The sequence below is a fragment of the Pseudomonas sp. Pseusp11 genome, from assembly GCF_047304405.1.
Lineage (GTDB): Bacteria > Pseudomonadota > Gammaproteobacteria > Pseudomonadales > Pseudomonadaceae > Aquipseudomonas.
This window is the reverse complement of sequence record NZ_JBGLZF010000023.1, coordinates 1-55,734: the sequence shown is the minus strand read 5'-3', so window position 1 is coordinate 55,734 and position 55,734 is coordinate 1. Positions and strand designations below refer to the sequence as shown.

56 protein-coding genes (1 of these 56 only partly in view) are annotated in these 55,734 nt (G+C 60.0%); 25 read left to right on the top strand and 31 right to left on the bottom strand.

The features are described from left to right. A protein-coding gene (trxB, locus tag ACCC96_RS19435) for a thioredoxin-disulfide reductase (RefSeq protein ID WP_018927182.1) crosses the window boundary here: on the bottom strand, positions 1-260 show its beginning. It extends 703 nt beyond the left edge of the window; the window shows 260 of its 963 coding nt (coding positions 1-260); its start codon is at positions 258-260; its stop codon lies beyond the left edge, outside the window. 314 nt (positions 261-574) lie between these two features. Between trxB and cysZ the strand changes: the two genes are divergently transcribed. Both cysZ and ACCC96_RS19425 read left to right on the top strand, forming a co-directional pair. Beyond that, positions 575-1,330, top strand: a complete 756-nt coding sequence (gene cysZ / locus ACCC96_RS19430; RefSeq protein WP_258671150.1) for a sulfate transporter CysZ — start codon at positions 575-577, stop codon at positions 1,328-1,330. Positions 1,331-1,370: 40 nt separating this feature from the next. Continuing rightward, positions 1,371-2,597, top strand: coding sequence for a glycosyltransferase family 4 protein (locus ACCC96_RS19425; protein ID WP_413696648.1), 1,227 nt, complete (start codon positions 1,371-1,373; stop codon positions 2,595-2,597). Between the two features lie 104 nt (positions 2,598-2,701). Here ACCC96_RS19425 and ACCC96_RS19420 read toward each other — a convergent pair whose 3' ends face one another. From ACCC96_RS19420 to ACCC96_RS19410, 3 genes are all read right to left on the bottom strand, one after another. Next, a complete protein-coding gene (locus ACCC96_RS19420) occupies positions 2,702-3,805 on the bottom strand; it encodes an NADH:flavin oxidoreductase (RefSeq protein ID WP_096479552.1) in 1,104 nt (367 codons plus the stop codon). 189 nt (positions 3,806-3,994) lie between these two features. After that, on the bottom strand, positions 3,995-4,477 hold the full coding sequence (locus ACCC96_RS19415; RefSeq protein WP_413696647.1) for a glutathione peroxidase: 483 nt from the start codon (positions 4,475-4,477) through the stop codon (positions 3,995-3,997). Positions 4,478-4,601: 124 nt separating this feature from the next. Beyond that, positions 4,602-5,087 (bottom strand): FKBP-type peptidyl-prolyl cis-trans isomerase, encoded by a 486-nt coding sequence (locus ACCC96_RS19410; protein ID WP_007942189.1) that lies wholly within the window; start codon positions 5,085-5,087, stop codon positions 4,602-4,604. Here ACCC96_RS19410 and ACCC96_RS19405 point away from each other — a divergent pair. From ACCC96_RS19405 to ACCC96_RS19395, 3 genes are read left to right on the top strand one after another with little or no spacing between them, the layout of a single operon-like run. Beyond that, positions 5,056-5,394 carry a DUF3565 domain-containing protein gene (locus ACCC96_RS19405; protein WP_026286504.1) on the top strand — a complete coding sequence of 113 codons (339 nt, stop codon included), beginning with the start codon at positions 5,056-5,058 and terminating at the stop codon, positions 5,392-5,394. The two genes, ACCC96_RS19410 and ACCC96_RS19405, sit on opposite strands and share 32 nt — an antisense overlap. Before the next feature lie 60 nt (positions 5,395-5,454). Beyond that, a complete protein-coding gene (pta, locus tag ACCC96_RS19400) occupies positions 5,455-7,554 on the top strand; it encodes a phosphate acetyltransferase (RefSeq protein WP_018927188.1) in 2,100 nt (699 codons plus the stop codon). Further along, positions 7,555-8,457, top strand: a complete 903-nt coding sequence (locus tag ACCC96_RS19395; RefSeq protein WP_258671154.1) for an acyltransferase — start codon at positions 7,555-7,557, stop codon at positions 8,455-8,457. Between the two features lie 175 nt (positions 8,458-8,632). Here ACCC96_RS19395 and cysN read toward each other — a convergent pair whose 3' ends face one another. The 3 genes from cysN to ACCC96_RS19380 form a co-directional block, all read right to left on the bottom strand. Then, positions 8,633-10,531, bottom strand: a complete 1,899-nt coding sequence (cysN, locus tag ACCC96_RS19390; protein WP_413696646.1) for a sulfate adenylyltransferase subunit CysN — start codon at positions 10,529-10,531, stop codon at positions 8,633-8,635. Between the two features lie 9 nt (positions 10,532-10,540). After that, positions 10,541-11,458, bottom strand: coding sequence for a sulfate adenylyltransferase subunit CysD (gene cysD, locus ACCC96_RS19385; RefSeq protein WP_019647662.1), 918 nt, complete (start codon positions 11,456-11,458; stop codon positions 10,541-10,543). A 146-nt stretch (positions 11,459-11,604) separates the two neighbouring features. Beyond that, positions 11,605-12,363, bottom strand: coding sequence for a Nif3-like dinuclear metal center hexameric protein (locus tag ACCC96_RS19380; RefSeq protein ID WP_018927191.1), 759 nt, complete (start codon positions 12,361-12,363; stop codon positions 11,605-11,607). A 102-nt stretch (positions 12,364-12,465) separates the two neighbouring features. On the opposite strand from ACCC96_RS19380, the gene algW reads away from it, so the two are divergent. The 3 genes from algW (at position 12,466) to ACCC96_RS19365 (ending at position 16,618) form a co-directional block, all read left to right on the top strand. Continuing rightward, the gene (algW, locus tag ACCC96_RS19375; RefSeq protein WP_018927192.1) at positions 12,466-13,626 is read left to right on the top strand and encodes a Do family serine endopeptidase AlgW; all 1,161 of its coding nucleotides are present in this window, start codon (positions 12,466-12,468) and stop codon (positions 13,624-13,626) included. A 143-nt stretch (positions 13,627-13,769) separates the two neighbouring features. Next, the gene (locus ACCC96_RS19370; protein ID WP_413696645.1) at positions 13,770-15,875 is read left to right on the top strand and encodes a TonB-dependent siderophore receptor; all 2,106 of its coding nucleotides are present in this window, start codon (positions 13,770-13,772) and stop codon (positions 15,873-15,875) included. Between the two features lie 14 nt (positions 15,876-15,889). After that, complete coding sequence (locus tag ACCC96_RS19365; RefSeq protein WP_413696644.1) at positions 15,890-16,618, top strand: DUF4198 domain-containing protein; 729 nt, start codon at positions 15,890-15,892, stop codon at positions 16,616-16,618. A gap of 132 nt (positions 16,619-16,750) precedes the next feature. Here ACCC96_RS19365 and hisC read toward each other — a convergent pair whose 3' ends face one another. The 10 genes from hisC to ACCC96_RS19315 form a co-directional block, all read right to left on the bottom strand. Next, complete coding sequence (hisC, locus tag ACCC96_RS19360; protein WP_413696643.1) at positions 16,751-17,803, bottom strand: histidinol-phosphate transaminase; 1,053 nt, start codon at positions 17,801-17,803, stop codon at positions 16,751-16,753. Between the two features lie 2 nt (positions 17,804-17,805). Continuing rightward, positions 17,806-19,131: a histidinol dehydrogenase gene (gene hisD / locus ACCC96_RS19355; RefSeq protein ID WP_413696642.1), complete on the bottom strand. Its 1,326-nt coding sequence runs from the start codon at positions 19,129-19,131 to the stop codon at positions 17,806-17,808. Positions 19,132-19,256: 125 nt separating this feature from the next. After that, the gene (gene hisG, locus ACCC96_RS19350; protein ID WP_007941260.1) at positions 19,257-19,892 is read right to left on the bottom strand and encodes an ATP phosphoribosyltransferase; all 636 of its coding nucleotides are present in this window, start codon (positions 19,890-19,892) and stop codon (positions 19,257-19,259) included. Between the two features lie 126 nt (positions 19,893-20,018). Beyond that, entirely contained in the window at positions 20,019-21,284 is a 1,266-nt protein-coding gene (murA, locus tag ACCC96_RS19345; RefSeq protein WP_018927195.1) for a UDP-N-acetylglucosamine 1-carboxyvinyltransferase, read from the bottom strand. Positions 21,285-21,306: 22 nt separating this feature from the next. Further along, the gene (locus ACCC96_RS19340) at positions 21,307-21,546 is read right to left on the bottom strand and encodes a BolA family protein (RefSeq protein WP_007941258.1); all 240 of its coding nucleotides are present in this window, start codon (positions 21,544-21,546) and stop codon (positions 21,307-21,309) included. A 114-nt stretch (positions 21,547-21,660) separates the two neighbouring features. Then, positions 21,661-21,966, bottom strand: coding sequence for a lipid asymmetry maintenance protein MlaB (locus ACCC96_RS19335; protein WP_018927197.1), 306 nt, complete (start codon positions 21,964-21,966; stop codon positions 21,661-21,663). After that, positions 21,963-22,616 carry a phospholipid-binding protein MlaC gene (locus tag ACCC96_RS19330; RefSeq protein WP_018927198.1) on the bottom strand — a complete coding sequence of 218 codons (654 nt, stop codon included), beginning with the start codon at positions 22,614-22,616 and terminating at the stop codon, positions 21,963-21,965. Before ACCC96_RS19330 ends, ACCC96_RS19335 begins: the two co-directional genes overlap by 4 nt. Positions 22,617-22,627: 11 nt before the next feature. Next, positions 22,628-23,095: an outer membrane lipid asymmetry maintenance protein MlaD gene (mlaD, locus tag ACCC96_RS19325; protein WP_007941252.1), complete on the bottom strand. Its 468-nt coding sequence runs from the start codon at positions 23,093-23,095 to the stop codon at positions 22,628-22,630. Beyond that, positions 23,095-23,892 carry a lipid asymmetry maintenance ABC transporter permease subunit MlaE gene (gene mlaE, locus ACCC96_RS19320; RefSeq protein ID WP_026286502.1) on the bottom strand — a complete coding sequence of 266 codons (798 nt, stop codon included), beginning with the start codon at positions 23,890-23,892 and terminating at the stop codon, positions 23,095-23,097. The genes mlaD and mlaE overlap by 1 nt, the downstream gene beginning before the upstream one ends. Next, a complete protein-coding gene (locus tag ACCC96_RS19315; protein WP_019647658.1) occupies positions 23,892-24,701 on the bottom strand; it encodes an ATP-binding cassette domain-containing protein in 810 nt (269 codons plus the stop codon). Before ACCC96_RS19315 ends, mlaE begins: the two co-directional genes overlap by 1 nt. A gap of 276 nt (positions 24,702-24,977) precedes the next feature. Here ACCC96_RS19315 and ACCC96_RS19310 point away from each other — a divergent pair, with 276 nt between their 5' ends. The 10 genes from ACCC96_RS19310 (at position 24,978) to ACCC96_RS19265 (ending at position 31,999) form a co-directional block, all read left to right on the top strand. Beyond that, complete coding sequence (locus ACCC96_RS19310) at positions 24,978-25,952, top strand: KpsF/GutQ family sugar-phosphate isomerase (protein ID WP_105340083.1); 975 nt, start codon at positions 24,978-24,980, stop codon at positions 25,950-25,952. Next, entirely contained in the window at positions 25,952-26,476 is a 525-nt protein-coding gene (locus ACCC96_RS19305; protein ID WP_019647657.1) for a KdsC family phosphatase, read from the top strand. The genes ACCC96_RS19310 and ACCC96_RS19305 overlap by 1 nt, the downstream gene beginning before the upstream one ends. A gap of 7 nt (positions 26,477-26,483) precedes the next feature. Further along, positions 26,484-27,056, top strand: coding sequence for an LPS export ABC transporter periplasmic protein LptC (gene lptC, locus ACCC96_RS19300; protein WP_019647656.1), 573 nt, complete (start codon positions 26,484-26,486; stop codon positions 27,054-27,056). After that, positions 27,043-27,588: a lipopolysaccharide transport periplasmic protein LptA gene (gene lptA / locus ACCC96_RS19295; protein WP_413696641.1), complete on the top strand. Its 546-nt coding sequence runs from the start codon at positions 27,043-27,045 to the stop codon at positions 27,586-27,588. The genes lptC and lptA overlap by 14 nt, the downstream gene beginning before the upstream one ends. After that, entirely contained in the window at positions 27,588-28,313 is a 726-nt protein-coding gene (lptB, locus tag ACCC96_RS19290; protein ID WP_018927206.1) for an LPS export ABC transporter ATP-binding protein, read from the top strand. The genes lptA and lptB overlap by 1 nt, the downstream gene beginning before the upstream one ends. A 184-nt stretch (positions 28,314-28,497) precedes the next feature. Continuing rightward, entirely contained in the window at positions 28,498-29,991 is a 1,494-nt protein-coding gene (locus ACCC96_RS19285) for an RNA polymerase factor sigma-54 (protein WP_026331852.1), read from the top strand. Positions 29,992-30,065: 74 nt separating this feature from the next. Continuing rightward, positions 30,066-30,374 (top strand): ribosome hibernation-promoting factor, HPF/YfiA family, encoded by a 309-nt coding sequence (hpf, locus tag ACCC96_RS19280; protein ID WP_007941242.1) that lies wholly within the window; start codon positions 30,066-30,068, stop codon positions 30,372-30,374. Between the two features lie 12 nt (positions 30,375-30,386). After that, on the top strand, positions 30,387-30,851 hold the full coding sequence (gene ptsN, locus ACCC96_RS19275; protein ID WP_018927208.1) for a PTS IIA-like nitrogen regulatory protein PtsN: 465 nt from the start codon (positions 30,387-30,389) through the stop codon (positions 30,849-30,851). A gap of 2 nt (positions 30,852-30,853) precedes the next feature. Beyond that, on the top strand, positions 30,854-31,711 hold the full coding sequence (gene rapZ / locus ACCC96_RS19270) for an RNase adapter RapZ (RefSeq protein ID WP_413696640.1): 858 nt from the start codon (positions 30,854-30,856) through the stop codon (positions 31,709-31,711). A gap of 15 nt (positions 31,712-31,726) precedes the next feature. Further along, positions 31,727-31,999, top strand: coding sequence for an HPr family phosphocarrier protein (locus tag ACCC96_RS19265; RefSeq protein WP_007970256.1), 273 nt, complete (start codon positions 31,727-31,729; stop codon positions 31,997-31,999). 62 nt (positions 32,000-32,061) lie between these two features. On the opposite strand, the gene pmbA is transcribed toward ACCC96_RS19265, so the two are convergent. Further along, positions 32,062-33,408, bottom strand: coding sequence for a metalloprotease PmbA (gene pmbA, locus ACCC96_RS19260; RefSeq protein WP_413696639.1), 1,347 nt, complete (start codon positions 33,406-33,408; stop codon positions 32,062-32,064). 108 nt (positions 33,409-33,516) lie between these two features. Here pmbA and yjgA point away from each other — a divergent pair, with 108 nt between their 5' ends. Continuing rightward, on the top strand, positions 33,517-34,041 hold the full coding sequence (gene yjgA, locus ACCC96_RS19255; protein ID WP_413696638.1) for a ribosome biogenesis factor YjgA: 525 nt from the start codon (positions 33,517-33,519) through the stop codon (positions 34,039-34,041). Here the strand turns inward: yjgA and ACCC96_RS19250 are convergent. The 9 genes from ACCC96_RS19250 to mreB form a co-directional block, all read right to left on the bottom strand. Further along, the gene (locus ACCC96_RS19250; protein ID WP_019647652.1) at positions 34,038-34,163 is read right to left on the bottom strand and encodes a hypothetical protein; all 126 of its coding nucleotides are present in this window, start codon (positions 34,161-34,163) and stop codon (positions 34,038-34,040) included. The genes yjgA and ACCC96_RS19250 overlap by 4 nt on opposite strands. Positions 34,164-34,165: 2 nt before the next feature. Continuing rightward, complete coding sequence (gene tldD / locus ACCC96_RS19245) at positions 34,166-35,608, bottom strand: metalloprotease TldD (protein WP_007941229.1); 1,443 nt, start codon at positions 35,606-35,608, stop codon at positions 34,166-34,168. A gap of 12 nt (positions 35,609-35,620) precedes the next feature. After that, a complete protein-coding gene (locus ACCC96_RS19240) occupies positions 35,621-36,475 on the bottom strand; it encodes a carbon-nitrogen hydrolase family protein (protein ID WP_413696637.1) in 855 nt (284 codons plus the stop codon). 105 nt (positions 36,476-36,580) lie between these two features. Further along, positions 36,581-40,384, bottom strand: coding sequence for a YhdP family protein (locus ACCC96_RS19235; protein WP_413696636.1), 3,804 nt, complete (start codon positions 40,382-40,384; stop codon positions 36,581-36,583). 75 nt (positions 40,385-40,459) lie between these two features. After that, entirely contained in the window at positions 40,460-41,917 is a 1,458-nt protein-coding gene (rng, locus tag ACCC96_RS19230) for a ribonuclease G (RefSeq protein WP_019647649.1), read from the bottom strand. Positions 41,918-41,974: 57 nt separating this feature from the next. Further along, positions 41,975-42,571, bottom strand: coding sequence for a Maf family protein (locus ACCC96_RS19225; protein ID WP_413696635.1), 597 nt, complete (start codon positions 42,569-42,571; stop codon positions 41,975-41,977). 43 nt (positions 42,572-42,614) lie between these two features. Beyond that, a complete protein-coding gene (gene mreD / locus ACCC96_RS19220; RefSeq protein ID WP_019647648.1) occupies positions 42,615-43,106 on the bottom strand; it encodes a rod shape-determining protein MreD in 492 nt (163 codons plus the stop codon). Further along, positions 43,106-44,236 (bottom strand): rod shape-determining protein MreC, encoded by a 1,131-nt coding sequence (gene mreC / locus ACCC96_RS19215; protein ID WP_081628174.1) that lies wholly within the window; start codon positions 44,234-44,236, stop codon positions 43,106-43,108. The genes mreD and mreC overlap by 1 nt, the downstream gene beginning before the upstream one ends. Before the next feature lie 143 nt (positions 44,237-44,379). Then, entirely contained in the window at positions 44,380-45,417 is a 1,038-nt protein-coding gene (gene mreB / locus ACCC96_RS19210; RefSeq protein WP_002555108.1) for a rod shape-determining protein MreB, read from the bottom strand. Positions 45,418-45,627: 210 nt separating this feature from the next. On the opposite strand from mreB, the gene gatC reads away from it, so the two are divergent. From gatC to ACCC96_RS19180, 6 genes are all read left to right on the top strand, one after another. After that, positions 45,628-45,915: an Asp-tRNA(Asn)/Glu-tRNA(Gln) amidotransferase subunit GatC gene (gene gatC / locus ACCC96_RS19205; RefSeq protein ID WP_007901429.1), complete on the top strand. Its 288-nt coding sequence runs from the start codon at positions 45,628-45,630 to the stop codon at positions 45,913-45,915. A gap of 16 nt (positions 45,916-45,931) precedes the next feature. Continuing rightward, entirely contained in the window at positions 45,932-47,383 is a 1,452-nt protein-coding gene (gatA, locus tag ACCC96_RS19200; protein WP_413696634.1) for an Asp-tRNA(Asn)/Glu-tRNA(Gln) amidotransferase subunit GatA, read from the top strand. 10 nt (positions 47,384-47,393) lie between these two features. Further along, on the top strand, positions 47,394-48,839 hold the full coding sequence (gatB, locus tag ACCC96_RS19195; protein WP_019647645.1) for an Asp-tRNA(Asn)/Glu-tRNA(Gln) amidotransferase subunit GatB: 1,446 nt from the start codon (positions 47,394-47,396) through the stop codon (positions 48,837-48,839). 191 nt (positions 48,840-49,030) lie between these two features. After that, a complete protein-coding gene (locus ACCC96_RS19190; protein WP_007941217.1) occupies positions 49,031-49,405 on the top strand; it encodes a septal ring lytic transglycosylase RlpA family protein in 375 nt (124 codons plus the stop codon). A 50-nt stretch (positions 49,406-49,455) separates the two neighbouring features. After that, the gene (locus tag ACCC96_RS19185) at positions 49,456-50,517 is read left to right on the top strand and encodes a calcium/sodium antiporter (protein WP_413696633.1); all 1,062 of its coding nucleotides are present in this window, start codon (positions 49,456-49,458) and stop codon (positions 50,515-50,517) included. Continuing rightward, positions 50,514-50,894 (top strand): carboxymuconolactone decarboxylase family protein, encoded by a 381-nt coding sequence (locus tag ACCC96_RS19180; RefSeq protein WP_007941215.1) that lies wholly within the window; start codon positions 50,514-50,516, stop codon positions 50,892-50,894. The genes ACCC96_RS19185 and ACCC96_RS19180 overlap by 4 nt, the downstream gene beginning before the upstream one ends. 30 nt (positions 50,895-50,924) lie before the next feature. Here ACCC96_RS19180 and ACCC96_RS19175 read toward each other — a convergent pair whose 3' ends face one another. From ACCC96_RS19175 to ACCC96_RS19160, 4 genes are all read right to left on the bottom strand, one after another. Then, positions 50,925-51,866 carry an AEC family transporter gene (locus ACCC96_RS19175; RefSeq protein WP_018927222.1) on the bottom strand — a complete coding sequence of 314 codons (942 nt, stop codon included), beginning with the start codon at positions 51,864-51,866 and terminating at the stop codon, positions 50,925-50,927. Between the two features lie 129 nt (positions 51,867-51,995). Beyond that, the gene (locus tag ACCC96_RS19170) at positions 51,996-54,299 is read right to left on the bottom strand and encodes an intermembrane transport protein PqiB (protein ID WP_028940287.1); all 2,304 of its coding nucleotides are present in this window, start codon (positions 54,297-54,299) and stop codon (positions 51,996-51,998) included. Continuing rightward, on the bottom strand, positions 54,292-54,915 hold the full coding sequence (locus ACCC96_RS19165; protein WP_007941211.1) for a paraquat-inducible protein A: 624 nt from the start codon (positions 54,913-54,915) through the stop codon (positions 54,292-54,294). The genes ACCC96_RS19170 and ACCC96_RS19165 overlap by 8 nt, the downstream gene beginning before the upstream one ends. Further along, positions 54,902-55,561, bottom strand: a complete 660-nt coding sequence (locus tag ACCC96_RS19160; protein WP_018927224.1) for a paraquat-inducible protein A — start codon at positions 55,559-55,561, stop codon at positions 54,902-54,904. Before ACCC96_RS19160 ends, ACCC96_RS19165 begins: the two co-directional genes overlap by 14 nt. Positions 55,562-55,734 lie beyond the last annotated feature (173 nt).

Here is a 55,734-nt window from a genome sequence, read left to right as displayed (position 1 = left end):
GCATTGATGTGATCAAACACGATCTCGGTTTCAAAGCGCTCGGCGTGCTCTTTCATGCGTTCCATCAGCGCCGGGCCGGTCAGGCCGTGGACGTCGCCCGGCCAGTTGTCGACTTCGGTGGTGGTGGTCAGTTGACCGCCGGCCTGCATGCCGGTGATCAGCAGTGGCTTGAGGTTGGCACGGGCGGCATAGACCGCGGCGCTGTAACCGGCAGGGCCGGAACCGAGAATAATCACTCGCGAATGACGGACTTCAGACATGACCTGCTCCTGTTGACCGGCCCGAAACACTGGGCGCGGAACGCCGGATTGCCGGCGGGAATAAAAAAGGACCGTTGAAAGCACTTGGGGAAGGCTTGGGCTCGACAGTCCTGTAAAAGAATGGGTGCAGCGTATCGAGGGGGCGAAGATTAAGGAAATACGGTTTAACAATCCAGCTCATAGGCGGTCTCTATTCCGTTGCAGTGAATGTATAGACGCCTTTGTTACAGTTAATGTCGATGCCGCTACCGCGCTTTCACCCACCAGGCAAAGCCGGTAAGGTCGGCGCGTTTACCCCTTGCTCGGAGCACGTTATGCCCGCCCCTGTTCTGTCCGGCCCACAATATTTGCGCGAGGGCCTCAAATTGGTCCTGAGCCCGAGTCTGCGTCTGTTCGTGTTGTTGCCGCTGGCGATCAACCTGGTGCTGTTCGTCGGATTGATCTATCTGGCCGGCCATCAGTTCAGCCTATGGGTCGATACGCTGATGCCGTCCCTGCCCGATTGGCTGAGCTTCCTCAGCTATATCCTCTGGCCGATATTCGTGGTGTTGGTGGTGTTGATGGTGTTCTTCACCTTCACCCTGCTCGCCAACGTCATCGCCGCGCCATTCAACGGCTTCCTCGCGGAGAAAGTCGAGGTGGTGGTGCGCGGCACCGACGATTTCCCGACCTTCAGCTGGGGCGAACTGATCGCCATGATCCCCCGTACCCTGACCCGGGAAATGCGCAAGCTCGGCTACTTCCTGCCAAGGGCCATCGGGCTGTTCATCCTGTCGTTCATCCCGGTGGTCAACATCATTGCCGCACCGCTGTGGCTGCTGTTCGGGGTGTGGATGATGGCGATCCAGTACATCGACTACCCGGCGGACAACCACAAACTGGGCTGGAACGAGATGCTCGCCTGGCTGCGCAAGAAGCGCTGGCAGAGCATGAGTTTTGGCGGGATCGTTTATCTGGTGCTGCTGATTCCGGTGGTGAATATCCTGATGATGCCGGCGGCGGTGGCCGGAGCGACGTTATTCTGGGTGCGTGAGCGTGGCGCGGAGAATCTGGTGGCAGAACGCCGTTAATCGCGTCACATATCCATCATCCCACCGTCACAATGACGACATGGCCTCAGCCGACACTGAGGTCATGACGACAGCTCTGCATATCACCCTGATCACCGAAACCTTCCCCCCGGAAATCAACGGCGTGGCCAATACCCTTGGCCGATTGTTCGACGGTTTGCGTGCGCGCGGGCATCAGGTCGAGTTGGTGCGGCCACGTCAGGGCGGCGACCCGCTGATGGGCAGCAATGATGAGTTGCTGCTGTGTCGGGGCTGGCCGCTGCCGGGTTATCCCGGCCTGCAATGGGGGCAGTCGTCGATGCACAAGTTGCTGCGGCGCTGGAAGCGCCATCGCCCGGATGTGCTGTACATCGCCACCGAAGGACCGCTGGGGTTGTCGGCGTTGCGCGCGGCACGGCGTTTGGGGATTTCGGTGGTCAGCGGCTTTCATACCAATTTTCAGCAGTACTCCAACCAGTACGGGCTCGGGTTGCTGACGCGTTTGCTGACCCACTACCTGCGCTGGTTTCACAATCGCTCGACCCTGACCCTGGTGCCCAGCGCCAGCCAGCGACTGGAGCTGGAGCGCCGCAGTTTCGAGCGCCTGGCGCTGCTCTCTCGAGGCGTCGACAGCCAGTTGTTCCATCCGGCCAGACGACTGAAATCACTGCGTGAGCAATGGGGACTGGCCGAGGATGACATCGCCTTCATCCACGTAGGACGTTTGGCCCAGGAGAAGAATCTTGGTCTGCTCAAGCGCAGTTTCGACACGCTGAAAACCACTTATCCACAGCGCAACATGAAATTGATTGTGGTCGGCGACGGTCCGCAACGAGCGACGCTGGAAAAGGAATTGCCCGAGGCGATTTTTTGCGGCTCACAACGCGGCGAAGCGCTGGCCAGTCACTATGCCTCGGGGGATGTGTTTCTGTTTCCGAGCCTGACCGAAACCTTCGGCAATGTGGTGCTTGAGGCATTGGCCTCAGGGCTGGGGGTGGTGGCGTACGATCAGGCTGCGGCGGCTCAGCATATTCGCCATGGCTACAACGGCGTATTGGCCATGCCCGGGGATGAACAGGCGTTCTGCGATGCGGCACGTTGGCTGCTGGAGGAGCGCGAAACCTTGCGCTGCGTGCGGCTCAATGCCCGCCAGCATGCAAGCCGTCAGGGCTGGGCGGCGATTATCGAGCAGTTCGAGGGGCAGTTGCGGGGGGCTTGTCACGATCCTCGTGGCGAAGGGGCTTGTCGGAACGCCGCATCGCCCCGTTCGGCTGCGAAGCAGTCGTAAACCCAGCGCACGCTGGTGTATCTGATGAAAAATATTTTCAGGTTTCAGGGCCGCTTCGCGGCCCAACGGGGCGGTGCGGCGTTCCGACGAGCCCCCTCGCCACATTAAACCAGCGTCATCAACGCATCACGGCTGAACGGCAGGATGTCCTGCTCACGACCGTCACGCACTTTCTGCGCCCAGTCCGGGTCCACCAACAACGCACGACCCACCGCCACCAGGTCGAACTCATCGTTATTCAAACGTTCCAGCAGTTTTTCCAGGCTGGCCGGCTGTGCGATCTTGTCGGTGTTGACCATGAATTGCAGGAACTCGCCATCCAGGCCGACGCTGCCAACGGTGATGGTCGGCTTGCCGGTGAGCTTGCGGGTCCAGCCGGCCAGGTTCAGTTCGGAACCGTCGAACTCCGGCTCCCAGAAACGGCGTGTCGAGCAGTGAAAAATATCCACGCCGGCGTCGGACAACGGCTTGAGAAATTCGCCCAACGCCTCTGACGTCTGCACCAGACGCGCGGTGTAGTCCTGCTGCTTCCACTGGGAGAAACGGAAGATGATCGGGAAGCCCTCGCCAACCGCTGCGCGCACCGCCTGAATCAGTTCGATGGCAAAGCGCGAACGGTTGGCCAGGCTGCCACCGTATTCGTCGGTGCGCTGGTTGCTGCCTTCCCAGAAGAACTGGTCCACCAGATAACCATGGGCACCGTGGATTTCCACGCCGTCCATGCCGATGCTCTGGGCGTCTTTGGCGGCTTGGGCGAACGCAGCGATCACCTCCTGGATATCCTGCTGGGTCATGCCGTGAACCACGACCTGTCCGTCTTTCAGTTTTTCCGACGGGCCGTAACCCGGCACGCTGGCATCCGGCTCGGTGCCGATGCGGCGCACGCTGCCCACATGCCACAGTTGCGGAACGATCTTGCCGCCTTCGGCATGCACTGCATCGACGACTTTTTTCCAGCCGGCCATTGCGGCTTCACCGTAGAAGTGCGGCACGTTCGGATAACCGTTGGAGGCCTTGTGACCGACGGTGGTGCCTTCGGTGATGATCAGGCCAACTCCGGCGGCAGCGCGGCGACGGTAGTATTCAATCACTTTGGAGTTGGGCACGCCGCCCGGCGAAAACGAGCGGGTCATCGGTGCCATGACGACGCGGGTCGGCAATTCGAGAGCGCCGAGGTGAAAAGGCTTGAACAGGGCTTTGACAGGCATTGGACGCTCCACGGGATATAGGCTTTATGACGGCGATAATATGGAGAGCGCCCTGCCTTGAACAGCACTATTGATTTGAGTGATTAAGGATTAGAAACGAAAAGATCGCAGCCTTCGGCAGCTTCTACAGAGGAACGTGAATACCTGTAGCTGCCGAAGGCTGCGATCTTTTGATCTTGATCTGCGCTTTTAACTCAGAGCTTTTTCAATCGCCTGGATAACAGAAGGATCATCCGGCGCCGTACGCGGCGAGAATCGCGCCAATACGCGACCGTCCTTGCCCAACAGGAATTTTTCGAAGTTCCAGGTGATGTCGCCCGGAAACTCCGCGCCCTCGCCCGCCAGCAGGCGGTACAGCTGATGACGTTCGTGACCGTTGACTTCCAGCTTGCTGGACAACGGAAAGGTCACGCCATAGTTGAGGCTGCAGAACTCCTGGATCTCCTGTTCGGTACCCGGTTCCTGCCCGGCAAACTGGTTGCACGGCAAGCCCAGCACGCTGAAACCCTTGCCCTTGTATTGCTGGTAGAGGTTTTCCAGAGCAGCGTACTGTGGGGTCAAGCCACATTTGGAGGCGACGTTGACCACCAGCACGACGTGCCCTTTGAAGGGCGCCAGAGGTAACTCCTGGCCATCCAAAGTTTTCAATGTAAGGTCGTGAAAAGCACTCATGACGGACTCCAAATTTCCCGTGTTCTTCTCGAAACAGCCACTTGGTCATGTCGCCAAGGACAGCCGCGGACTAAAAAGGCGCCCTCGGGCGCCTCTCCAGTTCTCGAAAGCTTAGCGCAGAAAATCAGTGGTGATGGCCACCTTCGCCATGGACGTGACCATGAGCGATTTCTTCCTGGCTGGCATCACGGATGGCAACGATCTTGACCTGGAAATTCAGGCGCTGACCGGCCAGCGGGTGGTTGCCGTCGACGGTGACATCGTCGCCGTCCAGATCGCGAATGGTGACGATCTGCATCTGGCCGTCCGGAGCGGAAGCGTGGAACTGCATGCCCACTTCTAGTTCGTCGACGCCTTCGAACATGCTGCGGCTCAGGGTGCTGACCAGTTCGGCAGCGTATTCGCCGTAGGCATCTTCAGGTTCTACGGCAACAGTCAGTTCGTCACCGACTGCTTTGCCTTCCAGTGCCTTTTCCAGGCCCGGGATGATGTTACCTGCGCCTTGCAGGTAGACCAGCGGCGCGCCGCCGGCGGAGCTGTCGATGACCTCACCAGCGTCGTTGGTCAGGGTATAGTCGATGGAGACAGCCTTATTGGCGGCGATCAGCATGGGGCGAGACCTTTTGCATAAGAATGATGAATGTCCAAGTTTAGCGAAGCAATCGCCCGAAAGCGAACACAACCCGGACAAACGGGGTGCGATGAAAGCCTCGACCATTACAGGTTTCCATCAGGACGAGGACGGGCACTGGGTGGCCGAGCTGTCCTGCGGCCATACCCAACACCTGCGGCACCAGCCGCCGTGGCAATCCCGGGCCTGGGTGCTGGACCCTGCGCTGCGCAATGAAAAAATAGGCCAGCCCTTTGATTGCGGTTGGTGCGCACAAGGCTCGGTTAGCGATAACCTTGACCACTGAATATCGGTAGAACGCCAGCCATAGGCGTTCACCATTGCCATGCACCCTTAGAGAATCCGCATGCAAACTTTTTTTATCGCGCCCACCGATTTTGGTGTGGGTCTGACCTCCATCAGCCTCGGGCTGGTGCGTACCCTTGAGCGGGCCGGCCTCAAAGTCGGCTTTTTCAAACCGATTGCCCAACCGCACCCGGGCGACACCGGCCCTGAACGCTCCACCGAACTGGTGGCCCGCACCCACGGCTTGAAACCGCCTCAGCCGCTGGGCCTGGCCCATGTCGAGCGGATGCTCGGCGACGGTCAGCTGGACGAATTGCTCGAAGAAATCATCACCCTTTACCAGCAAGCCGCTATTGGCAAGGACGTGCTGATTGTCGAAGGCATGGTCCCGACCCGCAGCGCCAGCTACGCCGCGCGGGTCAACCTGCACTTGGCCAAGAGCCTCGACGCCGACGTGATTCTGGTTTCGGCGCCGGAAAACGAAGTGCTGACCGAATTGTCCGGCCGGGTGGAATTGCAGGCGCAATTGTTCGGCGGGCCGAAAGACCCGAAAGTGCTGGGCGTGATCCTCAACAAGGTCAAGACCGACGAAAGCATGGACGTCTTCGCCTCGCGCCTGAGAGAGCACTCGCCGTTGCTGCGCAGTGGCGACTTCCGTCTGCTCGGCTGCATCCCGTTTCAACCGGAGCTGAACGCGCCGCGCACCCGTGACGTGGCCGAGCTGATGGGCGCTCAGGTGCTCAATGCCGGTGACTACGAAACCCGGCGCATGACCAAAATCATCATTTGCGCCCGCACCGTGCGCAACACCGTGGAGCTGCTCAAGCCCGGCGTGCTGGTGGTGACCCCCGGCGATCGCGACGACATCATCCTCGCGGTCAGCCTCGCGGCGATGAACGGTGTGCCTCTGGCCGGCCTGCTGCTGACCAGCGACACCCTGCCCGACCCGCGCATCATGGAGCTGTGCCGTGGCGCCTTGCAGGCCGGCCTGCCGGTGTTGTCGGTGAGTACCGGCTCCTACGACACCGCCAACCAGTTGAACGGTTTGAACAAGGAAATCCCGATCGACGACCGCGAGCGCGCGGAGATCATCACCGATTTCGTCGCCAGCCACCTCGACGCCAACTGGCTGCACCAGCGCTGCGGCACGCCACGGGAAATGCGCCTGTCGCCTGCAGTGTTCCGCTATCAACTGATCCAGCGCGCCCAGGCCGCCAACAAGCGCATCGTGTTGCCCGAGGGCAGCGAGCCGTTGACCGTGCAGGCCGCCGCGATCTGCCAGGCACGGGGCATCGCCCGTTGCGTGTTGCTGGCCAAGCCGGCAGACGTCGAGGCGGTCGCCCGCGCCCAAGGCATCGAGTTGCCACCGGGGCTGGAAATCCTCGACCCGGACCTGATCCGCGAGCGTTATGTCGAGCCGATGGTTGCGCTGCGCAAGACCAAAAGCCTCAACGCGCCGATGGCCGAGCAGCAGCTGGAAGACACTGTGGTGATCGGCACCATGATGCTGGCGCTGGATGAAGTCGACGGGCTGGTGTCCGGGGTCATTCACTCCACCGCCAACACCATCCGCCCGGCCCTGCAACTGATCAAGACCGCGCCGGGTTGCACCCTGGTGTCGTCGGTGTTCTTCATGCTGTTCCCCGAAGAAGTGCTGGTCTATGGCGACTGCGTGATGAACCCGCACCCGAGCGCCAGCGAACTGGCCGAGATCGCCTTGCAAAGCGCCGATTCGGCAGCGGCGTTCGGCATCACTCCGCGAGTGGCGATGATCAGCTACTCCAGCGGTGAATCGGCCAGCGGCGAAGAAGTCGAGAAGGTTCGCGAGGCCACCTTGCTCGCCCACGAACAGCAACACTCACTGCTGATCGACGGCCCGTTGCAATACGACGCCGCCGCCAACGAAACCGTGGCCCGGCAACTGGCGCCGAACAGTCAGGTGGCCGGTCGTGCCACGGTGTTCGTGTTCCCCGACCTGAACACCGGCAATACCACCCACAAAGCCGTGCAACGCAGCGCCGACTGCGTCAGCCTCGGGCCAATGCTGCAAGGCCTGCGTAAACCGGTGAACGACCTGCCGCGTGGCGCGCAAGTCGACGACATCGTGTACACCATCGCGTTGACCGCGATTCAAGCGGCCAACCGACCTATGGATATTTAAATGCTGGATTTTCTACCTGCACCCGTGCGCGGCGTGATCGCCTCGCTGCTGTTGGCGCTGAATACGATTCTGCTCTGCTCGTTTCTGTTCTGTGTGGCGCTGTTCAAAGTGTTGCCGTTCACCCTCACCCAACGTTTCGCGCGCTGGCTGATGAGTCATACCCACGAAGCGTGGATCAGTAACAACAAGGGCTGGATGAATCTGGTTTGCCGCACACGCTGGCACCTCAGCGGCTTGCAAGACCTGGACTATCGGCACTCCTATCTGATCACCAGCAACCACCAGAGCTGGGTCGACATCATGGTGTTGCAGTACGTGCTCAACCGTCGCATCCGCCCGCTGAAGTTCTTTCTCAAACAGGAACTGATCTGGGTGCCGGTGATTGGTCTGGCGTGGTGGGCGTTGGGTTTTCCGTTCATGAAGCGTTACTCCAAGGCCTATCTGGAAAAGCATCCGCAGAAGAAAGGCAAAGACCTGGAAACCACCCGCAAGACCTGCGACAAGTTCCGCAATAACCCGGTGGGGATTTTCAACTTCGTCGAAGGCACGCGCTTCACCGAGGGCAAGCACACCCAGCAGGGTTCACCGTTCCGCTACCTGCTCAAACCGAAAGCGGGCGGCATTGCATTCGTGCTGGATGCCATGGGCGACCAGCTGGAAGCCATCGTCAACGTGACCATCCACTACCCGGCCGGGCGGCCGGGCTACTGGGATTTGCTCTGCGGTAATGTGAAAGACGTGGTGGTGCACTTTCAGGAGCTGAAGATTCCACCGCAGTTCGTTGGCAAGAACTACGACCAGGACGGGGTGTATCGCCTGGAGTTTCAGGGCTGGATCAATCAATTGTGGCAGGACAAGGATGCGTTGTTGGGGCAAATGCACCGGGAGTATCCAGTGACCTAAGATCAAAAGATCGCAGCCTTCGGCAGCTCCTACGCAGACCGAGTACAACCGCGATTAATCGAGTGTGCATCTTCCCTGCAGGAGCTGCCGCAGGCTGCGATCTTGACGATCAAAAGTACACAAAAAAGCCCGCAGATGATCACTCATCTGCGGGCTTTTTGTTTTCAGCTAACGCTTAGATCGCGCCACGCTTGCGCAGCAGATCCAGCACTTGCTTGACGCTTTCTTCCAGCGACAGCGACTGGGTGTCGATCACCAGATCGGCATCCAGCGGCACGTCGTACGGGAAGGATTCGCCCGGGATGTTGTCGCCACCCGCCGCGTACAGACCTTGCGGATCACGCTCGGCGCAGACCGTCGGCGAGGCCTGGACGTAGACCGTCAGCAGACGCTCCTTGCCGATCAGGTCCTTGGCCTGTTCACGACCTTCGGCACTCGGGGCAACAAACGCCGCCAGTGTCAGCAAGCCGGCTTCGTTGAACTGACGCGCAACGTGCGCCGCACGACGCCAATTCTCGGTACGCCCGGCACGATCATTCGGCAGACCTTTGTTCAGGTCGTGACGCAGGTTCTGGCCATCGAGTACAAAGACTGCGCGGCCCATGTCGAACAGCTTGCGTTCAACCGCATAGGCCAGAGTGCTTTTGCCAGCGCCCGACAGGCCGCTGAACAACACGGTGGCCGGTTGCTGACCGAAGCGCTGGGAGCGTTCTTCGGTGGCTACATGAGCCAGTTTGCCGTGGTGGGAGCTACTGCCATGCGCCAGCGGCTGAGCGATGATCATGCCCGCCGCGACCGTGCCGTTGGTCAAACGGTCGATGACGATGAACGAACCGGTGGTGCGGTTGCTGTCGTAACCGTCCAGCGCGATGGCCGCATCGAGGCTGATCTTGACCCGACCGATCTCGTTCAGCTGCAACGAGCTGGCAGGGCCTTCGGCCAAGGTGTTCACGTCCACGCGATTGACGATGCTGGTGATCGAACCCGGCACGTAAGTCGTAGCGCGCTTGATGTCGTACTTCTTGCCCGGCAGCATCGGCTCTTCGGCCATCCACACCAGCATGGCGTCGAAGGCGTCGGTCACTTGCGGCTGGTTATCGGCGTGCACCAGCAAGTCGCCACGGGAGATGTCGATCTCGTCTTCCATGGTCAGCGTCACCGCTTGACCAGGGCCTGCATGCTCCAGCTCACCTTCGAAGGTGACAATGGATTTCACGCGGCTGCTCTTGCCCGACGGCAACACAACGACTTCGTCGCCCTTGTGCACGATGCCGCTGGCCAGGGTGCCGGCGAAACCACGGAAGTTCAGGTTCGGACGGTTGACGTACTGCACCGGGAAACGCAAGTCGGTGTAGTTGCGGTCGTTGGCGATCTCGACGGTCTCGAGAATTTCCATCAGCGACTGGCCGGTGTACCACGGCGAGCGCTCGGACTTGTTCACCACGTTGTCGCCCTTGAGCGCCGACATTGGCACGAAAGCCATAGTGGTCGGCTTGAACGCGATGCCTTCAGCGAACTTCAGGTAATCGGCCTTGATCGACTCGAACACGCTTTCGTCGAAGCCATTAAGGTCCATCTTGTTGATGGCGACCACGATGTGCTTGATGCCCAGCAACGAGGCGATAAAGCTGTGGCGACGGGTCTGGGTCTGCACGCCGTAACGGGCGTCGACCAGGATGATCGCCAGGTCACAGGTGGATGCACCGGTGGCCATGTTGCGGGTGTACTGCTCATGGCCGGGAGTATCGGCGATGATGAATTTGCGCTTGGCGGTAGAGAAATAGCGGTAGGCGACATCGATGGTGATGCCCTGCTCACGCTCGGCTTGCAAGCCGTCGACCAGCAATGCCAGGTCGATGTCTTCGCCGGTGGTGCCGACTTTTTTCGAGTCGCGGGTAATGGCTTCCAGATGATCTTCGTAGATCATTTTGGAGTCGTGCAGCAGGCGCCCGATCAGGGTGCTCTTGCCGTCGTCGACGTTGCCACAGGTCAGAAAGCGCAGCATTTCCTTGCGTTCATGCTGGCCCAGGTAGGCGAGGATGTCCTCGCTGATCAAATCAGATGCGTGCGACATGACAACCCCTTAGAAATAACCCTGACGTTTCTTTTCTTCCATGGAACCGGCGCCATCGTGATCGATGACTCGGCCCTGGCGTTCGGAAGTTCGCGTCAGGAGCATTTCCTGAATGATGTCGGTCAGGCTGGTGGCCTCGGACTCGACAGCACCGGTCAACGGGTAGTCGCCCAGTGTACGGAAACGGACCTTCTTCTTGACGATGCGCGCCTTGTCTTCGTCGCTCAGGTGATTGAGCAGGCGTTCGTCGTCGATCATGATCCAGGTGCCGTTCATCTCGATGACATCACGTTCGGCTGCGAAATACAGCGGCACGATCGGGATGCCTTCCAGGTAGATGTACTGCCAGATGTCCAGCTCGGTCCAGTTCGACAACGGGAATACGCGGATCGATTCGCCCTTGTTGACCTTGCCGTTGTAGACGTTCCACAGCTCCGGGCGCTGGTTTTTCGGGTCCCAGCGGTGCTTGCTGTCACGGAAGGAATACACGCGCTCTTTGGCACGGGACTTCTCTTCGTCACGACGGGCGCCACCGAATGCGGCGTCGAAGCCGTACTTGTCGAGGGCCTGCTTGAGGCCTTCGGTCTTCATGATGTCGGTGTGTTTGGCACTGCCGTGGGTCAGCGGGTTGATACCCTGCGCTACGCCCTCGGGGTTGACGTGTACCAGCAGGTCCAGGCCGAGCTCTTCGACCATGCGGTCGCGGAACGCGTACATTTCCTTGAACTTCCACCGGGTGTCGACGTGCATCACCGGAAACGGAAGTTTGCCCGGGAAGAATGCCTTGCGCGCAAGGTGCAGCATCACGGCGGAGTCTTTACCGACGGAGTACAGCATCACCGGGTTATCGAACTCGGCGGCGACCTCGCGGATGATGTGGATGCTTTCGGCCTCCAGCTGTTTCAGATGCGTCAGTTTGTCGACCATGGCTACTCACGAAAACGATCTTATGGACGGCCTGCGGGCCGTGTTCGAGCGGGGAATCCTAGCACAGCGCCCTCTTCTAATCAGGACGGCGGCTAGATCGAAAGGGTATATGAATATACCCCCTCGTTTGGGCTCCAGCCCTGTAGTCAAATCGGGTTCGGGCAATCGATGAAGATGTGCTCGAGGGCGAAACGTCGCGCCAGGTAATCACCCAAAGCCTGCACACCGTAACGCTCGGTGGCATGGTGGCCGGCGGCGATGAAACTGATATCGTTTTCCCGGGCGCTGTGGAACGTCTGCTCGGAGGCCTCGCCGCTGAGGTACAGATCGACACCGGCCAACACCGCCTGGTCAATGTAACCCTGCCCGCCACCGGTGCACCAGCCGACCCGACGAATCATCTCGCTGCCTTCGATCAGCAGCGGCTCGCGCCCCATGACTTCCTGTACCCGACGGGCAAAATCGCGGGGAGTCATCGGTTCGCTCAACGAGCCGACCAACCCGACGATTTTCAGGTTATCCGGATCCAGTGGGCCTTCGACGGTGATGTCCAATTGTCGGGCAAGCTGTACGTTGTTGCCGACTTCCGGGTGCAGGTCCAGCGGCAAGTGATAAGACAGCAGGCTGATGTCGTGCTTGAGCAGGGTTTTCAACCGGCGCTGCTTCATGCCGGTGATGCACGGGTTCTCGCCTTTCCAGAAATAGCCGTGATGCACCAGCACCAGATCGGCCTGGGCCTCCACTGCGGCGTCCAGCAACGCCTGGCTGGCGGTGACACCGCTGACGATGCGCATTACTTGCGGCCGGCCTTCGACCTGCAAGCCGTTGGGGCAGTAATCGGCAATCTTCGCACTTGCCAGGTAACGGTCGGCTTCTTCTACCAGGGTGCTCAGGGCGACGGCCATAAAAGACTCCTAAATATCCCGTTCAGAGGCGCGCGCGGCCTCGTATAATGCGCGACATTATGGGCGGTCTCATACCGCCTGCAACCTCTCAGGACGTGCTTAATGCTCAAGGCGCTGCGTTTTTCCGGCTGGCCGCTGTTGGCCGGCGTGCTTGTCGCTCTACTGATTATTCAGCGTTACCCGCAGTGGGTCGGGCTGCCAAGCCTCGACGTCAATCTGCAACAAGCCCCGCAAACCCTTGGTGTGCAGCAAGGCCCGGTGTCCTATGCCGATGCGGTGACCACGGCTGCGCCGTCGGTGGTCAACCTTTACACCACCAAAGTGGTCAACAAACCGAGCCATCCGCTGTTTGAAGACCCGCAGTTCCGCCGCTTCTTCGGCGACAACTCGCCCAAGCAGAAGCGCATGGAGTCGAGCCTCGGTTCGGGCGTGATCATGAGCCCGGAAGGTTACCTGCTGACCAACAACCACGTGACCAGCGGTGCCGACCAGATCGTGGTGGCGCTCAAGGATGGTCGTGAAACCCTGGCCCGGGTCATCGGCAGCGACCCGGAAACCGACCTCGCGGTATTGAAGATCGACCTGAAAAACCTGCCGTCGATCACCGTCGGCCGTTCTGACAACCTGCGCATCGGCGACGTGGCCCTGGCCATCGGCAACCCGTTCGGCGTCGGCCAGACCGTGACCATGGGGATCATCAGTGCCACCGGGCGCAATCAGTTGGGCCTGAACAACTACGAAGACTTCATCCAGACCGACGCCGCGATCAACCCCGGCAACTCCGGCGGTGCGCTGGTGGACGCCAACGGTAACCTGACCGGCATCAACACGGCGATCTTCTCCAAGTCCGGTGGCTCGCAAGGCATCGGCTTCGCGATCCCGGTCAAACTGGCGATGGAGGTGATGAAGTCGATCATCGAACACGGCCAGGTGATTCGCGGCTGGCTCGGCATCGAAGTGCAACCTTTGAGTCAGGAACTGGCGGAATCGTTTGGCTTGTCGGGACGCCCGGGAATTGTGGTCGCGGGGATTTTCCGTGACGGCCCGGCGCAAAAGGCCGGCCTGCAACTGGGCGACGTGATCCTCAGCATCGACGGTGAACCGGCTGGCGATGGTCGCAAGTCAATGAACCAGGTGGCGCGCATCAAACCGACCGACAAGGTCACGATTCAGGTGATGCGCAACGGCAAAGAACTCAAGCTCACCGCAGAAATAGGCCTGCGTCCGCCGCCTGCGCCGATCCAGGAAAAAGAAGAAGAGTAAGCCGTAGGAGCTGCCGAAGGTTCGGGCCGCGTTCGGACGATCTTTTACGCCCTCGAAAGCTCCACCACTCCAAAGTCGTTAACGGCAGACATTCTCATTAGGCATGTTATATTGTTTCAATATCAATATTGGAACAACATAACATGTCGTCTCGAACAATGGCCTCCCTCGCAGGCCTGGCTCTCGGTCTGCTGGGAGATCCGGTCTTCGCCGAAGAATCCCAAACCGTTGAACTGGACGCCATCAGCGTCATCTCCGACTACGAATCCCCCACCGGTCCGGTCAAGGGCTATCGCGCAACGCGTTCTTCCAGCGCGACCAAAACCGACACCACCCTTCGCGACATCCCGCAATCGATCAGCGTAATTCCTGTCAGTGTGCTCAAGGACTTGGGCAGCACCAACGTCGAGCGCGCCCTGGATTTTGCCGGCGGTGTGTCGAAGCAGAACAACTTTGGCGGCCTGACACTTTACGAATACAGCGTGCGCGGCTTCACCACCTCGGAGTTCTACAAGGACGGTTTCAGCGCCAACCGCGGCTATCCGAGCACGCCGGACGTGGCCAACATCGAACGCATCGAAGTGCTCAAAGGCCCGGCCGCCAGCCTCTATGGGCGTGGCGATCCGGGCGGTACGGTGAACATCGTCACCAAGAAACCCCAGCCCGAAGCCTTCACCACCCTGCAGACCAGCGCCGGCAGCTGGGATCGTTATCGCACCACCGTGGACGTCAACACACCGCTGGATGATGCCGGCAACATTCTGTCCCGGGTGAACCTGGCCGTCGAGGACAACCACAGCTTTCGCGATCACGTCGACAGCCAGCGCGTGTTCGTTGCGCCTTCGTTCAGCTGGCAGCTGAACCCGGACACCAGCCTGTTGGTGGAGAGCGAGTTTGTCCGCCACAGTTCGACATTCGATCGTGGCGTCGTCGCGCCGAACAATAAGTGGAGCGGCGTATCTCGCTCGACCTTCCTCGGCGAACCTAACGACGGCAACATCGACAACCACAACAACCTACTGCAAGCCGCCCTCGAACATCAGCTCAACGACCGCTGGAAACTGCGCCTGGCCAGCCATTACAAGGAAGGCAAGCTCTGGGGCTTCGCCTCAGAAAATCGGCCATTGAACGCCGACGGCCATACCATCAACCGCCGCTACCGCGAACGCGGCACCAACTGGCACGACAGCATTACCCAACTCGAACTGCGCGGTCTGTTCGACATCGGCAGTTGGCAACACGAACTGCTGATCGGCAGCGAGTACGAAAACTTCCGCAAGAACGAACGGGTCACGACCATTGCCGGCGGCCCCTACGCCATCGATATCTATCGGCCGATCTACGGCCAGCCGAAACCCGATGGCGCACGCTCCGGGACCGATTTTTTCGAGCACGTCGAAAGCCAGGCGCTGAACCTTCAGGACCAGATCGTCTTCACCGACAAACTGCGCGGCATGCTTGGTGCGCGCTTCGAACATTTCGAACAAAGCATTGACGATCACAGCCGCAATGCGACCCGCCGCCAGCGCCACGACGCGCTGACTCAACGAGCTGGCCTGCTCTACCAACTGACGCCCGAAGTGGGACTGTTCGCCAACGCCTCCACTTCGTTCAAACCGAATAATGGCCTGGATGCCGCCGGTAAATCCTTCGACCCGGAAGAAGGCGTCGGCTACGAAGTCGGGATCAAGAGCGAGCTGTTTGACGATCGCTTGAGCAGCACCCTCGCCGCCTTTCATATCGACAAAGAAAACGTCCTGGCCCTCGACTCGAGCACCGACTCCAGCCGGGCCATGGGCAAGGCCCGCAGTCAGGGTGTCGACCTGCAAGTCACCGGGCAAATCACCGACGCCGTGAGAGTGATTGGTGCCTTTGCTTACATCGATGCCGAAGTCACCCAAGGCGACAAGATGATTCCCACCGGCAGCCGGATTCTCGGCGTGGCCAAACGCAGTGGCAGTTTGCTGGGGGTTTATGAGTTTCAGGATGGCCATCTGCGCGGCTCGGACCTCGGTGCCGCGTTCACCTATGTCGGCGATCGCTCGGGTGAAGCCGGCAGCGATTTCGAACTGCCGGCCTACCACACCGTCGACCTGCTGGCCCATTACAAGGCCAGCGAAAACGTCACCGTGGGCCTGAACCTGAACAACCTTTTCGACGAGAAATACTTCGAGCGCTCCTACAGCAACTACTGGGTCAACCCCGGCGAACCGCGCAATTTCACTGTCAGCCTGACACTCAATCTGTAAAGGGAAAAATCACCATGCAACACGCTAAATCACTGGCTCTGCTGGGTCTGTTCGGCGCGATGTTCGCCTCTCACGTATCGGCCCATGGCCTGTGGACCGAACAACGTCGCGGCAACATCGAAGTCATCTACGGCCATGGCGCCGAAGACAACGCCTTCAAGGCGCAGAAAATCAGCGGCGCCTGGGCCTATGACGCCAGCGGCAAAATGATCCCGGTGAGCGTGCAACGCCTGGCCGACCACGCCCGCCTGCAACCGTTGAAATCGCCGGCGGTGATGGCCGTGGCGCTGAACAATGGCATGTGGTCGCAGACCGCCGAAAAAAAATGGATCAACGAAGGACGCAGCAAAGTGCCGGGGGCGATCGAATCGACAGAGACGTTCAAATACAGCCTGGCGATTTACCAGCCGGGGGCGAAGCTGCCGAAGCTCGATCAGATGAAATTGCTGATTCTGCCGGAGGTTGATCCGCTGACCGTCGGGCCGGGTAAATCGTTGCCGGTTCGAGTACTACTTGATGGCAAACCGGCGGCGGGCGTGAAGTTGGTGGGCGACTATCGCAGCGCACCGGACACCTTGAGCACCGAGACCGACGCAGATGGCCGGGCGCAAGTATTGGTGCGTAATGAAGGGTTGAATGTGATTGCGGCGCAGGTGGAAATCCCGCTGAAGGACAATGCTGATGTGGCGACACGTGGGCTATTCACGTCGCTGACGTTCATTGGCGAACCACATCACGACTAACACACCACCCCCTGTAGGAGCGAGCGGTGCGGCGATCCGACTTGCCCGCGAAGAACGATAACTCGGTGTAACAGTTAAACCACATTATCGTTCTTTGCGGGCAAGCCTCGCTCCTACGGGATCAGCGGCGGTTTAGAGGTTGCCGAGGCCGTCGATCAGAGCCTGATTCTGCTCCGGCGCGCCGATGGAAATCCGCAGGAACTGGGCAATCCGCTCCTGTTTGAAGTGCCGAACGATCACGCCCTGCTCACGCAACTTCGCCGCCAGCCCCGCCGCATCGTGCTTCGGGTGACGGGCGAAAATGAAGTTCGCCGCCGACGGCAACACCTCAAACCCCTTCGCCTCCAGCTGCGCGACCACTTTCTCGCGACTCTCGATGACCAACCGGCAGGTCTTGTCGAAATACTCGCGATCTTCGAACGCCGCCGCAGCCCCCACAATCGCCAGGCGATCCAGCGGGTAGGAGTTGAAGCTGTTCTTGATCCGCTCCAGCGCCTCGATCAGGTCCGGGTGCCCCACGGCCAGGCCAACCCGCAGGCCGGCCAGGGAACGGGATTTGGACAGGGTCTGCGTCACCAACAGGTTCGGATAACGGTCCACCAGCGTGATCGCCGTTTCACCGCCGAAGTCGATGTAAGCCTCATCCACCACGACCACCGAATCCGGGCTGGCCTTGAGGATTTGCTCAACAGCGTCCAGCGCCAACAGGCAACCGGTCGGCGCATTCGGGTTCGGGAAGATGATCCCGCCGTTCGGCTTGGCATAATCCGCCGGGTTGATCTGGAACTGTTCGTCCAGCGCAACCGCATCGAACTTGATGCCATACAACCCGCAGTAAACCGGGTAGAAGCTGTAGCTGATGTCCGGGAACAGCAGCGGTTTATCGTGTTGCAGCAAACCGTGAAAGATGTGCGCCAGGACTTCATCGGAACCGTTACCGAGGAACACCTGATTGCCCTGCACGCCGTAGTACTTGGCAACAGCTTGCTTGAGCAGGTCGCTGTTCGGGTCCGGGTACAGACGCAGGTTGTCGTTCAGTTCGGTCTGCATCGCCGCCAGGGCTTTTGGCGATGGACCGTACGGGTTTTCGTTGGTGTTGAGCTTCACCAGCTTTGCCAGTTTCGGCTGTTCGCCCGGCACATAAGGCACCAGATTCTTGACGAACGGGCTCCAGAATTTACTCATGCTCAGTTCCCCTGCTTGTCATCAAGAATGCGGTATTCAGCACTGCGGGCGTGCGCGCTCAGCGATTCGCCACGGGCCAGCACGGAGGCGGTCTTGCCCAGTTCGGAGGCACCCTGCTCGGAGCAGAAGATGATCGACGAACGTTTCTGGAAGTCGTAAACACCCAGCGGCGAGGAGAAGCGCGCAGTGCCGGAGGTCGGCAATACGTGGTTCGGACCTGCGCAGTAGTCGCCCAGGGCTTCGGAGGTGTGGCGGCCCATGAAGATCGCGCCGGCGTGGCGGATTTGCGGCAACCAGGCCTGCGGATCGGCAACCGACAACTCCAGGTGCTCCGGCGCGATGCGGTTGGCCACTTCGATGGCTTGATCCATGTCGCGAACCTTGATCAGCGCACCACGGCCATTGATCGAGGTTTCGATGATCTCGGCACGCTCCATGGTCGGCAGCAGTTTGGCGATGCTCGCCGCGACCTTGTCGAGGAACTCGGCGTCCGGGCTGACCAGAATCGCCTGGGCGTCTTCATCGTGCTCGGCCTGGGAAAACAGGTCCATGGCGATCCAGTCCGGATCGGTCTGGCCGTCGCACACCACCAGAATCTCCGACGGGCCGGCGATCATGTCGATGCCAACCTGGCCGAACACATGGCGCTTGGCGGTGGCTACATAGATGTTGCCCGGACCGACCACTTTGTCGACCTTCGGCACGCTTTCGGTGCCGTAAGCCAGCGCCGCAACCGCCTGGGCGCCGCCGATGGTGAACACCCGGTCGACGCCGGCGATGCAGGCCGCGGCCAGCACCAGCTCGTTGACTTCACCGCGCGGGGTCGGCACGACCATGACCACTTCGGTCACGCCCGCCACCTTGGCCGGAATCGCGTTCATCAGCACCGAGGACGGGTAGGACGCCTTGCCGCCCGGCACGTACAGACCGGCGCGATCCAGTGGCGTGACCTTCTGGCCCAGCACCGTGCCATCGGCTTCGGTGTAGCTCCAGGAGTCCTGTTTCTGCTTTTCGTGGTAGCTGCGCACACGGGTCGCGGCTTTTTCCAGGGCTTCGCGCTGAGGCACGGTGATGCGGGTCAATGCCAGTTCCAGGCGTTCGCGCGGCAGGATCAAGTCCGCCATGGACGCCACTTGCAGGCCATCGAACTTCTGGGTGAATTCGACCACCGCCGCATCGCCACGCTCGCGCACGGCCTTGATGATGTCCAGCACCCGCTGATTGACCGAGTCGTCAGACACACTTTCCCAGCTCAGCAGATGATCCAGATGATGCGCGAAATCCGGGTCAGCAGCGTTGAGTCGGCGAATTGCAGTCGGTGCGGTCATAGCGAGAGCCTCATAGGATTGGCAAAAACTCGGGCGCCCTAAGCTAGCCGTTGATCCGCTTGGGCACCCGAGAATTCTGGCTATGAGGCGGATAGACGGGCGCGACTCAAGGTCGCGCAGGTGAATCAGCCGCGGTGTCGAGACTCCACTGCCTTGCGCAGGGTGTCGATCAACGCCTGGATACGGGCATGCTGCATTTTCATCGACGCCTTGTTGACGATCAGACGGGAGCTGATGGCAGCGATGAAATCCTGTGGCTCCAGGCCGTTGGCCCGGAGCGTGTTACCGGTGTCGACCACGTCGATGATCTTGTCCGCCAGACCGATCAGCGGCGCCAGTTCCATCGAGCCGTAGAGCTTGATGATGTCGACCTGACGACCCTGTTCGGCATAGTAGCGCTTGGCGACGTTGACGAACTTGGTGGCAATGCGCAGACGGCCCTTGGGCTCGACTGCGCCGACTTTACCGGCCGTCATCAGTTTGCACTGGGCGATTTGCAGGTCCAGTGGTTCGTACAGACCCTGGCCGCCGTATTCCATCAGCACGTCTTTACCGGCGACGCCCAGATCGGCGGCACCATGCTCGACATAGGTCGGCACATCGGTGGCACGCACGATCAGCAAGCGCACATCGGCCTGGGTCGTGGGGATGATCAGCTTGCGGCTCTTGTCCGGATTCTCGGTCGGCACGATGCCCGCTTCAGCCAGAAGCGGCAGGGTGTCGTCAAGGATGCGGCCCTTGGACAGTGCGATAGTCAACATGGGAAACGTCAGTCCTTATCAAGGTACTCATGCCCGGTCGCAAACGGCGCCGGACACACATCGAGCCGGAAACCGGCTCGACTTCAACAAATCAACGGACGCGTCCCTGCGCCCATGCAGCAGAAACTAGCCCGGTACGCGGCGGATCTTGGCGCCGAGCATCTGCAGCTTCTCTTCGATGCACTCATAACCACGGTCGATGTGGTAGATGCGATCGATCAGGGTATCGCCTTCGGCGATCAGCGCCGAGATCACCAGGCTGGCCGAAGCACGCAGGTCGGTGGCCATGACTGGCGCGCCCTTGAGCTTTTCGATGCCGGTGACGATGGCGGTGTTGCCTTCAACCTGGATGTGCGCGCCCATGCGGTGCAGTTCGTAAACGTGCATGAAACGGTTTTCGAAGATCGTCTCGATCACCGCACCAGTGCCTTCGGCAATGGCGTTGAGGGAGATGAACTGCGCTTGCATGTCGGTCGGGAACGCCGGGTATGGAGCGGTCCGCACGTTGACGGCTTTCGGCCGCTTGCCGTGCATGTTCAGCTCGATCCAGTCTTCACCGGTGGTGATTTCGGCGCCGGATTCACGAAGTTTTTCCAGAACGGCTTCGAGGATGGTCGGATCGGTGTCCTTGACCTTCACACGCCCGCCGGTGACCGCTGCCGCCACCAGATAGGTGCCGGTCTCGATACGGTCAGGCATCACTTTGTAAGTGGTGGTGTGCAGACGCTCGACGCCATCGATGGTGATGGTGTCGGTGCCGGCGCCGGAAACCTTCGCGCCCATGGCGTTCAGGAAGTTCGCCAGGTCAACGACTTCGGGCTCGCGAGCGGCGTTGGCCAGAACGCTGCGGCCCTTGGCCAGAGCGGCCGCCATCATGATGTTCTCGGTACCGGTCACGCTGACGGTGTCGAAGAAGAAGTGCGCACCGCGCAGGCCGCCTTCAGGGGCCTTGGCCTTGATGTAGCCGCCTTCGACGTCGATGACCGCGCCCATGGCTTCAAGACCACGGATGTGCAGGTCAACCGGACGCGAACCGATGGCGCAACCGCCAGGCAGTGCAACTTCGGCTTCACCGAAACGGGCAACCATCGGGCCCAGCACCAGGATCGAGGCGCGCATGGTTTTAACCAGTTCGTACGGCGCGATCAAGGTCTTGATGGTGCGTGGGTCGATTTCGACGCTGAGTTTCTCGTCGATCACAGGTTCAATGCCCATGCGACCGAACAGCTCGATCATGGTGGTGATGTCGTGCAGGTGCGGCAGGTTGGCCACGGTCACCGGGCCATCGCACAGCAAGGTGGCAGCCAGGATCGGCAGGGCAGAGTTCTTTGCCCCGGAAATGCGGATCTCGCCATCAAGACGAGCGCCACCGGTAATAATCAATTTATCCATAAGAATCTCGACGCCCTTGGGCTCAGGTGCGCTCGGCCCAGGCCGCGCTGCTGAAAAATTTCATAGTGACCGCATGGATGCTGCCATCGACAATCCACGGGTTCAAATGGGCATAGATGCTCTGCTGACGCTTCACCGGGCTCAACGCCGCCAGTTCATCGCTAATCACGTTCAGCTGAAAGTTGCAGCCTTCGCCCTCAACTTCTACCTGAGCTCCGGGCAGCTTTCCTTCAAGAAAGCTCTTCACTTCGTTGGCCTGCATGCTCAACCTCAATCGGCGCCCTGTGCGCGCGGGTCGGACATCATACAAAAAAGCCCCGCGCCTGCGAACCCCGCGAAGCAGGACTCTGACGGGGGGCTTCTTTATAGATGCGGTTCAGGGGTGCGCCAACAGCTCGGTCAACTCACTGACCTGAGCGATTTTGCGCATGTCTTCGGGCATCGCGCGAATGCTCACGGCCTTGCCGGCCACCTGAGCATCGCGCATGAAGCACAGCAGCAGCGACAAGCCGACACTGCTGGACTTCTCCACTGCGGAGCAATCGACCACCAGCGCAGGCGCCTTGCTGGATTTGATCAGTACCTGCCCCTGCTTGCGCAAGTTCGGGCCGGTCCGGTAATCCAGCACACCGCTGAGCAGCAGCTCGCCGGTTTCGCTCATGCGAATGGCCGACTCACTCATTGGGCTTTCTTCTCGACAGCTTTTTCGGTGTTTTCCTTGGCTTTGGCGACTTCCCCGGCCCAACCATTGATGGTCTTGTCCAGGTCGTTGCCATTGCGCTGCATCGCATCAGCGAACTGATCGCGGAACAGCTTGCCGATATTGATGCCGTTGATGATGACGTTACGCAGCTTCCATTCGCCGTTGATCTTTTCGAGTGTGTAAGACACAGGATAGATCGCGCCGCTGCTGCCTTTGACCGTCATGCCAACGCTGGTACGGTCTCCCGATTCATCCTTGGCAGGCTCAACAGTGATGCCCTGGTTGTTGTATTCGAGCAATGCGTTGCCATAAAACTGGAACAGGCCCTTTTTGAAGTTTTCTTCAAACGTCTTCATTTGCTCGGGCGTTGCTTTGCGCGAGTATTTGACGGTCATGATGCTTTTGGAAATGCCCTCGGCATCCACCACGGGGCCGACGATGGTATTCAACGCCGTATAAAAGTCTTGTGGATCCTGCTTGTACTTCTCTTTATTGGCCGACAGGTCGGCGAGCATCCGGGTCGTGGTGTCCTGAACCAGATCGTGCGCCGACTGCGCCGCCATGGCGTTAGCCATCAACGGCAAGGCCGCGAGCAATATCAACAGGCCACGTCGCAAGATAGAGATCATTGAAAAGCTCCTCATTTGGCGTCTTTGCTAACGGTATTGAGCAGAAATTTACCAATCAGGTCCTCGAGCACCAGCGACGACTGCGTGTCGTGGATGGTTCCACCATCCTTGAGCAGGGCTTGTTCCCCACCCACACTGATACCGATGTATTTCTCACCCAACAGGCCAGCGGTCAGGATAGATGCAGTGGAGTCAGTCGGCAGGTTATCTACGCGCTTTTCCAGTTGCATGGTCACCCGACCGGTGAAGCTGTCGCGATCCAGATCGATCGCCGTGACCTTGCCAATGGTCACACCGGCCATGGTCACTTTAGCTCTGACAGTCAAACCGGCGATATTATCGAAATATGCATAAAGTTTATAAGTATCGGTGCTTGGGCTCGGGGACAGGCCACTGACCCGCAACGCAAGCAACAGCAAAGCCAGGATGCCAGCCAGCAAGAAAAGGCCGACACCGATTTCCAGGGTGCGGTTTTGCATCAGAAATCTCCAAACATCAAGGCGGTCAGAATAAAGTCCAGGCCGAGTACCGCCAAAGAGGCGTACACCACGGTCTTGGTAGTGGCACGACTGATCCCCTCGGAAGTGGGCTCGCAGTCATAGCCTTGGAATACGGCGATCCAGGTCACGACGAAGGCAAAAACGATGCTTTTGATAATGCCGTTGAGCACATCGTCGACAAACGTCACGCTGTTTTGCATGTTCGACCAGTAGGAGCCTTCATAGACACCCAACCAGTCGACGGCCACCCACGAACCGCCCCAGATACCCACCACGCTGAAAATCATTGCCAGCACCGGCAGGGAAATGAAGCCGGCCCACAGGCGCGGGGCAATGATGTATTTGAGCGGGTCAACCCCGATCATTTCCAGACTGGACAGTTGCTCGGTGGACTTCATGTTGCCGATTTCGGCGGTCAGCGCCGACCCCGCACGCCCGGCGAACAGCAAGGCCGTGACGACCGGCCCCAGTTCACGCAGCAGCGTCAGCGCAACCATCTGCCCGACAGCCTGCTCCGAGCCATAGCTGGACAGGATGTTGAAGCCCTGCAGCGCCAGCACCATGCCGATGAACACCCCGGAGACCACGATGATCACCAGGGACATCACGCCAACCGAATGCAGTTGCTTGACCAGCAGGCCAAAACTGCCGCCGATGCCACCGCGACCGAGCAAGGCATGAAACAGGAACAGCGCCGAACGCCCGAACACCGCCAGCACATCGATGCCGGCGTGGCCGAAACGGCGCACTCTTTCTATTAATGAAATCTTGCGCATCAGCGCTTCCCCAGAAGATCTGCGCGGTAATCCGTCGCTGGAAAGTGGTATGCGACCGGGCCGTCGGGTTCGCCAGTCATGAACTGGCGAATCCGTGGTTCCTGCGAATTCATCAATTCCTTGGGTGTGCCCTGCCCCAACACTTGCCCGTCACCCACCACAATGATGTAGTCGGCGATGCTCGCGGTCTCGGCCAGATCATGGGAGACCACGATGCTGGTGATGCCCAGCGCATCGTTGAGCAGGCGGATCAGGCGCACCAGCACGCCCATGGCGATCGGATCCTGGCCGACAAAAGGCTCGTCATACATGAGAATCTGCGGATCGAGGGCAATCGCCCGGGCCAGAGCGACTCGACGCTTCATGCCGCCGGACAGTTCGTCAGGCATCAGGTCAATGGCGCCACGCAAGCCCACGGCCTGCAATTTGAGCAGGACAATATCGCGAATCATCTCTTCCGGCAGCGTGGTATGAACACGCAGCGGAAAGGCGACGTTCTCGAATACATCGAGATCGGTAAACAGCGCGCCGCTCTGAAACAGCACGCCCATGTGCTTGCGCGCATCGAACAAATCGCTGCGCGACAACGTTGGCAGGTTCTGGCCATTGACCCAGACTTCGCCGCTGGTGGGGCGCAATTGGGCTCCCATCAACCGCAACAGCGTGGTCTTGCCACACCCGGAAGGCCCCATGATGCCGGTGACCTTGCCGCGTGGTATGCGGATATCGATGTTATTGAAAATGCTGCGCGCACCGCGCTTGAAGGTCAGTCCCTTCAGCTCGACCGCGTAGGCGTTATCGGCACTCATCTAAACTCCTTGCGATGCAGCCTCTCACTCGGACGCCTGGCCTTCTGACGAAAGCACATACCTCCCCGGGCAGGCCGAACTGGCGGCGAACTATATCACTGCAAAGGCCAAGCGCCCAAGGCCCAAGCCGGGCACGTTCAGCAACGTGACCACCTGAAATCATCTATTTAGAGGGTTTCGGTAACAAGGAATGACAAACCGCGACGAACTTGCGTGAGGGTTTTGATCATTACCGTTATAATCGCCGCCTTTTCATCAGGCTATACGATTTCTGACATGAGCCAATCCAGCGACCTGATTCAATCTGCACAACGCACCATCCGTCTCGAACTGGAAGCCGTGCAAGGCTTGTTACCCCATATCGACGCAGATTTCGTACGCGCTTGCGAGATGATTCTGGCCAGCAAAGGCCGCGTAGTCGTGGTCGGCATGGGCAAATCGGGGCACATCGGCAACAAGATCGCCGCCACCCTGGCCAGCACCGGCACCACGGCGTTCTTCGTGCATCCAGCCGAAGCCAGCCACGGCGACATGGGCATGATCACGCGTGACGACATCATCCTGGCACTGTCGAACTCCGGCTCCACCAATGAAATCGTTACCCTGCTGCCACTGATCAAGCGCCTGGGCATCAAATTGATCAGCGTCACCGGCAATCCCGACTCAGCGCTGGCCAAGGCTGCCGAGGTCAACCTCAATGTTCACGTCGAGCACGAAGCCTGCCCGCTGAACCTGGCGCCAACCTCATCGACCACCGCCGCCCTGGTGATGGGCGATGCCCTGGCGGTGGCGCTGCTGGAAGCCCGCGGCTTTACCGCTGAAGATTTCGCCTTTTCCCACCCAGGCGGCGCACTTGGCCGACGCCTGCTGCTGAAAGTGGAAAACGTCATGCACGCCGGGCAAGAGCTGCCGCAGGTTCAACGCGGCACCCTGCTCAAGGACGCATTGATGGAAATGACCCGCAAGGGCCTGGGCATGACCGTGGTTCTGGAGGCCGACGGTAAACTCGCCGGGATCTTCACCGACGGCGATCTGCGTCGCACCCTGGACCGCAGCATCGACATCCATAGCGCCACCATCGACCAGGTCATGACTGCCCACGGCAAGACCGCTCGTGCCGAGATGCTTGCCGCCGAGGCGCTGAAAATCATGGAAGACCACAAGATCAACGCGCTGGTCGTGGTCGACAGTGAAGACCGTCCGGTCGGCGCCTTGAACATGCACGATTTGCTGCGCGCGGGAGTAATGTAATGAGCACGGACCTGCTGCAACGCGGCAAACAGATCAAACTGGCGGTATTCGACGTCGACGGCGTGCTGACCGACGGGCGCCTGTACTTCCTCGAAGACGGCAGCGAATTCAAGACCTTCAACACCCTCGACGGCCAAGGCATCAAGATGTTGATGGCCGCCGGCGTGCAGACCGCTATCATCAGCGGACGCAAGACCCCGGTGGTCGAACGACGGGCCAAGAACCTCGGCATTCCACACCTGTATCAGGGTCGCGAAGACAAACTGGTGGTGCTCGACGAACTCCTTGCCCAACTCAACCTGAACTATGAACAAGTGGCCTACCTCGGCGACGACCTGCCGGACCTGCCGGTGATTCGCCGCGTCGGCCTGGGCATGGCCGTGGCCAACGCCGCCAGCTTCGTGCGCGAACACGCCCACGGCATCACCCAGGCCCGTGGCGGCGAGGGTGCCGCGCGCGAATTCTGCGAATTGATCCTGCGCGCCCAGGGCCGCCTCGATGCGGCCAACGCCGCGTACCTGTGAGCCCATCATGCTGAGCAAAAAGATTCGCAACATCCTGATATTCGGTTGCATCGCAGCGCTATTCGCAGCGGTCGGCTACTGGAACATCAGCCCGGAACGCTTCCTCGATAAGCCAGTGGTCAAGGTCGATGAAAGCGCGATCGACTATTACGCCATCAACGCCCACAGCGTGCAGTACCTGCCGGACGGCAAATTGCAGTACGAAATGACGTCCGACAAGGTCGAACACCTGAAAGCGACCGAAGTGACGTTGCTGTCCAATCCTGACCTGAACATGTTTCGCGGTACCGAATTCCCCTGGCACGTGCAGAGCGATCGCGGCGAAGTCAACCCGGACGGCACCCAGGTCGAGCTGATCGACTCGGTACGTATCACGCGTTTCGACGAAAAAAACCGTAAAACCCTGATTACCACCACCCGTATGACAGTGTTCCCGCAGCAGCAATATGCGCAGACCGATCAACCCGTTAGAATCGACGGCGCCGGCGGTGTATCGACAGGCAACGGAATGAAAGCGTACTTGAAAGAAAGCAGGATACACCTGCTATCGAACGTAAGAGGACAGTATGAGGCTCGTTAAAACCCTCCCTATTTTGCTCAGTCTGAGCGCAGCACTGGGAAGCGTGAGCGCCTGGGCTCTGCCGACCGATCAAGCGCAGCCTATCCGCATTCAGGCCGACGACGCCCAACTGGACGACAAGAACGGTGTTGCCACCTATAAAGGTGATGTGATCATCACTCAGGGCTCGATGAAGGTCACCGGCAACACCGTGACCATCACTCGCACCCTGACTGGCGACATCGACGTGGTGACCTCGGTGGGCAACCTGGCGTACTTCGAGCAGTTGCAAACAGCTGGCGACACCAAGCCTGTTCAGGGTTGGGGCGTGACCATCCAATATCACGCCGCGCAAAACCGCGTTGTACTGATCGACAAGGCCAAAGTTGTCGACAAGGACAACAACGTCACCCAGGGCGAAAAAATCGTCTATGACACGGTGAAAAAACTCGCCAGCGCCGGTCGCGCCACGGGCAGCAAGGTCACCGAGACACGTCCGCGTATCGACATGGTGATCCAGCCGAAGAAGAAAACCGACGAGAAAACCCAGTAATGGCAACTCTGAAAGCTCAGCATCTGGCCAAGAGCTACAAGAGCCGCCAGGTCGTGCGTGACGTCAGCCTGTCCATCGACAGCGGCCAGATCGTCGGCCTGCTTGGCCCCAACGGCGCCGGCAAAACCACCTGTTTCTACATGATCGTGGGTCTGGTACAAGCCGATCAGGGTCGCGTACTGATCGACGACCTGGACGTCAGCCACCAGCCGATGCATGGTCGTGCGAAGGCCGGTATCGGCTATCTTCCGCAAGAAGCGTCGATCTTCCGCAAACTGTCAGTGACCGACAACATCATGGCCATCCTCGAGACCCGCAAGGAACTCGACAAGGCCGGTCGCCGCAAAGAGCTGGAAAGCCTGCTGCAGGAGTTTCACATCCACCACATCCGTGACAGCCTTGGCATGAGCCTGTCCGGTGGTGAACGCCGTCGAGTGGAAATCGCCCGGGCACTGGCCACCAACCCGAAATTCATCCTCCTCGACGAACCCTTCGCCGGCGTGGATCCGATCTCGGTGGGCGACATCAAGCAGATCATCCATCACCTCAAGGCCAAAGGCATTGGCGTGCTGATCACTGACCACAACGTCCGTGAAACCCTGGACATCTGCGAAACCGCCTACATCGTCAACGATGGCCAGCTGATCGCCGAAGGCGACTCCGCCACCATCCTGGCCAACGAACTGGTCAAGGAAGTGTATCTGGGCCATGAGTTCCGCCTGTAAGCGCTGAGGTGCCTGGCCAGTCGCCTCGGTGCTCATCTCAATAAAAAATCAATAGTTTTTTATTGTTACAGCGCTCTAGGCAAACACTTCAGTTTCAGGCATATAATTTGCTTATGTTTGGCGCTTCGGCGCCCTGTAGTGGATGGCGCATGTGCGCCGGCGAATAAGGTGTTAAGCCCCTGCCATGAAACCATCGCTAGTCTTGAGAATGGGCCAGCAGCTGACGATGACACCGCAGCTGCAACAGGCCATCCGCCTGCTCCAATTGTCGACCCTGGACCTGCAACAGGAAATCCAGGAGGCCCTGGAGTCCAATCCGATGCTCGAACGCCAGGAAGAAGGCGACGACTTCGATAACGCCGACCCCTTGGCCGACAAAGCCGAACAGCAACCCAACGCCGACATTCAGGAACCCTCCTACCAGGAAACCGCCCCGACGGTGGATAACCTTGAGGAAGGCGACTGGAACGAGCGCATTCCCAACGAATTGCCTGTCGATACCGCCTGGGAAGACGTCTACCAGACCAGCGCCAGCAGCCTGCCGAGCAACGATGACGACGAGTGGGATTTCACCACCCGTACTTCGGCCGGTGAAAGCCTGCAAAGCCATTTGCTCTGGCAACTGAACCTGGCACCGATGTCCGACACCGATCGCCTGATCGCCGTGACCCTGATCGACTGCATCAACAATCAGGGCTATCTGGATGAAACCCTCGAGGAAATCCTTGAGGCCTTCGATCCGGAACTGGACATCGAACTGGACGAAATCGAAGCCGTCCTGCACCGCATCCAGCAATTCGAGCCCGCCGGTATCGGCGCCCGCAACCTCGGTGAATGCCTGCTGCTGCAACTGCGTCAACTGCCCGCCAAGACCCCTTGGCTGACCGAGGCCAAGCGCCTGGTCACCGATTACATCGACCTGCTCGGCAGCCGCGACTACAGCCAGCTGATGCGCCGCATGAAGCTCAAGGAAGACGAACTGCGCCAAGTGATCGAACTGGTCCAGAGCCTCAACCCGCGCCCGGGTTCGCAAATCGAGTCCACCGAAGCCGAATACGTCGTTCCCGACGTGATCGTGCGCAAGGACAACGAGCGCTGGCTGGTGGAACTGAACCAGGAGTCGGTGCCACGCCTGCGGGTCAACGCCCAATACGCCGGCTTCGTACGCCGCGCCGATACCAGCGCTGACAACACCTTCATGCGTAATCAGCTGCAGGAGGCTCGCTGGTTCATCAAGAGCCTGCAAAGCCGCAACGAAACCCTGATGAAAGTGGCCACCCAGATCGTCGAGCATCAACGCGGCTTCCTGGAGTACGGCGACGAGGCCATGAAACCGCTGGTGCTGCATGACATCGCCGAAGCGGTGGGCATGCACGAATCGACGATTTCACGGGTGACCACGCAAAAATTCATGCATACCCCACGGGGCATCTATGAACTGAAATACTTTTTTTCCAGCCACGTCAGCACCTCCGAAGGCGGTGAATGCTCGTCCACGGCGATCCGCGCGATCATCAAAAAACTGGTTGCCGCGGAAAATCAGAAAAAGCCGTTGAGTGACAGCAAGATCGCTGGTTTACTGGAGGCACAAGGCATTCAGGTGGCTCGCCGCACCGTCGCCAAGTACCGCGAATCCCTAGGAATCGCGCCTTCGAGCGAACGCAAGCGGTTGATGTAGAGCCACGCCACAGCGTTCCAGTGGTAGATCATCGGATCTACCGCTTTATGCACTGGCAACGAAGGAGAAGCTGTATGCAAGTCAACATCAGTGGACACCAACTGGAAGTGACCGAACCTCTTCGCACCTACATCGGCGAAAAACTCGAACGATTAGAGAGGCATTTCGACAAGATCACCAACGTGCAGGTCACGATGACGGTCGAGAAGCTCAAGCAGAAAATCGAAGCCACGCTGCATATTCCCGGCAATGAGGTGGTCGCTAACGCGGAACATACCGATATGTACGCAGCGATCGACGCACTGACCGACAAGCTGGATAAACAACTCAAAAAGCATAAGGAAAAGACCCAGAGCCTCCTCCAGGGCGCGACCGGTCGTTAACACTCCCAACCCATGATCCGACTTGAAAGCATCCTGACCCCCGGCCGTTCCCTGGTGAACGTGCCGGGCGGCAGTAAAAAGAAAGCCCTCGAGCAAATTGCCAACCTCATCCATCGCGAAGTGCCGGATCTGGCCATGCAGGATGTCTTCGAGAGTCTGGTCGCCCGTGAAAAACTCGGTTCCACCGGTTTTGGCAACGGTATCGCCATCCCCCACTGCCGTCTCAAGGGCTGCGGATCGCCCATCAGTGCCTTGATGCACCTGGATGCACCCATCGATTTCGACGCCATCGACGGTGCCCCGGTTGACCTGCTGTTTGTACTGCTGGTCCCGGAAGCCGCCACCGATGCGCACCTGGAGTTGCTGCGCCAGATCGCCAGCATGCTTGATCGCAAGGAAGTGCGTGAAAAACTGCGCAGCGCCCCGAGCAACGAAGCCTTGTATCAGGTTGTCCTGGACGAGCAAAACGGTCACTAATCATGCGCCTGATCATCGTCAGCGGCCGCTCCGGCTCAGGTAAAAGCACTGCCCTCGATGTTCTCGAGGACAACGGCTACTACTGCATCGACAACCTGCCCGCCGGCCTGCTGCCGGAACTGGCCGAGCGCGCGCTGATTCATACCGAACTGGCACAACCGCTGGTGGCCGTGTCCATCGATGCACGCAACTTGCCGAGCCACCTGTCACGGTTTCCCGAATTGCTGGAAGAAGTCCGCAGCCGGCATATCCAGTGCGATGTGCTGTATCTGGACGCCGATGAAGAGACCCTGCTCAAACGTTTTTCGGAAACCCGCCGCCGTCACCCGCTGAGCAGTGCCAATCGCTCGCTCGCGGAGGCGATAGAGGACGAAACCAATCTGCTGGGGCCGATCGCCGATCTGGCCGACCTCAAGGTCAACACCACCAATCTGAACCTGTATCAGCTACGCGATACCATCAAGCTGCGCCTGCTGAATCAGCCGGAGCCCGGTACTGCGTTTCTGGTGGAGTCTTTCGGGTTCAAGCGTGGCATGCCGGTGGACGCCGATCTGGTGTTCGACGTGCGCTGCCTGCCCAACCCTTACTGGAAACCGGAGCTGCGGGCACAGTCCGGGCTCGATCAACCGGTGGCCGAGTACCTGGCGGCGCAGCCGGATGTTGAAGAGATGTTCCAGGACATTTCCACCTACTTGCTCAAGTGGCTGCCCCGCTTTGCCGCCAGCAACCGCGCCTATGTCACCATTGCCATTGGCTGCACTGGCGGGCATCACCGCTCTGTCTACCTGACCGAACGTCTGGGTCAGGTCCTGCAACAATCCCTGAAGAACGTCCAGGTTCGCCACCGCGACCTCAGCTAAAGGATTCACATCGCGATGCCTGCTCTGGAAATCGAAATCATCAACAAGCTGGGCCTGCATGCCCGCGCATCTGCAAAGTTCGTCGGGGTGGCCGGGCAGTTCCCGTGCCAGATCAGGGCCGGCCGCACTCCGGAATCGATGGTCGACGGCAAAAGCATCATGGCCATGATGATGCTGGCCGCGGGAAAAGGCACCACAATCCACCTGAGTACCGAAGGCGAACAAGAGCAGGAAGCGCTGGATGCGCTGGTGGCGCTGATCAACAACTTCTTCGACGAAGGCGAATAAACTTCAAAAAAAACGCGCCACCCGATTGGGTGGCGCTTTTTTTTTTGTGCAGCAGTCGCAGCTTAGCTACCTGCCACCGTCATCCGCTCGATCAACACCGAACCTGTGCGAATGTTGCTGCGCAATTCCAGGTCATTACCGACCGCAATGATCTGCTTGAACATGTCACGCATGTTGCCGGCAATAGTCACTTCCTGGACCGCGAACTGGATTTCGCCGTTCTCGACCCAGAAACCCGCCGCGCCACGGGAGTAATCGCCAGTGACCATGTTCAGGCCCTGCCCCATCAACTCAGTGACCAGCAGGCCACGGCCCATGCGGCGCAGCAAGGCCGCCTGATCTTCGTCGCCATGGGTGACGAACAGGTTATGCACGCCGCCGGCATTGGCGGTGCTCGGCATGCCCAGCTTGCGACCGGAATAGGTGCCAAGCACGTAGGACACCAGCTCACCGTTTTCCACGAACGGCTTGGCGTAGGTCGCCAGGCCATCGCCGTCGAAGGCCGAGCTGCCCAAGGCGCGCATCAAGTGCGGACGCTCATCGATGGTCAGCCATTGCGGGAACAGTTTCTGCCCCAGCGTGCCTTCGAGGAACGACGATTTGCGATACAGACTGCCGCCGGAAATCGCCGAGAGGAAACTGCCGAACAGGCCACCGGCCAGTTCCGCGGAAAACAGCACCGGCACTTCGCAGGTCGGCACCGGGCGCGCGCCCAAGCGGCTCGCCGCCCGTTGCGCGGCACGCTGGCCGATACTCTCCGGGCTGGCCAACAAATTGCCCTGCCGGTTCACGTCATACCAGTAATCGCGCTGCATCTGGCCATCGGCCTCGGCGATCATCACGCAGCTGAGACTGTGACGGGTCGAGGCGTAACCGCCGATAAAACCGTGGCTGTTGCCGTACACCCGGCAGCCCTGGTGAGTGCTGAGGGTGGTGCCGTCGGCGTTCTTGATCCGGCTGTCGGCGGCAAACGCCGCTGCTTCACAGGCCAGGGCCTGCTCGATGGCTTGTTCCGGGGTGATGTTCCACTGATGGAACAGGTCGAAATCCTGCAGGTCCTTGGCCATCAGCGCGGCATCCGCCAGGCCTGAGGCTTCGTCTTCAGACGTGTGCTTGGCAATGGCCAGCGCAGCAGCGACGGTTTCGCGAATCGCTTCCGGGCCACTGGCCGAGGTGCTGGCCGAGCCTTTGCGCTGCCCTACATACAAGGTGATCCCAAAGCCCTGGTCGCGGTTGAACTCAACGGTTTCGACTTCCCGCTGACGCACCGTGGTCGACAGGCCCTGTTCCAGCGACACCGCCACTTCACAGGCACTGGCGCCCTGGCGCTTGGCTTCAGCAATGATCTGCTCGACTTGCTCTTGCAGTGCCGGCAACGCTTGTGGGCCGACGCTTTCAACTGCACTCATGCTGTTCTCCACTCAAATTCTGCTTTCGGTAACGGTCATCGAGCGACCGGGCCGGACAAGCGGCCCCCGACTGGTTATCATGGCGGCGTTTCTTTGCGGACGGCCACCATGGTTGATTCTTACGACGACTCCCTCGATACGGGAGAAAAAAGCAAATCCCAGGTCAAACGCGAGCTGCATGCTCTGGTTGACCTCGGCGAGCGCCTTACAACACTCAAGCCTGACCTGCTGGCAAAACTGCCGTTGACCGACGCTTTGCGCCGGGCTCTGGCCGATGCGCCCAAGCACACCGCGAACATCGCGCGTAAACGGCACCTTCAGTTTATCGGCAAGCTGATGCGCGATCAGGACACTGGCGCCATTCTCACTCTGCTCGATCAACTCGATGCCTCCACCCGGCAGTACAACGAACGTTTCCACGGCCTGGAACGCTGGCGCGATCGCTTGATCGCAGGCGACGACGCCGTCCTGGAGAAGTTCGTCATCGATTACCCGGAGGCCGATCGTCAACAATTGCGCTCCCTGATCCGTCAGGCCCAGCACGAACTGGCGACCAACAAGCCACCGGCTTCGAGCCGTAAAATCTTCAAGTACATCCGTGAGCTGGACGAGACTCAACGCGGTTTGCGTTAAATAAAGCCGACGGCATCCTTCGTGTAGGAGCTGCCGAAGGCTGCGATCTTTTGATCTTTCTTTTGAAAATCCAAAGTCAAAAGATCGCAGCCTGCGGCAGCTCCTACATGAATCTTGTGCATCCTTACGCGCCCGTGCCACCCACAGTGATCGCATCAATCTTCAGCGTTGGCTGGCCGACACCCACCGGCACCGACTGCCCATCCTTGCCACACGTTCCCACACCGCTGTCCAGCGCCAGATCGTTACCAACCATCGACACCCGGCTCATGGCTTCCGGCCCGTTGCCGATCAACGTCGCGCCTTTGACCGGGGCGGTAATCTTGCCGTCTTCGATCAGGTACGCCTCGCTGGTGGAGAACACGAACTTGCCACTGGTGATGTCCACCTGACCGCCGCCGAGGTTGGCGCAGTAGATGCCTTTTTTCACCGAGGCGATGATTTCCGCCGGGTCGCTTTCGCCACCGAGCATGTAAGTGTTGGTCATGCGCGGCATCGGCAGGTGCGCGTAGGATTCGCGACGACCGTTGCCAGTGCGGGCCACGCCCATCAGGCGCGCATTGAGCTTGTCCTGCATATACCCTTTGAGCACGCCGTTTTCGATCAGCGTGGTGCACTCGGTCGGCGTGCCTTCGTCGTCGACACTCAGCGAACCTCGGCGGCCGGCGAGGGTGCCGTCATCGACGATGGTGCAAAGCTTCGATGCAACCATCTCGCCCATGCGCCCGCTGTAGGCCGAACTGCCCTTGCGGTTGAAATCGCCTTCCAGACCGTGCCCGACGGCTTCGTGCAGCAACACGCCGGACCAACCCGAACCCAACACCACCGGCAACGTACCGGCCGGCGCCGGGATGGCTTCCAGATTCACCAGTGCCTGACGCAACGCTTCACGGGCATAACCCATGGCGCGGTCTTCGCTGAGGAAATAGCGGTAGTCGGTACGACCGCCACCGCCATGGCCGCCGCGCTCACGACGACCGTTCTGCTCGACGATCACGCTGACGTTGAAACGCACCAACGGCCGCACATCTGCCGCCAGGCCGCCATCGGTGGAGGCGATCAGAATCCGCTCCCAGACCCCGGCCATGCTCACGGTGACTTGCTGGATACGCGGGTCGAGGGCGCGGGTCGCTACGTCGATGCGCTTGAGCAGCTCGACTTTCTCGGCGCGGGTCATCACTTCCAGCGGGTTGTCCGGCCCGTACAACTGAGCGACATCCTGGGTGGTGAACGCCTGCACGGTGCCATTCTGCCCGGCCCGGGAGATCGAACGGGCCGCACGGGCCGCCGCGCCCAGCGCTTCGAGGGTGATCGCATTGCTGTAGGCGAAACCGGTTTTTTCACCCGATTGCGCACGCACGCCGACACCCTGGTCGAGGTTGAAACTGCCTTCCTTGACGATCCCGTCTTCCAGCGCCCAGGACTCGGAAATCTGCCCCTGGAAATACAGGTCGGCGGCATCGATGCCCGGGCCGGCCAGATCGCCGAGCACACCCTGCAGGCTCTCGATCGTTACGCCGCCGGGCGCCAGGAGGTGTTCACTGACAGAGGACAACAACTCGCTCATATGCTTTACGCCTTAAATTCGTCGTTCTGATGCAGGTCGCTGAGCGCCCTGCGAGAAAAAGCGCCGGTGAGTGGACACCGGCATCCGCGCCCTGATGGACGCCTGTTCGCGGCTGTCGCGTTCGGCCAGCAGCACGGCCTCGCCCTGATCCTGTTGTGCCAGCACGCGCCCCCATGGGTCGATTATCGCGGCATGACCAAAGGTTTCTCTCGGTCCCGGATGAGTGCCACCCTGGGCGGCCGCGAGCACATAACATTGAGTCTCGATGGCCCGCGCGCGAATCAGCACGTCCCAATGGGCCGCGCCGGTCACCGCGGTAAAGGCCGACGGGGCGGTAATCAATTCCGCGCCGGCTGCACGCAATTCGCTATACAGCTCCGGAAAGCGCAGGTCGTAACACACTGTCAGGCCGACTCGACCGACCGGCGTATCGGCAACCACCACGCCACTGCCATAAGCATAGTCATCGGATTCGCGATAACGCCCGCGATTGTCCGCCACGTCCACGTCGAACAGGTGCAGCTTGTCGTACCGCGCCACGGTCTCGCCTTGATCATCGACCAGTAACGAGCACGCATGCGCTTTGGCCGTCGGTTGATCCGCCGGCGGCAACGGCAACGTGCCAGCCACTATCCATAACTTGAGGTCGCGGGCGGTCTGTTTCAACCACGGCAGGATCGGGCCTTCGCCCAGCGCTTCGGCGCGACCAATGTCGGCAATGTCGCGACGGCCCATGGCTGCGAAGTTTTCCGGCAGCACGGCAAGCTGCGCCCCACCGGACGCTGCTTGCTCAAGCAGACGACGGGCCTGGGCCAGATTGGCCAGCACGTCGCTCTGGCTGACCATTTGAATGACTGCTACAGACACGGCCATTTCCTTATCTGGAATCAACACATACCTATAGGAACCGCCTGCGGCAGCTCCTACAGGGGACTTACGGCCATGCTACTCCATGGCTTGGAAAGTGGCTTTTCAAAAAGGCTTGTCGAAGGTGATTTTCGGCTCTTTCCACGGGCCTTTGACCGTGTATCTGACGCTGGCAAAGCGCGCCACGCGGTCACCGATCAGCTTATCGATCAGGAACAGCGCCCCACCTACGGCTGGCGCACCGACGATCAGCGCGGCAATCGGCAGATTGTTGGTCACCGGCAAGGTCACCAGCAACTTGGCATCGACCTGATCAGCCACCAGGTCCAGGGTGCCGTTAAGCTCCAGGTTGCTCGACGGGCCGGTCAGCAGGATCGGCTCACGGGTCACGTAGACCCCGTTGCTCGCGACCAACAGCCCTTTGACCCGGTCATAGCTCAAGCCTTTGCCGAACAGGTCGGAAAAGTCCAGGCGCAAGCGACGGCCAATGGAGTTGAAGTTGAGCAGGCCAAATACCCGTAGAGCCTGGGCGCTGCCCTCGACTTCAACAAACTGACCTTTATTGAGCGACGCATCAAGGCTGCCGGAGAAGCGCTTGGTGGCCAGCCACGCCGGTGAGCCAGGCCAGCGACCGTCGACATCCATGTGAAACTCTTCACTGGTGACGCTCGGCGCAAAGCCCCAGCCCTTGAGCACGTCGGCGAGGTTCTTGCCACTGACCCGGCCCTTGTACCAACTGCTGGAATTGCCAGGTGTGCCTTCCCAACCGCCGTTGCCCTGCAGGAAGATGCCCTTGAGGCCCATATCCAGGGAGTTGAGGGCAATGCCCTTGCCGGTCGGGCGAACTTTCAATAGCCAGGCACCCACCAGGTCCTGCCCCTGGAACAGTTGATTGATGGTGATATCCAGCGCCGGGATTTTCGTCGGGTCCACGGTGGCCAGCGGATCCGGCGAATTCTCGTCGGCCAGCACCGTCGGGTCCGGGGCCGGCAAACGTACGTATTGCAGATTGATCGCAATCGGTGCGGCTTTCGCATCGGGAATACCGACGGTGCCCTTGGCCTGCTGACTGTCGAGTTGCAGCGCCCAGGCGGCCGGCTTGCGCGTCAACTGCACCGACGCCTGATCAAGGCTGGTGCCGAAACCGCTGAGCTTGCCAACCTTGAAATCCGCGCCACTGAGCAATTGCTTGGCGCTGCCGCCTGGATCCTGGCCAGCATACTTGCTGACAAGATCCTGCCAGGGAGACACATCCAGCTCGGACAGTACACCGCGCACGCGCAGGCCTTTGTTGCCAGGCAGCACAGCATCGCCACCGCCGAGAAACAACTCACCGCGACCGTCGACGAAATTGCCGGTCGGTGCCGCAAACGTGAAGTTCGCCAGCTCACCATAGTTGACCCAGTAACGCCGCTCCGGTCCTTGCAGGGTCATGCGGAACACGGTGTCGCGGCCGACATCGGCCGCCATGCCGAACGGCGCCGGCAAATCCACCGCCACGCCTTTGAGATTGGAGCTGACGATCAATTGGCTGTCGGCGCCATCAAGGTTCAGTTGCAGCTGATAAGGGACCACACCGGACACCGGCAACGGCTGAGTGACGTTCAGCCATTCGCTGAGCTTCTTGACCTCGACCTGACCCGCTGCGGTGACCCGAGTGTTGAGCTTGCCCGCACTGCCATCGGCAAAAATCTGCGCGGTCATGGGCTTGTCGAACGCTCGCGCGGTGATTTTTTGCCCGCTCAATCCCTTGGCGCTGTCGAAGCGGAAGTCGCCCTTGAGTTGTGTCAGTTCCAGGGTGGGCTCGCGAAGTTTCAAACGGGCCTTGTCGGTCTTGAAGTCGACGAGGATTTTCGGTTGCTCACCTTTGACCAGCGGGATATCCAGGTTGACCTTGCCTTGCAGATCGCCCTCGCCCTCCCAGCCGGCGAAGGTGTCGGCGGTGCCGATCGGTGCTTCCTGCAGAATCTTCAGGCCATCGCCCAACCCACCGGCGAACCCGCCATCGAGGAATAGGTGAGGGCTCTGTCCGGCAGGCACATGGGGAATATTGACGTAGACGTCGCTGACCTGGGTGTCGAGCAATTGGCCCTTGTCCGCGAGAATCCGCACGCCGCTGTCTTCGATGAACACATCGCCGCTGACCTTGCTGACATGCGGCCAACCCGGTTGAAACGCCAGCTCGGCATCGTGAACCTTGAAAAACAGGCTGATGCTGCGAGCTGTTTCCGGGGCGCCATGGTTCAGCGACCCCTGGTACTGGAAGAAACCTTCATCCACCGCGCCTTTGAGAATCGCCGTACGCAGCCATTCGTCCAGCGCCGGGCTCAACACGGCCGGCAGGTACTTGGCGGTGTAGCGACCGTCGCCGTCGACCAGGCCGACCCGCAGGTCCATGTAGTCTTCCTGGGTGTGATCGAAATGCAGGCGGATCAGGAAGTCGCCGGCAATCTTGCCCTCTTCGCCCAGCACCTTCAGGTACGGCGCGATCAGGGTGAAACCTTCTTTATCGAGCTTCCAGGTCAACCGCGCATTGGCCTGAATGTACTGCCATGGCTTGGCGAAAATCGGGTCCAGGTGCAGGGAAAAATCCTTGCTGTCCATGCGCAACTCGCCCTGCCCGAGATTGCCGCTGATGCTGCCACTGACGTTTCGCGCCGCCGGCGCGCCGTGATAGGCGTCGAAGCCGACCCGCTCAAGATTGGCGGCAAAGCTGAATTTGCTGTCATCGGTCGCCGCGGGGCGCAAGTCAATCAGCACGTTGCGCAATACCCCGGTGACCTTGAGCCGCTCGACGGCCGTGGCGACACCTTCCGGAAGCGGCCCCAACGCGTTCAGCAACGGGGTGAGCGGCGTGAGGTCGATGCGGTCGGCTTGCAGATGCAAGAGCTCCGGCGTTGTGTCGGTCGCCGCCGTTTGTTGAAATTGCAGTTTCGATTCCCAGCGGGTTTCGTCCAGGCTCATCGCCAGAGAATCCAGGGTGACCTGGACGCCTGTGGAGCTGCGCTGGAAATACCCGTTAAGCGCCAGATTGTTGATCCGGATCGGCTTGCGCTCGGCGTAGGCGCCGTTGAGTTGCGGCGCGTTCAAACGGATCGCGGCGCTTTGCAGGGCGCCCTCGCTCCAGTTCACCCAAAGCTCGCCACCGGCCTTTATCTCGGAGAAATTCCATTGTTGGGTCAGGCGCTCGGGCAACCATTTCGACCAATCGCTTTGCGGCAGGCTCAAGTAAGCCTCAACCTCGCCGTCCTGCCACTGGCTGGCGCGGATACGGGTGCGCAGGCTCATCGCAACCGGCTGGCCGTCGGGCAGGGTCAAACGGGCGTCGATGCGCTGACGCGAGACACCGGTTCTCAGATTGAGGCCAACGTAGGTCAGGGTCAGCGGCGGCTGATCCAGTGGCTGCAAGGTCACCTGGCTGTCGAGCACCGACAGTTGCTGGACCATCTGCATGCGATTGAGCAACTGCTCCGGGTCCAGCGGCTGATCCTGCCGCACCGGCAACCCTTCCAGCACCCAATGACCGTCCTCGCCTTCCTTGAGGCTGATCTTCAGGCCGTTGAGTTCGAGATGTGCGATGCGTATTTCGCGCGCCAGCAGGCTGGCCCAGATATCCGGCACCGCGCGCACCTGGTCCAGGCGCAAGGCATTGGAACCCTCGCCGACCATCACGTCATGGGCCAGCAGAACCGGGGCGAGGCCACTCCAGTTGCCCTCCAGTTCGCCGATGTGCAGTGGCATGCCCACGGCGGCGCTGGCTTTGGCTTCGACGTCGGCACGGTATTCGGCCACCAGCGGTGTCAGCTCCCGGCCGAGACTGACGAACAGCGCCATCAACACCAAAACCAACGCGCACAGGCCCAGACCCCAGCGGGTCAATGCGGCCAAAATGCGTGTCAGACCGTCCATGTCAGTTGGCTCCCATGGCAAAAATACTGCAAAAAGCTGAGGCCAGCCGTTCTAGTGGAATTGAAATACAACGCTTCAGAGCAGCACCACGTCGTATTGTTCCTGGGAATACATGGTTTCTACCTGAAACCGAATGGTGCGCCCGATAAACCCTTCGAGCTCGGCGACGTTGCCCGACTCTTCATCGAGCAAGCGGTCGACCACTTTCTGGTTCGCCAGCACGCGATAGCCTTCGGCCTGATAGGCACGGGCCTCACGCAGGATTTCGCGGAAGATCTCGTAGCAGACGGTTTCCGGGGTCTTGAGCTTGCCGCGACCCTGGCAGCTGCTGCACGGCTCGCACAGCACTTGCTCGAGACTTTCGCGGGTGCGCTTGCGGGTCATCTGCACCAGGCCCAATTCGGTGATGCCGATGATGTTGGTCTTGGCGTGATCGCGCTCCAGTTGCTTCTCGAGGGTGCGCAGCACCTGACGCTGATGCTCTTCATCTTCCATGTCGATGAAGTCGATGATGATGATCCCGCCCAGGTTGCGCAGACGCAGTTGACGGGCAATGGCGGTGGCGGCTTCGAGGTTGGTCTTGAAGATGGTTTCTTCGAGATTGCGATGACCGACGAAGGCTCCGGTGTTGACGTCGATAGTGCTCATGGCTTCCGCCGGGTCGACCACCAGATAGCCACCGGATTTGAGCGGCACCTTGCGCTCCAGGGCTTTCTGGATTTCGTCTTCGACGCCATACAAGTCGAAAATCGGCCGTTCGCCCGGATAATGCTCCAGACGGTCGGCGATTTCCGGCATCAGTTCGGCGACGAACTGCGTGGTTTTCTGGAAGGTTTCCCGGGAGTCGATGCGGATCTTTTCGATCTTCGGGCTCACCAGGTCGCGCAAGGTGCGCAACGCCAGGCCGAGGTCTTCGTAGATCACGCTCGGCGCGTTGATGGTTTTGATCTGGGCATTGATCTGGTCCCAAAGCCTGCGCAGGTAGCGGATGTCCATGAGGATTTCATCGGCCCCGGCCCCTTCGGCAGCGGTACGCAGAATGAAACCGCCGGCCTCCTTGATACCTTCTTTCTCCACACAGTCGGTGACCACTTGCTTGAGGCGTTCGCGCTCGGCTTCGTCTTCGATCTTCAGGGAAATACCGACGTGGGCAGTGCGCGGCATGTACACCAGATAGCGCGACGGGATCGACAGTTGCGTGGTCAGGCGTGCGCCTTTGGAGCCGATCGGGTCCTTGGTGACTTGCACCACCAGGCTTTGACCTTCGTGAACCAGCGAGCTGATGCTCTCCACCGCCGGGCCTTCGCGCAGGGAAATTTCCGAGGCGTGAATGAATGCGGCGCGGTCCAGCCCGATGTCGACGAAGGCGGCCTGCATGCCCGGCAATACCCGCACGACCTTGCCTTTGTAGATGTTGCCGACGATCCCGCGCTTTTGCGTGCGTTCGACATGGACCTCTTGCAGAACACCGTTTTCGACCACCGCCACGCGTGATTCCATCGGCGTGATGTTGATCAGGATCTCTTCACTCATGGCAGGGTCTCGTTCAGGCATGTTCACGATAATGGCCGCATCTTGTCAGTACGACGCTCAGTGCGCGTTAAGGGTTTGCCAACAGGGTATGCCGAAATGGCCGAGTAGTTCTGCGGTTTCACAAAGCGGCAAACCGACCACCGCCGAGTAGCTGCCATTGAGCCCGGCGACGAACACCGCGCCCAGCCCTTGAATCCCGTAGCCGCCCGCCTTGTCCCGGGGTTCGCCGCTGGCCCAGTAGGCCGCCGCTTCGTCGCAGCCGATGGTGCGAAAACGCACCAGGTTGCGCACCACCAGAGACTCGCAACGTTCACCATCGCTCACCGCAATCGCCGTCAGCACTTCATGCTCACACCCGGACAACAGCATAAGCATGGCGCATGCTTCGGCTTCATCCACCGGTTTGCCGAGAATTTTCCCGTCCAGCACCACGGCAGTGTCGGCGCCCAGCACGCAGAAATCCGCGTCGGACACGATCGCCCCGCGCCCGACCTCGGCCTTGCCGCGCGCCAGACGCTCGACATAGGCCGATGGAGATTCTTCAGGGAACGGGGTTTCGTCGATGTCCGCGCTGATGGCGGTGAACGGCACGCCGATCTGCGTGAGCAGTTCACGCCGACGCGGCGAGCCTGAGGCGAGGTACAGCTGTTTCATCAAGACATCTCCCTGTCGAGGTGCGGGCACATGCCTGACCGAATTAATTGATTTTGTAGCGTCGACGCAAACCGCGCAAACCGAAGCTAATCCAAGGCCAGAGCAACGCACTGACCAGTGCCGGCAACACCAGCGCCAGGGTCGGCTGACGATTACCGGTCAGGGCGCTCAACCACAACTGAACCAGTTGGGCGAGGCCGAAGATCACCAGGATCACCAGGCTCTGTTGCCACATCGGGAACATGCGCAGGCGCTGTTGCAGCGACAGCACCAGGAACGTAATGAGCGTGAGGATCAACGCGTTCTGGCCCAGCAACGTGCCATACAGCACGTCTTCGGCCAACCCCAGGCACCAGGCGGTGACCATGCCGACTTTATGCGGCAGGGCCAACGCCCAGAAGGCCAACAGCAAGGCCAGCCACAAAGGACGCAGGATTTCCATGAATTGCGGCAGCGGTGAAACGCTGAGCAACAGGCCGATGGCGAACGTCAGCCAGACCATCCAGCCGTTTCGGGAGGAAGTTGCACCGCCCATTATTCTGTTCCCCCAGTGGTGGCCGGCGCGGCGACAGGCGGTTTGGCAGCAGGCTTCACGGCAGCGGGTTTGGGTTTGGCGGCCGTCGGTGTCGTCGCGGGTGGCTTGGCGGCAGCAGGATGGGACGCGGCAGGTTTGACCGGGGTCGCGGCAGCAGGTGCAGCCGCCGGAGTAGCCGGAGTTGCAGCGGCAGCCGGTATCATCGACGCGGCCGGTTTCGGTACGGTTGCAGGAATGATCGGCCCGCCACCCTGCCGGTCCAGAGCCTCTTGAGCCTGGGCGGCTTCGTTGGCGCGCTCCTCGGCTGTGCGACCATCACTGAACACCAACAGCAAATAACGGCTGCGGTTCAGCGCAGCAGTCGGCACCGCACGCACGATGGCAAACGGTTGACCGGAATCGTGGATCACTTCCTTGACCGTCGCCACCGGGTAACCCGCCGGGAAACGCTGACCGAGGCCAGAGCTGACCAGCAGATCGCCTTCTTTAATATCGGCGGTATCGGCCACATGACGCAGCTCAAGGCGCTCCGGGTTGCCGGTGCCGCTGGCAATCGCCCGCAGACCGTTACGGTTCACTTGCACCGGAATGCTGTGGGTGGTGTCGGTCAGCAACAGTACGCGAGAGGTGTACGGCATCAACTCGACCACCTGCCCCATCAGGCCACGGGCATCGAGCACCGGCTGACCGAGGATCACACCGTCGCGCTCACCTTTATTGATGATGATGCGATGGGTAAAGGGGTTGGGGTCCATGCCGATCAACTCGGCTACTTCGACCTTCTCGTTGACCAGCGCGGAAGAGTTGAGCAACTCGCGCAGCCGAACGTTCTGCTCGGTGAGGGCGGCAAGCTTTTGCATGCGGCCCTGCAACAGCAGGTTTTCGGTTTTGAGTTTTTCGTTTTCGGCGACCAGCTCGGTCCGGCTGCCGAATTGGCTGGCCACACCTTGCCATAGCCGCTGTGGCAGGTCGGTGATCCAGTAAGACTGCATCAGCACCAGCGACATTTGGCTACGCACTGGCTTGAGCAGTGTGAAGCGGGCATCGACCACCATCAGCGCGACCGATAGCACGACCAGCACCAACAAGCGCACGCCCAGTGAGGGGCCTTTGGTGAAAAGCGGTTTAATAAGCCGCTCCTCCCAGGCAAATGTTCTCTTTATTCATACGGCATCAAACCGGCCTGGATGCAGACTGACAGAAGATAAACGCCAACAGGCAGCACTGCAAAGTGCTGCCTGCGGGCTCACCAGCATAGATGCATCGGGCGAGATCACTCGCTCGACAGCAGGTCCATGGTGTGTTTATCCATCATTTCCAATGCACGGCCACCGCCGCGAGCAACGCAGGTCAACGGGTCTTCGGCGACGATCACCGGCAGACCGGTTTCCTGGGCCAGCAACTTGTCGAGGTCGCGCAGCAAGGCGCCACCGCCGGTCAGTACCAGACCACGCTCGGCGATATCGGAAGCCAGTTCCGGAGGCGATTGCTCCAGCGCACTTTTCACTGCCTGAACGATGGTGGCCAGCGACTCTTGCAGAGCTTCCAGCACTTCGTTGGAGTTCAGGGTGAATGCGCGTGGAACGCCTTCGGCCAGGTTACGGCCACGAACGTCGACTTCACGAACTTCGCCGCCCGGGTAGGCCGTACCGATTTCCTGTTTGATGCGCTCGGCGGTGGATTCGCCGATCAGGCTGCCGTAGTTGCGACGCACGTAGGTGATGATCGCTTCGTCGAAGCGGTCGCCGCCAACCCGTACGGATTCGGCATAGACCACACCGTTGAGGGAGATCAGCGCGATTTCAGTGGTACCGCCACCGATATCGACAACCATCGAGCCGCGAGCTTCTTCAACCGGCAGGCCGGCACCGATCGCAGCAGCCATTGGCTCTTCGATCAGGAACACTTCACGGGCGCCGGCACCGAGGGCCGACTCACGGATGGCACGACGCTCAACCTGGGTGGATTTGCATGGAACGCAGATCAGCACACGAGGGCTAGGCTGCAAAAAGCTGTTCTCGTGAACCTTGTTGATAAAGTACTGCAGCATTTTTTCGCAAACGCTGAAGTCGGCGATCACGCCGTCCTTCATCGGACGAATGGCTGCAATATTGCCCGGCGTACGACCGAGCATGCGCTTGGCCTCGGTGCCGACAGCAACGACACTTTTCTGGTTACCGTGTGTCCGAATAGCCACAACCGATGGCTCATTCAGGACGATACCGCGCTCGCGCACGTAAATAAGGGTGTTGGCAGTGCCCAGGTCAATGGAAAGATCGCTGGAAAACATGCCACGCAGTTTCTTGAACATGGGAAAGGGACCCTAGGCAACGCGTGGGTAAAAAAGTGCGGCAAACTCTAACAACGACAGGGATTTTGGGCAAGGCGCCAATATGTTAAATTGGCTGCTTTTCTGTGCACCAAGCACCACAATCGCGGCCTTGAGACCGTAGATATGCGGTAGTGTTCCGACAATCTAACACACGGACGCGGTCCGTTTTGTTTTCCACTGGAGAATCCCATGGCGCTTGAACGCTCCGACGTGGAAAAAATCGCTCATTTGGCCTGCCTTGGCCTCAATGATGCCGATCTTCCACACATCACTTCGGCCCTGAACAGCATTCTCGGGCTGGTCGACGAAATGCAAGCGGTCAATACCGACGGTATCGAGCCGCTGGCCCACCCACTGGAAGCCAGCCAGCGCCTGCGTGCAGACGTCGTGACCGAGACCAATCATCGCGAGGCCTATCAGTCCATCGCACCAGCGGTCGAAAACGGCCTGTACCTGGTTCCGAAAGTCATCGACTAAAGGGAAAGAGCCTGCAATGCATCAATTGACTCTGGCCGAGATCGCCCGCGGACTCGCCGATAAAAAGTTTTCCTCCGAAGAGCTGACCAAAGTCCTGCTGGCGCGCATCGCCCAGCTCGACCCGCAGCTCAACAGTTTCATCAGCCTCACCGAAGACCTGGCGCTGCAGCAGGCGAAAGCCGCTGACGCACGTCGCGCCAACGGTGAGAGCGGCGCCCTGCTCGGCGCGCCGATCGCCCACAAAGACCTGTTCTGCACCCAGGGCATCCGCACCAGCTGCGGCTCGAAGATGCTCGACAACTTCAAGGCGCCGTACGACGCCACCGTGGTCGCCAAACTGGCCGCTGCCGGGGCCGTGACCCTGGGCAAGACCAACATGGACGAATTCGCCATGGGGTCGGCCAACGAGTCGAGCTACTACGGCGCGGCGAAAAACCCGTGGAACCTGGAATACGTTCCGGGCGGTTCGTCCGGCGGTTCGGCGGCGGCGGTGGCCGCTCGTCTGTTGCCGGCGGCAACTGGCACCGACACCGGCGGCTCCATTCGTCAGCCTGCTGCGCTGACCAACCTCACCGGCCTGAAACCGACGTACGGTCGTGTTTCGCGCTGGGGCATGATCGCCTACGCATCCAGCCTCGATCAGGGCGGCCCGCTGGCCCGTACCGCCGAAGACTGCGCGATCCTGCTGCAAGGCATGGCCGGCTTCGACCCGCAGGACTCCACCAGCATCGACGAGCCCGTGCCTGATTACAGCGCCGGCCTCAACGGTTCGCTGCAAGGCCTGCGCATCGGCGTGCCGAAGGAATACTTCAGCGCAGGCCTGGACCCGCGCATCGCCGACCTGATCATGGCCAGCGTTGAAGAGCTGAAAAAACTCGGCGCCGTGATCAAGGAAATCAGCCTGCCGAACATGCAGCACGCGATTCCTGCGTACTACGTGATCGCCCCGGCGGAAGCGTCCTCCAACCTGTCGCGTTTCGACGGCGTACGTTTCGGCTATCGCTGCGAGGACCCGAAAAACCTGGAAGACCTGTACAAGCGTTCCCGTGGCGAAGGTTTCGGCCCGGAAGTGCAGCGCCGGATCATGGTCGGCGCCTATGCGTTGTCGGCCGGTTACTACGACGCCTACTACCTGAAGGCGCAGAAGATCCGTCGCTTGATCAAGAACGACTTCATGGCTGCCTTCAATGAGGTCGACATCATCCTCGGCCCAACCACGCCGAACCCGGCCTGGAAGCTCGGCGCCAAGAACAACGACCCGGTCGCCGCGTATCTGGAAGACGTCTACACCATCACCGCCAACCTCGCCGGTCTGCCGGGCTTGTCCATGCCTGCAGGTTTTGTCGATGGCCTGCCGGTCGGCGTGCAACTGCTCGCCCCGTATTTCCAGGAAGGTCGCCTGTTGAACGTTGCCCATCAGTATCAGCAGAACACTGACTGGCACACCCGCACCCCAACCGGCTTCTGAGGAGAAACACATGCAATGGGAAGTCGTGATCGGGCTGGAGATTCATACCCAGCTCACCACCCGGTCGAAAATCTTTTCCGGTAGTTCCACCACCTTCGGTTCCGAGCCGAACACCCAGGCCAGCCTGGTTGACCTCGGCATGCCCGGCGTATTGCCGGTGCTGAACCAGGAAGCGGTGCGCATGGCGGTGATGTTCGGCCTGGCCATCGATGCCGAGATCGGTCAGCACAACGTGTTCGCCCGCAAAAACTACTTCTACCCGGACCTGCCCAAGGGCTACCAGATCAGCCAGATGGAATTGCCGATCGTCGGCAAGGGCCACCTGGACATCGCCCTCGAAGACGGCACGGTCAAACGCGTCGGCATCACCCGCGCGCACCTGGAAGAAGACGCTGGTAAAAGCCTGCACGAAGAATTCAGCGGCGCCACCGGCATCGACCTGAACCGTGCCGGCACGCCGCTGCTGGAAATCGTTTCCGAGCCAGACATGCGCAGCGCCAAGGAAGCTGTGGCTTACGTCAAGGCGATCCACGCGCTGGTACGCTATCTGGGCATCTGCGACGGCAACATGGCCGAAGGCTCGCTGCGTTGCGACTGCAACGTGTCGATCCGTCCGAAAGGCCAGGCCGAGTTCGGTACTCGCTGCGAGATCAAGAACGTTAACTCGTTCCGTTTCATCGAGAAGGCGATCAACAGCGAAGTACAGCGCCAGATCGAGCTGATCGAAGACGGCGGCAAAGTGATCCAGCAGACTCGCCTGTACGATCCGAACAAGGACGAAACCCGTCCGATGCGCAGCAAAGAGGAAGCCAACGACTACCGTTACTTCCCCGACCCGGACCTGCTGCCGGTGGTCATCGAGGACTCGTTCCTCAATGACGTACGCGCCACCCTGCCAGAGCTGCCACCGCAGAAACGCGAACGCTTCCAGGCGCAGTTCGGGCTGTCGGTGTATGACGCCAGCGTCCTGGCTACCAGCCGCGAGCAAGCCGATTACTTCGAGAAAGTCGTGAGCATCAGTGGCGACGCCAAACTGGCAGCCAACTGGGTGATGGTTGAACTGGGCAGCCTGTTGAACAAGCAAGGCCTGGACATCGACCAGTCGCCGGTTTCGGCCGAGCAACTGGGCGGCATGCTGCTGCGCATCAAGGACAACACCATCTCCGGCAAGATTGCCAAAGTGGTGTTTGAAGCCATGGCCAACGGCGAAGGCAGCGCGGACGAAATCATCGACAAGCGCGGCCTCAAGCAAGTGACCGACACCGGCGCAATCTCGGCGGTACTGGACGAGATGCTCGCGGCCAATGCTGAACAGGTCGAACAGTACCGCGCGGCAGACGAAGCCAAACGCGGCAAGATGTTCGGCTTCTTCGTCGGCCAGGCCATGAAAGCCTCCAAAGGCAAGGCCAACCCGCAACAGGTCAACGAACTGCTTAAAAGCAAGCTCGAAGGCTGATGAGAATGGAGCCAGCTCTCAATATTGGCTCCATTCCTTGTGGCGAGGGAGCTTGCTCCCGCTGGTCTGCGAAGCAGGCCCAAATCGGCAACCGCACTCTTTCAGCGAGAATGCATCAGCCGATTTTGCGACTGCTTCGCGGTCGAGCGGGAGCAAGTTCCCTCGCCACATTTATTTTGGGAGCCCTCCAAATGAAACGTCTGCTAAGCGCCTGCGCCCTGCTCTCCCTGCTGGCCGGTTGTGCCAGTACGGATACCATCGATCCACACGGCTACGACAAGACCGGTACGGCTTCGTATTACGGCGCCAAGCATCATGGCAAACGCACCGCCAGCGGTGAGCGTTTCAACCAGCATGGCCTGACCGCCGCCCATCGCCAGTTGCCGTTCGGCACCCGAGTGAAGATTACCAACCTGAATAACGACAGATCCTGCGTGGTGCGTATCAACGACCGCGGGCCATATTCCCGTGGACGCCTGATCGACGTGTCCCGTGAAGCGGCCGAACAGTTGGGCATGCTGCGCAGTGGCACCGCGAAGGTTCGCGTGCAAGCCCTCGACGACTGATAGATGGAGCGCTGACTATTTTCGGACTGGCCGATTTACCCCTGATCAGCGTGATTGAATTGCTCTGCGGTCTGTTTTTACTGATCGCCGGCGCCGAACTGATGGTGCGCGCCGCCGTACGCCTGGCCGCGCGCCTGCATGTGCGGCCACTGATCATCGGCCTGACCATCGTGGCCCTCGGCAGCAGCGCGCCGCAGATGGCGGTCAGCCTGCAAGCCACCCTGGCGCAAAACGCCGACATCGCCGTCGGCAGCGTGATCGGCAGCAGCATCTTCAACATCCTCGTCACCCTCGGGCTCTCCGCACTGATTATTCCGCTACGGGTTTCGCGGCAATTGGTGCGCCTGGATATTCCACTGATGATCGGCGCCAGCCTGCTGGTGTCCGTACTGGCGTGGAATGAAGAACTGACTCGGGTCGACGGCGCGATCCTGCTGACAGCGCTGGCGCTGTATCTGGGCTTGCTACTGCGTCAGTCACGGCACTCGTCCCGTCCGCCATCGGGGGCTCATGAAGCGCCGCAGGCACCGTGGTTCAGCAGTCTGCTGATGATTGTCGCCGGCTTGGCAATGCTGGTGTTCGCCGGGCACTTGCTGCTCGGCGCCGCGGTGGCAGTCGCGACCGACCTGGGGTTGTCGGAGCGGATCATCGGCCTGACCATCGTCGCCGTCAGCACCTCCCTGCCGGAACTGGCCACTTCGTTGATCGCCGCGCTGCGCGGTCAGCGGGACATCGCGGTGGGCAACGTGATCGGCAGCAACCTGTTCAACCTCTTGGGCGTGCTCGGGCTGACCGCGTTGATCGCGCCGTCACCACTGTCGGTCTCGCCCAACGCGCTGGATTTCGATTTGCCGGTGATGCTCGGAGTCGCGGTGCTGTGCCTGCCGGTGTTCTATTCCGGCTACCGGGTGACCCGCGCCGAAGGCCTGCTGTTTTTGGGCTTGTACCTGGCCTATGGGCTGCACGTGGTGTCGTTCACCACGGGCATGCCGCTGGCCGGCAAGCTTGAACACCTGATGCTGTTTTTCGTTCTGCCGGCGCTGGTGGCGTTTTTACTGTTCACCTCGCTTCGCGCCTGGCGTCGCCAACACCACAAGAAGGAATTGCCATGAGCACTGATAAGAAGCCTGGGGTTGAAATCCGCCGCCAAGTGATGGGCGACGCGTTCGTCGACCGCGCCCTGGGCAACGCCACCGAATTCACCCAGCCGCTGCAGGACTTCGTCAATGAGCATGCTTGGGGCGGCGTGTGGAACCGCGAAGGTTTGCCGCTGAAAACCCGCAGCCTGATCACTCTCGCTGCGCTGACCGCGCTGAAGTGCCCGCAAGAATTGAAAGGCCATGTTCGCGGTGCGTTGAACAACGGTTGCACGGTGGAAGAGATTCGCGAAGCGCTACTGCATTGCGCGGTGTATGCCGGTGTGCCGGCGGCGATCGATGCATTTCGGGCGGCGCAGGAAGTGATCGACACCTATCAGAAGCCGGAGTAGGCGACCTGAAGAACGCCGCAAATCCCGAGGTTAGATCCACCCACCCCACTGCAACAAAAAGATCCCGATGTTGGTGGTGACCGCCGCCATCAGTGTAGTAATCACGATGATCGCCGCCGCCAGTTCATGATTGCCATTGGCCTGCCGGGCCATGACGAAACTGGCCGCGGCGGTCGGGCTACCGAAGTACAGAAACAGAATCCCCAACTCCGCCCCACGAAAGCCCCAGAGCCAGGCGCCGAGTGTCGCCAGCACCGGCAGGCCGATCATCTTCACCAGACTTGAACTGAGCGCCATCGTGCCGCTTTTGCGCATTGCCGCCAGCGACAACGTGCCTCCGATGCAGATCAATGCCAATGGCAAGGTGGTTTGCGCCAAATATTGACCGGACCTCTCCAGCCATCCCGGCAAGCCGATCTGGAACCAGGCAAATGGTGCGGCCGCAATCACACTGATGACCAGCGGATTGGCCATCACACTTTTGCAGATGCTCCACGGATCAGACTTGATCACCGGGCTGTAGACCGCCAGCACAATGGTTGAGAGCGTGTTGTAAAACAGGATCACCAGCGCCGCGAGAATCGCCCCAAGGGAAATGCCATAGTCGCCGTACATGCTCGCCGCCAGGGCCAGGCCGATTACCCCGTTATTGCCGCGAAACGCGCCTTGGGTGTAAATGCCCCGATCTTCCCGCGGGCATTTCCAGATCGCCCACCCCCAGGCAATTGCAAAGCACATCAGGGTCGCGACCGAGAAATAGATCAGCAGCGCCGGTTGCAACGCAGCGTGCAGGTCGGCATGCAAGATGCCCAGAAACAGCAACGCCGGCATGGTGACATTGAACACCAGGGCCGACGCTGTATGGATGAAGTTGTCGTTGATCCAGTCGATGCGCTTGAGCAGCACACCCAGAAACAGCATGGCAAACACCGGCGCAGTGATGTTCAGGGTTTCGAGGAAAATAGCCAGCATGCCGGGGGAACCTTGGGTGGGCGTCGTTAGGGGGCTAATGATAAGCCACCGGAGACGTCGGCGTCTGGTAGACCGTCTTCGCGGGCTTGCCCGCGAAGACGTCCTGATAAACGCCAAATTAACCTCGGGTTACTTACCGATAGAAATCTTCGGCGCCCAAGTCAGCCATTCATCTTCAAACTTGTCGAACAGCGGGAACGTTTGCTCAGGCCGCGCCGGGACACCCATGCGGTCGCCATCCGGTGTGGCAAAGGCGATACCGCCCTGGATCAGCGTCTCCAGCGATTCGGTGCGTATGGTTGCGCCTTTGAACAAGCCGTAGTCAAAACCAAAACCACTGGTGTTCCAGAACCGCGTGCCACTGCGTACCAATGGCGCGTATTTCGGCTCGATCAGGATGTGCACCAACACTCGATCCGCCGTCTGGCCCAGTTCATAGCCGGTCACTTTGCCCACCGTGATTTCGCGATAGGTGACGGGCACACCGGTCTTCAGCGAACCTCGACGAGCAGCACTCAATACCAGGCTCAAACCGGCCTCTTCCTTGGCGGTTTCCGGGGGATTGGTCAGGGCTACGAAGTCCTTTTGCGGACCGAGGTTCTTCGGCGCCGGTTGCACTTCGATGTACTGTCCTGTCACCAGTGTCTCAAGGTTGGACGTCTTGATCAGACCCAATTCAGGTTTGACCACCCAGAACTGACTGCCTACCCGAGCGATACGCTCCGGCACCTCAGTGATCCGCGCGGTCAGCAGCACTGATTGCAGGTCGTCACTGAGGTCAACGTCTTCGACCTTGCCGACGTCGAGGCCTTTGAACCGGATCGGCGTGCCCGTGCGCAGACCATCGGCGCGATCGACCTTGATGGTCACCACGGCGCCTTTCTGGTTTGCCTCTTCATGACTGGCGAACAGACGGAAACGTGGAATGCGCTTCCGCAACGGCGCTTTGGCTTCTGGGGTTTCGAAAGCAATGCCGCCAGCCATCAGGCTTTGCAACGACTCACTTTTGACCTGGATGCCACCGGTCAGCCCACCTGTCAGCGTAATACCGCTGGCATTCCAGAAGCGCGTCGAGGCGTTGACCAGCCCCTCGTACTCCTTCTCGATGTGCACACCGATCACCAGCTGTTTTTTAGTGCGAGAGAACTGGTAGCTCTGCACCGAACCCACCTTGACCTGCTTGTAGAGAATCGGACTGCCGACTTCCAGTGAGCCTAGGTTTTCGGTGAACAGCACCAGATGCAGGCCCGGCGAACGCAGATCCAGCGGCGGCGCCTTGGCCCGCGCTTCGAACTCGCGCTGCGGTGCGCCCCCCTTGTCGCCAGGGCGCACGGCGATGTAGTTACCTTTGACCAATGCTTCCAGACCGGTGATACCAGCCAGCGAAATCGATGGTTTGACCACCCAGAACTGCGTGCCGGTGACCAGGTAATCCTCAGCCAATGGGTCGAGCGTCAGCTCGGCGGTTGCACTGGAGAGGTCCGGGTCAATCTTGAGCGCCTTCAGATTGCCGACCTGAATGCCTTTGTACATCACCGGTGTACGACCGGCCTGCAGGCCTTCGAAATCGCTGAGTTTGACCTTGACCCGAATACCGGCGGCGGCTGCATCGAAGTCTTCATAGAGACGGAACGGCAGGCTCGGGTCGGTGGGCGGGCTGTCCTTGCGGTTTTCCGGTGTAGCAAACGCAATACCACCAGCGACGATGCTGGCGAGGGACTCGCTACGCACTTTCACACCGGACAGGTTGGCATCGATGCTGATGCCGCTGGCATTCCAGAAACGCGTGTGTTTGCGTACCAGACTGGCATAGGTCGGTTCGATGAAGACTTTGAGTTCAACGGTGTTCTGGTCCGCGGACAGCAAATAGCTTTTGATCTGACCGACCTGGATCTGCTTGTAGAACACCGGGCTGCCGCGATTCAGCGAACCAAGACGATCAGCCTTGATGGTCAGGTGCAGACCAGGCTTGGCGTCCGACAGCGGCGGCTCTTCGGCCAGGGCCTTGAACTTGCGGGTCGGCTCGCCCTCTCCCGGGCTGACAGCCACATAGTTACCCGAGACCAGCGTCTCCAGGCCCGTGATACCGGCCAGGGTTACGCTCGGCTTGACCAGCCAGAAACGCGTGCTGGTTCTGAGGTATTGCTCCACGTCCTTATTCATCTCGATGGTGGCGATCACGCCTTTAGCGCTGCCTTCGTCATCGAGTGTGAGGGCTTTCACCTTACCGACCGACATACCTTTGTAAACGACTTCGGTCTTGTTGGCCTGAATACCTTCGCCGCTTTCGAAGCGCACATGGATCTCAATGCCTGTCTCGCTATAGGCACGCCAGGCGAGCCAACCACCAATGAGCAAGGCGATAAGAGGCAATACCCAGATGGCAGACCAGTTAGAGGCCGGTCGGGTTTTCGCTGTAGGCAAATCAGTCATGGTCGTCGTCCGACTCCGTGTTATCCCAAATCAGTCGGGGATCGAAAGTTACTGCGGCAAGCATCGTCAGAATCACCACACTGGCGAAGGCGATGGCGCCAAGATTGGCTTCGACGCTGGCAAGCCGTCCGAAATTCACAACCGCCACCAGGATGGCGATCACAAAAATATCGAGCATCGACCAGCGGCCGATGAACTCGATAAAGCGGTACATCCATATACGTTGGCGTGCGGAAAGTGGCTGGCGGCGCTGCACCGAAAACAGCAGCAACCCGATGCCCACGAGTTTGAACGTAGGAACCAGAATACTGGCGATAAAAACCACAGCCGCGATGGGAATCATGCCGTGCTGAACCAGTTGGATCACGCCGGACATGATGGTGCTCGGATCGCCCTGCCCCAGGGAACTGACGGTCATGATCGGCAGCACATTGGCCGGGATATAAATAATCGCAGCAGTGACCAGCAGCGCCCAGGTACGCATCAGGCTGTTCGGTCGGCGCGCATGAACCAACGCACCACAGCGGGTGCAGACCTGCTCGTCAGTGCCAGCTTCCTGCTTGTTCAACTCGTGGCATTCGGCACAAATCAGAATGCCCGCATCAATCGCCCGCATGGGCATCTTCTCCTGATAATGCCTGCCAGATCTGGTGCGGCGACATCACCACTTCCAGCCAGACCTGGACCAACAACAAACTGATAAAGCACGCCAAACCAAGACCTACGGTAATCGCCGCCATATCGGCCAATTTGACGATCGCGACCAGCACGCCCATGAGGTAAACCTCAAGCATCCCCCAATCCCGAAGATGGTGATAAATGCGGTAGAGCAGCAAACCGTAACTGCGTCCGATATTGAATCGGATACTCAGCAGCACCACCAATTGGCAGAGCAGCTTGAGCAGCGGAATCCCCATGCTGCAGAGAAATACGACTGCTGCTACGCCCTGCATACCGGTATCGAACAAACCGACAACACCGCTCCAGACAGTGTCATTCGATGACTGCCCGAGTAGATGGAGCTGCATGATGGGTAAAAAGTTCGCGGGGATATACAACAACAGTGCGGCAATGACCAAGGCGAGACTGCGCTGCACGACATTGTGCCGATGGGCATACAGCTCATAACCGCAGCGTGGACAAATGGCCTTCTCACCATGGGCGAGTTCAGGCTTGCGCATCAGCAAGTCGCACTCATGACACGCCACCAAACCGTCCAGTGGTAAATCTGACAGCCCAGGGGCGTCAACCGGATCTGGCATAAAGGCTCTGGCTCCAAAAAAGTTGGACCTATTCTAGTGCCCTGACTCAAAAATAACTGTGCAATTTTGTGTTGCCAGAGAAGTAGACTTTTTTCTGCGGGCAAAACAAAACCCCTACCTGCATACGCAGATAGGGGTTTCGGAATTTAATCTTGACGATGACCTACTCTCAC

What these genes read in the sequence shown, in the direction of transcription:
- ACCC96_RS19250 (WP_019647652.1), bottom strand. Translation starts at nt 34,163, where the DNA reads ATGCACAAGATTCATGTAGGAGCTGCCGCAGGCTGCGATCTTTTGACT.
- gatB (WP_019647645.1), top strand. Translation starts at nt 47,394, where the DNA reads ATGCAATGGGAAGTCGTGATCGGGCTGGAGATTCATACCCAGCTCACC.
- cysD (WP_019647662.1), bottom strand. Translation starts at nt 11,458, where the DNA reads ATGGTCGACAAACTGACGCATCTGAAACAGCTGGAGGCCGAAAGCATC.
- mreB (WP_002555108.1), bottom strand. Translation starts at nt 45,417, where the DNA reads ATGTTCAAGAAACTGCGTGGCATGTTTTCCAGCGATCTTTCCATTGAC.
- murA (WP_018927195.1), bottom strand. Translation starts at nt 21,284, where the DNA reads ATGGATAAATTGATTATTACCGGTGGCGCTCGTCTTGATGGCGAGATC.
- hpf (WP_007941242.1), top strand. Translation starts at nt 30,066, where the DNA reads ATGCAAGTCAACATCAGTGGACACCAACTGGAAGTGACCGAACCTCTT.
- ACCC96_RS19175 (WP_018927222.1), bottom strand. Translation starts at nt 51,866, where the DNA reads ATGCTGGCTATTTTCCTCGAAACCCTGAACATCACTGCGCCGGTGTTT.
- lptB (WP_018927206.1), top strand. Translation starts at nt 27,588, where the DNA reads ATGGCAACTCTGAAAGCTCAGCATCTGGCCAAGAGCTACAAGAGCCGC.
- pta (WP_018927188.1), top strand. Translation starts at nt 5,455, where the DNA reads ATGCAAACTTTTTTTATCGCGCCCACCGATTTTGGTGTGGGTCTGACC.
- yjgA (WP_413696638.1), top strand. Translation starts at nt 33,517, where the DNA reads ATGGTTGATTCTTACGACGACTCCCTCGATACGGGAGAAAAAAGCAAA.
- ptsN (WP_018927208.1), top strand. Translation starts at nt 30,387, where the DNA reads ATGATCCGACTTGAAAGCATCCTGACCCCCGGCCGTTCCCTGGTGAAC.
- ACCC96_RS19405 (WP_026286504.1), top strand. Translation starts at nt 5,056, where the DNA reads ATGGAGACAGCCTTATTGGCGGCGATCAGCATGGGGCGAGACCTTTTG.
- hisD (WP_413696642.1), bottom strand. Translation starts at nt 19,131, where the DNA reads ATGACCGCACCGACTGCAATTCGCCGACTCAACGCTGCTGACCCGGAT.
- gatA (WP_413696634.1), top strand. Translation starts at nt 45,932, where the DNA reads ATGCATCAATTGACTCTGGCCGAGATCGCCCGCGGACTCGCCGATAAA.
- ACCC96_RS19365 (WP_413696644.1), top strand. Translation starts at nt 15,890, where the DNA reads ATGCAACACGCTAAATCACTGGCTCTGCTGGGTCTGTTCGGCGCGATG.
- cysN (WP_413696646.1), bottom strand. Translation starts at nt 10,531, where the DNA reads ATGTCGCACGCATCTGATTTGATCAGCGAGGACATCCTCGCCTACCTG.
- ACCC96_RS19315 (WP_019647658.1), bottom strand. Translation starts at nt 24,701, where the DNA reads ATGAGTGCCGATAACGCCTACGCGGTCGAGCTGAAGGGACTGACCTTC.
- ACCC96_RS19190 (WP_007941217.1), top strand. Translation starts at nt 49,031, where the DNA reads ATGAAACGTCTGCTAAGCGCCTGCGCCCTGCTCTCCCTGCTGGCCGGT.
- ACCC96_RS19225 (WP_413696635.1), bottom strand. Translation starts at nt 42,571, where the DNA reads ATGAAACAGCTGTACCTCGCCTCAGGCTCGCCGCGTCGGCGTGAACTG.
- ACCC96_RS19180 (WP_007941215.1), top strand. Translation starts at nt 50,514, where the DNA reads ATGAGCACTGATAAGAAGCCTGGGGTTGAAATCCGCCGCCAAGTGATG.
- ACCC96_RS19305 (WP_019647657.1), top strand. Translation starts at nt 25,952, where the DNA reads ATGAGCACGGACCTGCTGCAACGCGGCAAACAGATCAAACTGGCGGTA.
- lptC (WP_019647656.1), top strand. Translation starts at nt 26,484, where the DNA reads ATGCTGAGCAAAAAGATTCGCAACATCCTGATATTCGGTTGCATCGCA.
- ACCC96_RS19330 (WP_018927198.1), bottom strand. Translation starts at nt 22,616, where the DNA reads ATGATCTCTATCTTGCGACGTGGCCTGTTGATATTGCTCGCGGCCTTG.
- algW (WP_018927192.1), top strand. Translation starts at nt 12,466, where the DNA reads ATGCTCAAGGCGCTGCGTTTTTCCGGCTGGCCGCTGTTGGCCGGCGTG.
- ACCC96_RS19410 (WP_007942189.1), bottom strand. Translation starts at nt 5,087, where the DNA reads ATGCTGATCGCCGCCAATAAGGCTGTCTCCATCGACTATACCCTGACC.
- pmbA (WP_413696639.1), bottom strand. Translation starts at nt 33,408, where the DNA reads ATGAGTGCAGTTGAAAGCGTCGGCCCACAAGCGTTGCCGGCACTGCAA.
- ACCC96_RS19235 (WP_413696636.1), bottom strand. Translation starts at nt 40,384, where the DNA reads ATGGACGGTCTGACACGCATTTTGGCCGCATTGACCCGCTGGGGTCTG.
- hisG (WP_007941260.1), bottom strand. Translation starts at nt 19,892, where the DNA reads ATGTTGACTATCGCACTGTCCAAGGGCCGCATCCTTGACGACACCCTG.
- ACCC96_RS19415 (WP_413696647.1), bottom strand. Translation starts at nt 4,477, where the DNA reads ATGAGTGCTTTTCACGACCTTACATTGAAAACTTTGGATGGCCAGGAG.
- ACCC96_RS19340 (WP_007941258.1), bottom strand. Translation starts at nt 21,546, where the DNA reads ATGCAGGCCAACGAAGTGAAGAGCTTTCTTGAAGGAAAGCTGCCCGGA.
- ACCC96_RS19380 (WP_018927191.1), bottom strand. Translation starts at nt 12,363, where the DNA reads ATGGCCGTCGCCCTGAGCACCCTGGTAGAAGAAGCCGACCGTTACCTG.
- rapZ (WP_413696640.1), top strand. Translation starts at nt 30,854, where the DNA reads ATGCGCCTGATCATCGTCAGCGGCCGCTCCGGCTCAGGTAAAAGCACT.
- ACCC96_RS19285 (WP_026331852.1), top strand. Translation starts at nt 28,498, where the DNA reads ATGAAACCATCGCTAGTCTTGAGAATGGGCCAGCAGCTGACGATGACA.
- lptA (WP_413696641.1), top strand. Translation starts at nt 27,043, where the DNA reads ATGAGGCTCGTTAAAACCCTCCCTATTTTGCTCAGTCTGAGCGCAGCA.
- mlaE (WP_026286502.1), bottom strand. Translation starts at nt 23,892, where the DNA reads ATGCGCAAGATTTCATTAATAGAAAGAGTGCGCCGTTTCGGCCACGCC.
- mreD (WP_019647648.1), bottom strand. Translation starts at nt 43,106, where the DNA reads ATGGGCGGTGCAACTTCCTCCCGAAACGGCTGGATGGTCTGGCTGACG.
- ACCC96_RS19265 (WP_007970256.1), top strand. Translation starts at nt 31,727, where the DNA reads ATGCCTGCTCTGGAAATCGAAATCATCAACAAGCTGGGCCTGCATGCC.
- ACCC96_RS19395 (WP_258671154.1), top strand. Translation starts at nt 7,555, where the DNA reads ATGCTGGATTTTCTACCTGCACCCGTGCGCGGCGTGATCGCCTCGCTG.
- ACCC96_RS19370 (WP_413696645.1), top strand. Translation starts at nt 13,770, where the DNA reads ATGTCGTCTCGAACAATGGCCTCCCTCGCAGGCCTGGCTCTCGGTCTG.
- ACCC96_RS19310 (WP_105340083.1), top strand. Translation starts at nt 24,978, where the DNA reads ATGAGCCAATCCAGCGACCTGATTCAATCTGCACAACGCACCATCCGT.
- ACCC96_RS19335 (WP_018927197.1), bottom strand. Translation starts at nt 21,966, where the DNA reads ATGAGTGAGTCGGCCATTCGCATGAGCGAAACCGGCGAGCTGCTGCTC.
- tldD (WP_007941229.1), bottom strand. Translation starts at nt 35,608, where the DNA reads ATGAGCGAGTTGTTGTCCTCTGTCAGTGAACACCTCCTGGCGCCCGGC.
- ACCC96_RS19165 (WP_007941211.1), bottom strand. Translation starts at nt 54,915, where the DNA reads ATGCGGGCGATTGATGCGGGCATTCTGATTTGTGCCGAATGCCACGAG.
- ACCC96_RS19425 (WP_413696648.1), top strand. Translation starts at nt 1,371, where the DNA reads ATGGCCTCAGCCGACACTGAGGTCATGACGACAGCTCTGCATATCACC.
- ACCC96_RS19160 (WP_018927224.1), bottom strand. Translation starts at nt 55,561, where the DNA reads ATGCCAGATCCGGTTGACGCCCCTGGGCTGTCAGATTTACCACTGGAC.
- mlaD (WP_007941252.1), bottom strand. Translation starts at nt 23,095, where the DNA reads ATGCAAAACCGCACCCTGGAAATCGGTGTCGGCCTTTTCTTGCTGGCT.
- ACCC96_RS19170 (WP_028940287.1), bottom strand. Translation starts at nt 54,299, where the DNA reads ATGACTGATTTGCCTACAGCGAAAACCCGACCGGCCTCTAACTGGTCT.
- ACCC96_RS19420 (WP_096479552.1), bottom strand. Translation starts at nt 3,805, where the DNA reads ATGCCTGTCAAAGCCCTGTTCAAGCCTTTTCACCTCGGCGCTCTCGAA.
- rng (WP_019647649.1), bottom strand. Translation starts at nt 41,917, where the DNA reads ATGAGTGAAGAGATCCTGATCAACATCACGCCGATGGAATCACGCGTG.
- cysZ (WP_258671150.1), top strand. Translation starts at nt 575, where the DNA reads ATGCCCGCCCCTGTTCTGTCCGGCCCACAATATTTGCGCGAGGGCCTC.
- gatC (WP_007901429.1), top strand. Translation starts at nt 45,628, where the DNA reads ATGGCGCTTGAACGCTCCGACGTGGAAAAAATCGCTCATTTGGCCTGC.
- hisC (WP_413696643.1), bottom strand. Translation starts at nt 17,803, where the DNA reads ATGAGTAAATTCTGGAGCCCGTTCGTCAAGAATCTGGTGCCTTATGTG.